The sequence below is a fragment of the Staphylococcus piscifermentans genome (genome assembly GCF_900186985.1).
GTDB classification, from domain to species: domain Bacteria; phylum Bacillota; class Bacilli; order Staphylococcales; family Staphylococcaceae; genus Staphylococcus; species Staphylococcus piscifermentans.
The window spans coordinates 1-57671 of the sequence record NZ_LT906447.1 but is presented as its reverse complement, the minus strand read 5'-3'; the positions used below and the strand labels follow the sequence as shown (position 1 = coordinate 57671).

Annotated in this window: 44 protein-coding genes, 2 tRNA genes and 1 other annotated feature (1 of these 47 running past the window's edge); of the genes, 12 read left to right on the top strand and 34 right to left on the bottom strand. The window is 36.4% G+C overall.

Translation table 11 applies throughout. The features are described from left to right. On the top strand, positions 1 to 1045 hold the 3' portion of the coding sequence (locus CKV71_RS00230; protein ID WP_231917526.1) for an ABC transporter permease/substrate binding protein. Its footprint begins 683 nt before the window's first position; the window shows 1045 of its 1728 coding nt (coding positions 684–1728); its start codon lies beyond the left edge, outside the window; it ends in the stop codon at positions 1043 to 1045. A 152-nt stretch (positions 1046 to 1197) separates the two neighbouring features. Here the strand turns inward: CKV71_RS00230 and CKV71_RS00225 are convergent, their stop codons facing one another. Beyond that, a complete protein-coding gene (locus CKV71_RS00225; RefSeq protein WP_095102456.1) occupies positions 1198 to 4026 on the bottom strand; it encodes a YhgE/Pip domain-containing protein in 2829 nt (942 codons plus the stop codon). Positions 4027 to 4240: 214 nt separating this feature from the next. Between CKV71_RS00225 and CKV71_RS00220 the strand changes: the two genes are divergently transcribed. Beyond that, complete coding sequence (locus tag CKV71_RS00220) at positions 4241 to 6331, top strand: amidase domain-containing protein (protein WP_095102452.1); 2091 nt, start codon at positions 4241 to 4243, stop codon at positions 6329 to 6331. Between the two features lie 67 nt (positions 6332 to 6398). On the opposite strand, the gene CKV71_RS00215 is transcribed toward CKV71_RS00220, so the two are convergent. Both CKV71_RS00215 and CKV71_RS00210 read right to left on the bottom strand, forming a co-directional pair. Further along, a complete protein-coding gene (locus tag CKV71_RS00215; protein ID WP_095102449.1) occupies positions 6399 to 8276 on the bottom strand; it encodes a hypothetical protein in 1878 nt (625 codons plus the stop codon). Between the two features lie 85 nt (positions 8277 to 8361). Beyond that, positions 8362 to 9204 (bottom strand): CPBP family intramembrane glutamic endopeptidase, encoded by an 843-nt coding sequence (locus CKV71_RS00210; RefSeq protein WP_095102446.1) that lies wholly within the window; start codon positions 9202 to 9204, stop codon positions 8362 to 8364. Between the two features lie 275 nt (positions 9205 to 9479). Here CKV71_RS00210 and CKV71_RS00205 point away from each other — a divergent pair, with 275 nt between their 5' ends. Next, positions 9480 to 10214: an NAD-dependent protein deacylase gene (locus tag CKV71_RS00205; RefSeq protein WP_186824456.1), complete on the top strand. Its 735-nt coding sequence runs from the start codon at positions 9480 to 9482 to the stop codon at positions 10212 to 10214. 440 nt (positions 10215 to 10654) lie between these two features. On the opposite strand, the gene CKV71_RS00200 is transcribed toward CKV71_RS00205, so the two are convergent. The 3 genes from CKV71_RS00200 to CKV71_RS00190 all read right to left on the bottom strand — a co-directional run bounded on the left by CKV71_RS00200 (position 10655) and on the right by CKV71_RS00190 (position 12679). Continuing rightward, positions 10655 to 11335 (bottom strand): type 1 glutamine amidotransferase domain-containing protein, encoded by a 681-nt coding sequence (locus CKV71_RS00200; protein WP_095102435.1) that lies wholly within the window; start codon positions 11333 to 11335, stop codon positions 10655 to 10657. A gap of 23 nt (positions 11336 to 11358) precedes the next feature. Further along, complete coding sequence (locus tag CKV71_RS00195; RefSeq protein ID WP_095102427.1) at positions 11359 to 12276, bottom strand: NAD-dependent epimerase/dehydratase family protein; 918 nt, start codon at positions 12274 to 12276, stop codon at positions 11359 to 11361. A gap of 97 nt (positions 12277 to 12373) precedes the next feature. Beyond that, on the bottom strand, positions 12374 to 12679 hold the full coding sequence (locus CKV71_RS00190) for an ArsR/SmtB family transcription factor (RefSeq protein WP_095102421.1): 306 nt from the start codon (positions 12677 to 12679) through the stop codon (positions 12374 to 12376). A 241-nt stretch (positions 12680 to 12920) separates the two neighbouring features. Here CKV71_RS00190 and CKV71_RS00185 point away from each other — a divergent pair, with 241 nt between their 5' ends. Then, positions 12921 to 13772 (top strand): NAD-dependent epimerase/dehydratase family protein, encoded by an 852-nt coding sequence (locus CKV71_RS00185; protein ID WP_095102419.1) that lies wholly within the window; start codon positions 12921 to 12923, stop codon positions 13770 to 13772. Between the two features lie 108 nt (positions 13773 to 13880). Here CKV71_RS00185 and CKV71_RS00180 read toward each other — a convergent pair whose 3' ends face one another. From CKV71_RS00180 to CKV71_RS00160, 5 genes are all read right to left on the bottom strand, one after another. Continuing rightward, complete coding sequence (locus CKV71_RS00180; protein WP_095102417.1) at positions 13881 to 15002, bottom strand: HNH endonuclease signature motif containing protein; 1122 nt, start codon at positions 15000 to 15002, stop codon at positions 13881 to 13883. A 74-nt stretch (positions 15003 to 15076) separates the two neighbouring features. Further along, entirely contained in the window at positions 15077 to 16105 is a 1029-nt protein-coding gene (locus tag CKV71_RS00175) for a DNA adenine methylase (RefSeq protein ID WP_095102416.1), read from the bottom strand. Positions 16106 to 16114: 9 nt separating this feature from the next. Continuing rightward, positions 16115 to 17089, bottom strand: coding sequence for a DNA cytosine methyltransferase (locus CKV71_RS00170; RefSeq protein ID WP_095102414.1), 975 nt, complete (start codon positions 17087 to 17089; stop codon positions 16115 to 16117). Between the two features lie 158 nt (positions 17090 to 17247). Further along, the gene (locus CKV71_RS00165; RefSeq protein WP_095102413.1) at positions 17248 to 18645 is read right to left on the bottom strand and encodes an MDR family MFS transporter; all 1398 of its coding nucleotides are present in this window, start codon (positions 18643 to 18645) and stop codon (positions 17248 to 17250) included. Between the two features lie 174 nt (positions 18646 to 18819). Next, entirely contained in the window at positions 18820 to 20277 is a 1458-nt protein-coding gene (locus tag CKV71_RS00160; RefSeq protein WP_231917525.1) for a trypsin-like serine protease, read from the bottom strand. Between the two features lie 257 nt (positions 20278 to 20534). On the opposite strand from CKV71_RS00160, the gene pbp4 reads away from it, so the two are divergent. Both pbp4 and CKV71_RS00150 read left to right on the top strand, forming a co-directional pair. Next, entirely contained in the window at positions 20535 to 21764 is a 1230-nt protein-coding gene (gene pbp4, locus CKV71_RS00155) for a penicillin-binding protein PBP4 (RefSeq protein ID WP_095107163.1), read from the top strand. Positions 21765 to 21810: 46 nt separating this feature from the next. Continuing rightward, the gene (locus CKV71_RS00150) at positions 21811 to 23229 is read left to right on the top strand and encodes a pyridoxal phosphate-dependent decarboxylase family protein (protein ID WP_167376353.1); all 1419 of its coding nucleotides are present in this window, start codon (positions 21811 to 21813) and stop codon (positions 23227 to 23229) included. A 66-nt stretch (positions 23230 to 23295) separates the two neighbouring features. Here the strand turns inward: CKV71_RS00150 and CKV71_RS00145 are convergent, their stop codons facing one another. The 7 genes from CKV71_RS00145 to yycF all read right to left on the bottom strand — a co-directional run bounded on the left by CKV71_RS00145 (position 23296) and on the right by yycF (position 31604). Next, positions 23296 to 24810, bottom strand: a complete 1515-nt coding sequence (locus CKV71_RS00145; protein ID WP_167376352.1) for an MFS transporter — start codon at positions 24808 to 24810, stop codon at positions 23296 to 23298. 133 nt (positions 24811 to 24943) lie between these two features. Then, positions 24944 to 25423, bottom strand: coding sequence for a 23S rRNA (pseudouridine(1915)-N(3))-methyltransferase RlmH (gene rlmH / locus CKV71_RS00140; RefSeq protein ID WP_095102408.1), 480 nt, complete (start codon positions 25421 to 25423; stop codon positions 24944 to 24946). A gap of 442 nt (positions 25424 to 25865) precedes the next feature. Beyond that, entirely contained in the window at positions 25866 to 26666 is an 801-nt protein-coding gene (locus tag CKV71_RS00135; protein ID WP_095102406.1) for an MBL fold metallo-hydrolase, read from the bottom strand. Positions 26667 to 26937: 271 nt separating this feature from the next. Next, positions 26938 to 27726 carry a two-component system regulatory protein YycI gene (locus CKV71_RS00130; protein WP_095102405.1) on the bottom strand — a complete coding sequence of 263 codons (789 nt, stop codon included), beginning with the start codon at positions 27724 to 27726 and terminating at the stop codon, positions 26938 to 26940. Continuing rightward, positions 27723 to 29057 (bottom strand): YycH family regulatory protein, encoded by a 1335-nt coding sequence (locus CKV71_RS00125; protein ID WP_095102404.1) that lies wholly within the window; start codon positions 29055 to 29057, stop codon positions 27723 to 27725. Before CKV71_RS00125 ends, CKV71_RS00130 begins: the two co-directional genes overlap by 4 nt. After that, entirely contained in the window at positions 29047 to 30891 is a 1845-nt protein-coding gene (walK, locus tag CKV71_RS00120; RefSeq protein WP_095102403.1) for a cell wall metabolism sensor histidine kinase WalK, read from the bottom strand. The genes CKV71_RS00125 and walK overlap by 11 nt, the downstream gene beginning before the upstream one ends. An 11-nt stretch (positions 30892 to 30902) precedes the next feature. Beyond that, entirely contained in the window at positions 30903 to 31604 is a 702-nt protein-coding gene (gene yycF / locus CKV71_RS00115) for a response regulator YycF (protein ID WP_095102401.1), read from the bottom strand. 390 nt (positions 31605 to 31994) lie between these two features. On the opposite strand from yycF, the gene CKV71_RS00110 reads away from it, so the two are divergent. Further along, positions 31995 to 32597 (top strand): stage II sporulation protein M, encoded by a 603-nt coding sequence (locus tag CKV71_RS00110; protein ID WP_095102399.1) that lies wholly within the window; start codon positions 31995 to 31997, stop codon positions 32595 to 32597. A 52-nt stretch (positions 32598 to 32649) separates the two neighbouring features. On the opposite strand, the gene CKV71_RS00105 is transcribed toward CKV71_RS00110, so the two are convergent. Both CKV71_RS00105 and CKV71_RS00100 read right to left on the bottom strand, forming a co-directional pair. Next, positions 32650 to 32722, bottom strand: a tRNA-Asp gene (locus CKV71_RS00105). 5 nt (positions 32723 to 32727) lie between these two features. Further along, positions 32728 to 32802, bottom strand: a tRNA-Glu gene (locus CKV71_RS00100). A gap of 106 nt (positions 32803 to 32908) precedes the next feature. On the opposite strand from CKV71_RS00100, the gene CKV71_RS00095 reads away from it, so the two are divergent. Continuing rightward, the gene (locus tag CKV71_RS00095; RefSeq protein ID WP_095102398.1) at positions 32909 to 33802 is read left to right on the top strand and encodes a YitT family protein; all 894 of its coding nucleotides are present in this window, start codon (positions 32909 to 32911) and stop codon (positions 33800 to 33802) included. 554 nt (positions 33803 to 34356) lie between these two features. Here CKV71_RS00095 and CKV71_RS00090 read toward each other — a convergent pair. The 5 genes from CKV71_RS00090 to CKV71_RS00070 form a co-directional block, all read right to left on the bottom strand. Then, positions 34357 to 35643: an adenylosuccinate synthase gene (locus CKV71_RS00090; protein WP_095102395.1), complete on the bottom strand. Its 1287-nt coding sequence runs from the start codon at positions 35641 to 35643 to the stop codon at positions 34357 to 34359. 348 nt (positions 35644 to 35991) lie between these two features. Then, the gene (gene dnaB / locus CKV71_RS00085) at positions 35992 to 37389 is read right to left on the bottom strand and encodes a replicative DNA helicase (RefSeq protein WP_095102392.1); all 1398 of its coding nucleotides are present in this window, start codon (positions 37387 to 37389) and stop codon (positions 35992 to 35994) included. A gap of 34 nt (positions 37390 to 37423) precedes the next feature. Beyond that, the gene (gene rplI, locus CKV71_RS00080; RefSeq protein WP_046099742.1) at positions 37424 to 37870 is read right to left on the bottom strand and encodes a 50S ribosomal protein L9; all 447 of its coding nucleotides are present in this window, start codon (positions 37868 to 37870) and stop codon (positions 37424 to 37426) included. After that, the gene (locus CKV71_RS00075) at positions 37867 to 39834 is read right to left on the bottom strand and encodes a DHH family phosphoesterase (RefSeq protein ID WP_095102389.1); all 1968 of its coding nucleotides are present in this window, start codon (positions 39832 to 39834) and stop codon (positions 37867 to 37869) included. Before CKV71_RS00075 ends, rplI begins: the two co-directional genes overlap by 4 nt. A 14-nt stretch (positions 39835 to 39848) precedes the next feature. After that, a complete protein-coding gene (locus tag CKV71_RS00070) occupies positions 39849 to 40775 on the bottom strand; it encodes a DUF2232 domain-containing protein (RefSeq protein WP_186824468.1) in 927 nt (308 codons plus the stop codon). 220 nt (positions 40776 to 40995) lie between these two features. Between CKV71_RS00070 and CKV71_RS00065 the strand changes: the two genes are divergently transcribed. Together CKV71_RS00065 and CKV71_RS00060 are read left to right on the top strand one after the other, a co-directional pair. Next, positions 40996 to 41190 carry a hypothetical protein gene (locus CKV71_RS00065; RefSeq protein WP_095102384.1) on the top strand — a complete coding sequence of 65 codons (195 nt, stop codon included), beginning with the start codon at positions 40996 to 40998 and terminating at the stop codon, positions 41188 to 41190. Positions 41191 to 41317: 127 nt separating this feature from the next. Further along, complete coding sequence (locus tag CKV71_RS00060; protein ID WP_095102382.1) at positions 41318 to 41539, top strand: hypothetical protein; 222 nt, start codon at positions 41318 to 41320, stop codon at positions 41537 to 41539. Positions 41540 to 41816: 277 nt separating this feature from the next. Here the strand turns inward: CKV71_RS00060 and serS are convergent, their stop codons facing one another. The 3 genes from serS to CKV71_RS00045 form a co-directional block, all read right to left on the bottom strand. Then, positions 41817 to 43103 (bottom strand): serine--tRNA ligase, encoded by a 1287-nt coding sequence (gene serS / locus CKV71_RS00055; RefSeq protein WP_095102379.1) that lies wholly within the window; start codon positions 43101 to 43103, stop codon positions 41817 to 41819. A 91-nt stretch (positions 43104 to 43194) separates the two neighbouring features. Further along, positions 43195 to 43401: a binding site (T-box leader), on the bottom strand. A gap of 85 nt (positions 43402 to 43486) precedes the next feature. Further along, positions 43487 to 45001 carry a histidine ammonia-lyase gene (gene hutH, locus CKV71_RS00050; RefSeq protein WP_095102376.1) on the bottom strand — a complete coding sequence of 505 codons (1515 nt, stop codon included), beginning with the start codon at positions 44999 to 45001 and terminating at the stop codon, positions 43487 to 43489. 199 nt (positions 45002 to 45200) lie between these two features. Further along, entirely contained in the window at positions 45201 to 46310 is a 1110-nt protein-coding gene (locus CKV71_RS00045) for an RNA-guided endonuclease InsQ/TnpB family protein (protein ID WP_095102373.1), read from the bottom strand. A 505-nt stretch (positions 46311 to 46815) separates the two neighbouring features. Between CKV71_RS00045 and CKV71_RS00040 the strand changes: the two genes are divergently transcribed. Beyond that, positions 46816 to 47310: a hypothetical protein gene (locus tag CKV71_RS00040; RefSeq protein ID WP_095102370.1), complete on the top strand. Its 495-nt coding sequence runs from the start codon at positions 46816 to 46818 to the stop codon at positions 47308 to 47310. Between the two features lie 351 nt (positions 47311 to 47661). Further along, a complete protein-coding gene (locus CKV71_RS00035) occupies positions 47662 to 48495 on the top strand; it encodes an NAD(P)H-hydrate dehydratase (RefSeq protein ID WP_095102367.1) in 834 nt (277 codons plus the stop codon). A gap of 61 nt (positions 48496 to 48556) precedes the next feature. Here CKV71_RS00035 and gyrA read toward each other — a convergent pair whose 3' ends face one another. From gyrA to dnaA, 6 genes are all read right to left on the bottom strand, one after another. Further along, positions 48557 to 51229 (bottom strand): DNA gyrase subunit A, encoded by a 2673-nt coding sequence (gene gyrA / locus CKV71_RS00030; protein ID WP_095102364.1) that lies wholly within the window; start codon positions 51227 to 51229, stop codon positions 48557 to 48559. Between the two features lie 45 nt (positions 51230 to 51274). Then, on the bottom strand, positions 51275 to 53206 hold the full coding sequence (gyrB, locus tag CKV71_RS00025; protein WP_186824461.1) for a DNA topoisomerase (ATP-hydrolyzing) subunit B: 1932 nt from the start codon (positions 53204 to 53206) through the stop codon (positions 51275 to 51277). Positions 53207 to 53218: 12 nt separating this feature from the next. Next, the gene (gene recF / locus CKV71_RS00020; RefSeq protein ID WP_095102359.1) at positions 53219 to 54331 is read right to left on the bottom strand and encodes a DNA replication/repair protein RecF; all 1113 of its coding nucleotides are present in this window, start codon (positions 54329 to 54331) and stop codon (positions 53219 to 53221) included. Beyond that, positions 54328 to 54537: a S4 domain-containing protein YaaA gene (gene yaaA, locus CKV71_RS00015; RefSeq protein ID WP_371685364.1), complete on the bottom strand. Its 210-nt coding sequence runs from the start codon at positions 54535 to 54537 to the stop codon at positions 54328 to 54330. Before yaaA ends, recF begins: the two co-directional genes overlap by 4 nt. A gap of 377 nt (positions 54538 to 54914) precedes the next feature. After that, complete coding sequence (dnaN, locus tag CKV71_RS00010; protein ID WP_095102357.1) at positions 54915 to 56051, bottom strand: DNA polymerase III subunit beta; 1137 nt, start codon at positions 56049 to 56051, stop codon at positions 54915 to 54917. A gap of 258 nt (positions 56052 to 56309) precedes the next feature. Further along, positions 56310 to 57671 carry a chromosomal replication initiator protein DnaA gene (gene dnaA, locus CKV71_RS00005; protein WP_095102355.1) on the bottom strand — a complete coding sequence of 454 codons (1362 nt, stop codon included), beginning with the start codon at positions 57669 to 57671 and terminating at the stop codon, positions 56310 to 56312.

Sequence of the window (57671 nt, the reverse complement as noted above, 5' to 3'; positions counted from 1 at the left end):
AATGGTCGTAATTGCTTCTATGATTGGAACGCCTGGTTTAGGACAAGGTGTTCTAGCAGCAGTACAACGTTCAGAAGTCGGAAATGGATTTGTTTATGGTATTGGTATAGTAGTACTTGCTATTATTTTAGACCGCTTCACTCAAGCAATGAATCGTCCGAAAAAGTCAGTTATGCCTAAAAAGAAGAAATGGATAATCACTGCAATCATCGCGGTAATCGTTTTAATTGTTATTTTATTTTCTATCTTCTTTTCCCCTACTAAAAAAGCGAATAAGGGAACAATTACCTTGGCTTATGCACAATCTGATGACCAAGTCGTGTCTACCAATGTGATTGCACAGGTCTTAGAAGAAGAAGGTTACAAAGTGAATATGACATCTTTAGATATTCCAGTTACGTGGGAAGCGGTAGCTAAGGGAGAAGCGGACGCAATGACGGGTGCTTGGCTTCCAGTTACTCATGCGGCACAATATAAAGAGTTCAAAGACGATTTGGACAACTTAGGACCTCATATTGATAAAAAGGCTAAACTAGGCCTTGTCGTCCCTTCTTATATGGATGTTGACTCTATTGAAGATTTAGATAACCAAGCCAAAAAGAAAATTACCGGGATTGAACCAGGTGCTGGAATTGTAAAAGCCACAGATAAAACTATCAAAGCTTATCCAAACTTAAAAGGATGGGACCAAGTCATCTCTTCCACAGGCGCTATGAATGCTCAACTTAAACGTGCCGTAAAAAATAAAGATGAAATCGTTATTACAGGTTGGAATCCTTACTGGATATTCCAACGTTATGATTTAAAATATTTGAAAGATCCTAAAGGTACTATGGGCAGAGCTGAAAGTATTGATACTATGGCACGTAAAGGTTTAAAGAAAGATATGCCTGAAGCTTATAGAACTTTAGATAATTTCAAATGGAGCATAGATGATATGGAATCTATCATGTTAGAAATTGAAAAAGGAAAAGAACCTAAAAAGGCTGCCAGCGATTGGATTAAAAACAACCGGGATAAAGTCGATAAATGGAAAGAGAAATAGTTTATTTTGAAGTAAAGAAAGACAAGCAACTTTCATGAGCTGCTTGTCTTTTTATTATGTACAATAATCTGAAGTTGTTAAGGTTGTTGGAACGAAAAAATGATGCCAGGACAAAATCATGTCCCGGCACCACTCTAATTCGATTCAATAGCTTATTCCATAACGTCACTTTTCTCAGCTTCTTTTGCAACTTTTCTCATGATAGGATCTGTAATTGGTTTAAATATAATACCAATCACAAAGAAAATAACGCCAAATAATATCAGTGTCAGTATTTTTCTCGTTAAGATTGCTGGCACAATTCCACCAACCGCTTCTCTCAACGCATCTACTGCATAAGAAAACGGTATATATGGGTGTATAATTTGGAAGAATTCGGGTGTTACTTCTATAGGGAATGTTCCTCCTCCACCAGCTATTTGCAACACTAATAATATAATAGCAAGCGCTTTTCCTGGGTTACCTAATAATGAAACTAAAGTATACACAATCGTTACGAACACGAGCGAGGTTAAGACAGTCAGTCCTATAAACCAACCTACACTCTCTACTTGTGCATGCAATATTACAATATCTCCGATGGATACCACTAATGCTTGAACGGTACCTATGAGATAGAATAAACCACTTTTACCTAAATAATCTTCTCTTTTAGTTAAATATGGCTCTAAATCTTTATGTTTATTATCTGTTGTCATCAAGCTCACCATTAATAAAGCGCCGACCCAACATGATAATGTTGTATAGAATGGTGTACTTGCAGAACCATAATCTTTCACAGGGAAAACATCTTCTTGGTTGATTTTAATTGGATTAGATACGACATCTGCTTGCTTTTTCAAATCATTTTTCAGGAAATCAACCATTTTATCTACAGCGTCGTCATCGTCTATTTCTTTAAAGAGTTTGTTCGCTTTTGCCAAATCTTTTTCGACACCTGGTAAATCATTACGTATCAATTTTGCTAAATCATGTAGTTTTTGTTTTGCCTCTGGCTGATTTTTGTCTAACAGATCTACTAATTGATCATAGCGATTAAATACTGTTGGAATATTTTCGTTTACTGTTGCAGTTGTATCCGCTAATCGCTGTTCTAAGCCAGGTAAATCATTTCTGATAAACGCAGCAGCTTTATTCACATCTTGTTCGAACTCTGGATAATAACGTTGTGCGACAGCCATGGCATCCTTATATTTCTGTTCGATAAGTGGCAAAGCACTTTGAATCGTTTCAATTCTATTCTTACTGTCTTTTAAAATCGCTTCTCCTCCGTCAATCACTTGAGAAATAGTATTCAACTTGGATTGAACAGTTGAAAGTTTAGCCTGTCCATTATTTAATACCGACGTCACTTTATTAGATACGTCCAATAAATTTTGGTTCATTTCTGTTCGAATATAATTTCTTAATCCCTTCAAATCACGGTCAACTTGAGGCAATGTTTTCAATAAGTCCACTGCTTCTGCTTTACCAGAGCTGCCTTGGTCTAACGCATCTCTTAGGAGATTTTGTTTTCTGATTAAGTTATTCACACTATTATTCGCTTCTTCTAATTTATTGATTTCAGTTGAAAGATCTACATCTTCTCTGTCTTCAATTTCAGATAATATATCGATAAATTGCTGATTAGATTTGCTCGTCGCTTCAAGTCTGGAATTCATGTTATCCAATACAGACTTAAATTCTTCAGGCTTATCAGAAGACAAGATACCGTAAGCGATATTTTCTAATGAATCTATATTATCTTGCGTACTTTCTGCTTGCTGGTCTGTATATTGTGATAAAGACAATAACCCCTTAGATAAAGAAGATTCCATTGCATTTGCATCTTCACTGTCAAAAGAAGTCTTGTTTGAATTACCATCTGTGCTCATTGGTGAAAATTTAATATTATTCTCACTTGTTTTCGAAGCACTTTGAGGTGCTGTTTGTAAGTTATTTTGCAAACGATTATTCACGTCTTGATTACGATTTTGCGCGTCATTCACAATTCCTTGGTACGTATCTACGCGTTGATTAATCGCACTCAAATAACCGCGTGCGTCGTTGATACCTTGTAAGCCTTTATCGACGCCATTACTAGCAATATCGACGCCTCTATTAATTCGTGGAAATGCTTCCGGCACATCATTAGAAGCAACGTTCAGTGCTTTTTTGATATCTGGCATATATTCATTTAATGCTAATACTAATTTAGCTTTTTCATTTAATGCAGGCACAGCTGAATTAACTTGATTTAATTTATCTACGCCATTTAAAACGTCGCCCTTGTATTGATTCAACGATCTAAATTTATCTGCATAGTTATCTATCTTGTCTTGATGCTCATCTAAATATAATATTTTTTCAGCAAACTTATTAATTTCAGGTACAGAATTATTAGCTGTAGAAACTGCTTTTTGAATTTTATTAATTGTAGGTATTTCCTTTTCAAGTTTAATACCTAACCGATTGGCTTCCTTAAGTAACGCTTTGGTCGCTGTTTCATTAAATTTATCATTAGCTTTCTGCACAATCGCACTAGTTCCAGCATCTGTCATTTTAGGTGCGATTGCATTTAATTTTTGGTTTACTTTATACTCTATATCAGCACGTTCAGGGTTTTTGCGAAGTGTTCCAGTCATTTGATGTGTAAATTTTTCTGGTATGTACATAGCAGCATAATATTTGCCCATCTTCAAATCATGGTCTGCTTTTTTACGACTGACAAACTCCCAACCAAAATGGTTATCTTTTTTTAATTGTTTAGCAACTTCATCCCCTACATTTATCTTTTTACCTCTTACTTTATCGCCTTTATCTTCGTTAACTACTGCTATTTTTATATTTTTAGTATTTCCATATGGATCCCAAGTTGCATCTAAATTAAACCATGCATAAAAAGAGGGCAGTACCATCACGCCTCCTAAGATGACCAAAACAGCAGGTGCTTTAATAATCTTTTTTAAATCCATCAGAAAAAGCCTTATTGCATTTTTCACTTTATACACCTCTAGATTTTTTTCTATATCTTCGCACATAAATTTCAAAACACTATTTGTTTATTTCAGATAAATTGATATAATGGCTTCATTGCTCAAGTTATGTTTTAAAAAGTTGATACCTGTTAACAGTGTTAACAACTAACAATATTTTAACAAGTTAAGTAGTACTTTGTATATAGTAAATCACATTAAATAAAAGAGAGGTATTATTATGAGGAAACAAAAGTTATTAGTCTGTATTTTTTCATCATCTTTATTAATTTCAACACTTCCTTTCAACCATGTTAATGCTGAAATTTCAGAAGAATCATCAACTCCTCCGAAAACGAATGCTACAGATAATAATACAAGTCAACCACCTTCCGACAAAGAAGATAAAGCTGAAAAAGAAACAAATGAGACGCATGATGATACTAGTAAAAAAGATGAAGACGAGACTGAACAACCCTCCTCTGTTTCCAAAAAGGAAAATCATAAAAATACTGAAGATAAAAAGAAAAACGAAGACGCTGAAGAGTCAGATGAACAAAAATCAAATACTCAACAAAGCGTAAACAACCCTATTCGTCCTGATTACTATAAAAGCAGTTTAGACTTTTTTAAACCGGCACCATTTAAAGAACAGAATAATGGCATGCCAAGTTTGTGGGATCAACTATTTTCAAATTCAAATAAATCTTATACAGAGTCAAGCCAACCTGAACAAAGTCAAAATAACGATGACAAATCGGACAATAACTTAGATCATTCTAAGAACACTGATTCTGGTGCAGAACAAACTACGCCTTCTCAAAATGAAACTTCAGCCGATACAGCAGATGATTCAGAGGATGCATCCTCAATCACTCATGAGAATAGCGACTTATCGCAAGATGATAATGAAGTCTTGAGAAAGTTAGATGAAGCAAGTGCATCTCTTAAAGAGGATAATAATCAAGCTCCTCAAGAGAACGAGCAGCAAAAAGAAGATACTTCGTCTCAACAAGATAAAACCGAACAAGATGACACGACAACTGACGAGAAATCACCATCCGATACACCAAGCGAACAAAATACTGAAAAATCCTCACAACAAGAAAATGAGCAGGATGATTCTGTGATCAACGCTATTTTGGATGAATATAGCGAAGGTGCTAAAAAACAAAAAGATAAATACGATGACCAACATAAAACAAATGACACACAAGAAGAAGACACAACCACAGACACCCATCATTCAGATACATCAACCACTAATCCTCAATTACCGACTCAATCACAACTTAAAGACAAGACCGAACCGAAACAATCATTTGAAGATGGTGTAAAGCAATCTAACCTTAGATCAGCAGCAATGTTCCAATTCTTGCCTGATTTATCCAACAATCAAGAAGACAGCAGTGATTTTACTGTTGTAGAAAATAGTAATACACGCCAGTTCATCAAGAAAATTGCGAAAGATTCACATGATATCGGTCAGAACAGAGATATATTTGCTTCTGTCATGATTGCACAAGCCATTTTAGAATCTGATTCAGGTAATAGTGCGCTTGCTCGGTCACCGCATTATAATTTATTCGGAATCAAAGGGAATTACCAAGGCAAATCTGCGGATTTCAATACACTTGAAGATAGCGGAAACAGTATGTACCAAATTTCAGCACCTTTCCGCAGTTACCCAAGTGAAAAAGAATCTCTCGAAGATTATACGGATTTAATCAAAAATGGAGTTGAGGGTAACGCCGATATTTATCGTCCTACGTGGAAAAGTGAAGCTTCCTCTTATCGTGATGCTACTGAGCATCTTGCACAAACTTATGCAACTGATTCACGCTATGCTGATAAACTTAATAGCATTATCAAACACTACGATTTAACGCAATTTGATAAGAAACAAATGCCGAATTTAAATGATTACAAACCAAGTGGTAAAGAAAATGCTTCAGATTTCAAACCATTTGCTGAATCAGCGAGTGACTCACCGTATCCCCATGGTCAATGTACTTGGTATGTTTATAATCGTATGGCGCAATTCGATAAACAAATCAGTGGCGATTTGGGAGATGCACGTAATTGGAATAATCGTGCAGAAAACAAAGGTTACACCGTTACTTCCACACCAGAAAAACATAATGCGGTCGTGTTTGAAGCAGGACAGCAAGATGCCGACCCTATCTATGGCCATGTCGCTTTTGTAGAAAAAGTTAACAACGATGGTTCGATAGTGGTTTCAGAATCTAATGTAGAAGGCTCCGGAGTCATTTCTTATAGAACAATTGATGCTGACGATGCTGCTCAATTAAGCTATATTAAAGGTAAATAATAATATAAATGAAAAAGCTTCATTCAATGACTCAATTAATTTGAGTTTCTTGAATGAAGCTTTTATTTTAAATCTGCTTTTTAAGCTTTCTTTTACGGTGTGTTACATACCATAGGATGCCACCGCCCACGATAATCATTGAAGCTCCAAATGGAAGCGCAACTTTCTTGGCAGCTTCTCCGGCTTTAGGTAAATCAAAGTTGCCTTCATGATCGAATAAGCCACTTAAAAAGTCATCGGATGAATCTCCTAATGATAATGCGTGTCCTTGTGAAGGATTAGGTATATCTGGAATACCATCTAATAAGCTTTTTCCGTTTAATAATTTATCTAACAAACTTGAAGAACCAAATAAATTAGAATGACCATTCAGTAAATCTGGATGCAATGGTTTACCGCCTAATTGAGCCAATAAACCAGGACTACTATTTAACGGATTGAACATTCCATGTAGTCTTGATTTCATTTGATCCGCATCATGGTCCAATTTCAGCAATTGATCGATACGTGTATCTGCATCTGATTTCATAAGTTTCAGCAACTCAGCTTTGCTATTGCCTTTCGCAGCAATCTTATTAGCAAGTATTCGTGCCTTGTTATCATTCAGTTTTGAAGCAAGAATCGTTTCTATAGCTTTTTGTTTATTGTCAGCACGGTCTAACACATCTTCTAAAATATCGTCCCCAGAAATATTTTCACCGTAATGTTGCTTCAGCAATTTAACGAGTTGTGCATTATCTGGATGACTGCGCATAATTTGCTCTGCAATGTTTCTAGCTTCTTGTTCCTCAAATTTAGGCGATAATAATACTTCAATTAAGTCTTTGCGATTATCTGCTTTTGCGAACATTGATTCTAGTAATCCATCACTTGAAAATGATGACAGTTTATCAAGTTCACCCACAACCTGACTGGTGATTTGTTGATCTGTTTTCCCTTTAGTATCAATGTGTTTTAAAATATCCTGTGTTTCTTTATCGTTTAAAGTATCGCCGATAATATCTTTAACAGCTTGCTGCTTATCAGAAGTTGTTTTCAAACGATTCGCTATCATATCATTTTTTTGTTCGATGTTACGTTTATTTTTTTCAATTTCATTTTCTAAGCGTGCTTTATTCTCTTTTGAGATGGCCTCTCTTTCTGATACTTTAGAGGCTAACAGATTTAAGTTCTTTTCTTTCTCTTGGACATACTGATTTAAATCTGAATTTGCTTTTGCATTTGCGGGCTGTTTTGCCAAGTTATCTACTTCATCTTTTAAATCTTTAATTTGTGACTTAGCTTGGTCAGCTTGTTCTGTCACTTTAGTATTTGAACGCTCTTCATTTTTTGGAGCTTCCTTTTCTTTTTGTTGATACTCGTCAACTTTATTTGAAGTATTTTCTATTTTCTTAACAAATTCCTCTACTTCTTGGTTATCTTGGTTAGATTGTTCATTTTCTAAATTGGGTTTGATAGGCTTTTCTGGAGCATTAGTTTGAGTTGATAACGCCTCATTTTTTTCAGAAAGATTTTCAGCGTTTTCTTTTGCTTTAAGTTGATCAGATTTTTGTTGTTCTAATTCATCCTTAAGTTTTGCTTTTTCTGCATTACTTTTTTCGCTTATCGAGCTATCATTTTCCGCTTGTTTCAACAAGTTATCAATTTCCTTAGAACTCTGAGCTTTACCGATTTGTTCATTCAACTTTTCTTTTTGGTCTGTTTCTAAACCTTTAATCCGGTTGAGCTGCTCTCGACTTTTTTGAATATATTTTTGAAGCTGCTGTGTTTGTTCTGGATTCTGCTCTTTATTTAAATTTGGAGTTTCTTCAGCATCTATTAAAGGAGACGGCACTATATTAGAACCTATTAAGCTTGAACTTATAACCAATACTGCGCTTGAAATTTTGAATCGACGACTTAATTTATTTTTATAATTCAAATCGTAATTTCTCTCTTTATTCATTCCATTCACCTTTCCTACTTAGCAGTTACTCCCTATTATATATGTTATACTACTTGTTTCCTAGTAAAAAAATGGTGCTTTCCTTTTATAATTTCTGCTTTTCTATCGCTTGAAATCTTCTCCAATAAATAAGAAGCACAGCTACTGCAATATAACCAATGATTGAGATGCCAGACGCATCCATCCCGTAAACGCCACCTGTTATGAAGGGGTTATTTGATTTGATTATATATTGAAATACACCATACTCCATATTATGATCGCTCACTGTAATGACAGAACTCATATTCCAGAACATATGGAGAGGAATGCTTGCCCATACTGTATTGAATTTATAAGCAGCAAGTCCATACATCAATCCTACCGCTGTTCCAGCTGCTACTAACATAATCAAACTCACGCCTGTCAACTTTCCATTAACTAAATGAATTACTCCGAATAAGACGGAAGTCAGACCTAGGGCAACATAAATATTGGTTTTCTTTTCAATATATTTAAGCAAGAAGCCTCTAAACATCATCTCTTCTACGATAGGTGCGACAATCCCGCCAAGGAAAAAGATTTCAATCAGCATAGCACTATACTCTTGGTTACTTTTCAAATCAGTTACAACCCAATGGCCAGGGATAAATATAAGATAGAAGCTCATCACTGCGACAGGTAAAAGTAGGCCTAAAAGTACACAGACTTTAATGAATTTAAAGCGCGTAATTCTGAAGTAAGCTAATTTCCTTTTATACACCTTATTAGCAACGAGTTTAAAGAGAAGGAGTGCTACAACTAAATAAGTAATACCATGCAAAACATATTCGAAAGAATGCAGATGCAATGCATGCCAAACGATTCCAATGTTCTGTGCAAACACTACGACTATAAATAATAAAAGAATGGTTCCAATCATTTTAAGCGTGTTAATTAAATAATTCATAGTTCATCCTGCCCCCTATCCACCTAATATTTGAGAAAGTATATCGCATAATATAAGAACAAGCTATCACTTCTGAGAGATGAATTCCCAAAAGTTTATCTCACTATAAACATAGCAGATTTCCATTTAATATTCTGTTTAAAAATTAAAATATTATGTATAATTTGCAAACATTGATGTCATTTGCGAAAGTGCAGATTACATCTTAAACTTAAGTTAAATGAAGACTAATGAAAGACTTTAGATGATGCTTTAAATGGTATGGAGTGATAAGCATGGAAAATAAAATTGAACAATTAAAAGAAATCATTCATGATGCAAATCAGATTACTTTCTTTACAGGCGCTGGAATTTCAGTAGCTAGCGGTATTCCTGATTTCCGCTCTGTTGGCGGTTTGTATGATGAAGTATCGAAGAAAGGCATGTCGCCGGAATATTTGTTAAGTACGGAGTATTTCCAAAATGACCCTCTAGGATTTATGGACTTTTGTCATGAGTATTTACTTTTTGCAGATAAGAAACCGAATGCAGTACATGAGTGGATTGCGGATTTAGAAAAAGAAGGTAAATCGTTAGGCGTAATTACTCAAAATATCGACGGACTGCATGCTGATGCTGGCAGTGAACAAGTCGATGAATTGCATGGTACGTTGAATCGTTTCTATTGTATAGAATGTGCTCAAGAATATACGAAAAGTGATGTTATTGAGCGTGATTTACGTACGTGCGAGAGATGCGGCGGACCGCTTCGCCCTGACATTGTGCTGTATGGCGAAATGCTGAATCAAAGTACGATAATGAATGCGTTGAATAAGATAAGAGAAGCGGATACTTTAGTAGTCTTAGGGTCTTCACTCGTAGTACAACCTGCTGCAGGATTAATTTCCAACTTTGCAGGTAAAAATTTAGTAATTATTAATTTAGATCCAACGCCTTATGATCATGAAGCAGATTTAGTCATTCATGAGGATATGGTCAAAGTAGTGGAAGCATTGAATAGAATTGAATAATCGATGAAGTGAAAAGCGGGGGAGCGGGACTTCTATTGAGGTCCCAGCCCTTCCTTATAGAGTAGGAATTTAATAATCGAGGTGCAATTATATATATTTAAGCAGTAGTTAAGTATATGTTGGTGAAAGTGTCTAGGCAACGAGTGATAGCCTCGACACTTTCGACCCTAACTGTATAAGCAACCGATGCTAGCCTCGACACTTTCGACCCTAACTGTATAGGCGACCGTTGCCAGCCTCGATACTTTCGACCCTAACTGTATAGGCGACCGATGCTAGCCTCGACACTTTCGCCTCTAACTGTATAGGCGGCCGTTGCCAGCCTCGACACTTTCGACCCTAACTGTATAGGCGACCGTTGCCAGCCTCGACACTTTCGCCTCACCGCACCAAAAGGAGCTGGAACAGAATTCATTTTTCTGTCCAGCTCCTTCTCATTTTTATAAAATTTTAGCTACAGCTTCTGCCACTTGTTTAGGCGACTCTGGATTTTGACCAGTCACTAAGCGACCATCTGTTTCAACATAAGGTCTTAATGGCAAGAGTGCTTTGCTGTAATTTGCGCCTCTTCTTTTCAATTCGGTTTCCAACATAAATGGCACTAATTTCTTACGGTTCGCTAATACTTCTTCTGTGTTGGAGAATCCAGTGATTGATTTATTATCTATGAGGTATCTGCCATTGTCATCTTTAACATTTAATAAAGCTGCTAAGCCATGGCAGACTGCAGAAACGATACCACCATGATTGTATATTTCTTTGATAGCTTTTTGGATATCTTCATTTTCAGGGAAATCAAACATGACGCCGTGTCCGCCTGTAAAATAAATTACATCGTACTCGCTCGGATGTGCTTCTTTGATTGAAGGTGAGTTTTTCAATAAATTCATAAAGCTTTCATCTTCATAATATTTTTTAGTTACTTTATCCAAAGTGTAAGGTTTCAAACTGACTGGATCAATCGGTGTATTACCGCCCTCAATGTTGAATAGGTCAATTTGATAATCATCGTTATTAAAATAATCATAGAAATGAACAAGTTCACCTAGCCATAATCCTGTTGGTTTGTCATTGTCGCCGAAATGGTCACTGCTCGTATTTACAATCATGATTTTTTTCATTATCTTCATCCTCTGCTGTTAATTTACTTTTTAAAGACTTGTTGAATGCCTTCTTTGTACGTTGTTACTTTAAATTCTGGGAAGCGTTTTTTAAATTTATCTGAATTGAAAATATTATTGTATTTATATCTTGGTAATAATTCCATTAATTCTTTAACTTGACCATTGAAAAGACTGCCTATTTTGAATGCCCACATCGGTAAAACGGTATATTTAATATTTTTACCGGTTACTTCTTTAGTTATTTCGATTAATTTTTTATAAGTCACGCTTTTATCTGTCGGCAAGTGCCATGTTTGTCCGAAAGCGTCTGGGGTATTACCTAGTAACGCTAACGCGCGACTTGCATCCGGTGTCCAAATTAAAGTACGTAATACTGAAGCGCTAATTGGAATGATGGCTTTTTTATCTGCTTTCACACGATTGAAAACTAAAGAATTAGTGATACTTTGTGTCAAATCAGGGCCATAGAATTCTGGAGCACGGCCAATCAAGGCTTCAATTTTTCCTTTTTTCATAGCTGTTAATAACATTTCAGCCATTTTTGCGCGGGCTTTTGATTTACGTCCCACTGGAACAAAAGGACTGCTTTCTGTTTGTACATTCGCATTTTTTTCATACATATACGTATTGTCGAAGAATGCTAGTTTACTGTGCGTTTCTGCACACGCTTTGATGACATTTTCCATCATAACTGGAAAGCGTTTTTCCCACATTTCTGAATCGGCAGGCAAACCTACAGCAAAGTAAACTACGTCGCTGCCTTCAATGGCTTTCAAAGTATCTTCGTATTTCATTAAATCGGCAGGTACTACTTCGTCTGTATCATGAATTTTATGCGGTTTTCTGCTGACTAAGCGAATGTCTTTCGTATAATTTTTATAAAGCTCTTTGGCGATTTCTTGACCAATTTGCCCATTACTTCCTAAAACTGTTTGCATGATTATGCCACTCCAAACTATTTGTAGAATATAATATTACTTTATCCATAGGTTTAAACATATAAACCTATGACTTAAAAAAATAAAGACCTTTTCTTTATTTTTTCAAATTTGCTTCAAGAGAATTTGTCAATTCCTTCAACCATTCTAAGGTGTCGTCTAAATCAGAACTGTAATAGCGTTCAAGCCCTGTCTGTGTTACGGATAAAAGGCCTGCATCCAACATTAACTTTAAATGATGAGAAACAGCAGGACGTGAGATCGGCAAGAGTGCAGTGATTTCCTTCACTGTCAGTTGTTTCTCTCTACACAATAAAATAAGAATTTGTTGACGTTTTTCATCTTGAAGAATGTTTAAAATTTTTGTTCCTCTTTTAAATATTTCTAATGTTTCTTCTCCCATAATTCAAACTCCATTATTGATTTCATTGAGCCTCACACTTCATTGTGTACCGCTAATATACTAGATAATTACACAGGATAAAAAATTATACAAGTAAATGAGCTTGAAAGGTGGTAAATAAATTGAGAGGTTATTTTTAATTCAATTTGGATAGTTTGTTGTTTGTATGACAATTCTCTATAATAGGCCAAACAAGCACGCGAACTCTTTTTCAAAAATTAAAGAAAAAAGGTGAATAAGAATGACAAAAATATTTGTGACAGGTGCTACTGGATTAATCGGTACAAAATTAACGAAACGCTTACTAGAAGAAGGTTATGAAGTCGCCGGCTTTACTACTTCTGATAAAGGTAAAGAAAAATTGCAGAATGCTGGCGTGACACCGTATGTCGGAGATATCTTCGACTATGATTCCATCGATGCAGCAATTGGTGACTTCAAACCGGACGTCATTTTAAATGAAATTTCGGATTTGAAAAATGTAGATATGGCAGCAAATACTAAAGTCAGAATCGAAGGTACTAAAAATTTAGTAGATGTTGCAATTAAACATGGCGTTAAAAGTATGCAATCTCAAAGTATTGCCTTTGTTTATGCAGGCGGTGAGGGTTTAGCAACTGAGAAAACACCTTTAGACTACAATGCGACAGGAGATCGCAAAGTCACTGTTGAAGGTGTAGAAGGGTTAGAAAAAGAAACCGCACGTATTAAAAATCACGTTATCCTACGCTATGGCTGGTTATATGGTCCAGGTACTTGGTATGGCAAAGATGGCATGATTTATAATCAATTTGTAGATGGAAAAGTTGAAATGACAGACGGTGTTCAATCGTTTATTCATATCGATGATGCTGTCGAAACAGCGATTCAAGCATTGAACTTTGAGACAGGCACGTATAATGTGGCAGACGATGACCCTGTAAAAGGCGATGTCTGGGCTGATTGGTATGCTAACCAGTTAGGTGTATCTCCAGAGATTAATATTAAACCAGCCGAACCATTCGAACGTGGCGTTAGTAATGAGAAATTTAAAGCACAAGGCGGAAAATTGATTTATTCTTCATGGCGAGAAGGAATGAAAGATATTAAGTGAGAGAAGTTGAACTAAAATTAAAAATTTACAGCCTTTAATTATAGCCATTACATGAGATTTTAAAATAATTATTAATCTCGTGTAATGGCAATTATAATTAAAACTTTTCTAATTTTTTTCTTCAAACTTACTTTGATGTTCTTTCAAATAACTTACTCTACCTTCTAAGACCTCATTATCTAAAGACATTTCTTCTTTTTCTTCTTTAAATTCATCAGGTATTAGTTTTCCGAATTTCGGATTCCCTTCGTTATTAAAGGTTAAGTCATATTTATCGAAATAAGCATCTGTATTAGGATCTAATAATAGAGCATTTTTATAATCATATGCAGTATTAATATCTAAGTTTCTTAATGCATCTTCTGATCTAATAATGTGAGAAACTACTAAACCTTTTTGTTCTTTCTTGGTAAAGTAACATTGCACTCTTCCATATATATTGATACTTTCTTGCTTTATTTTCTCCTTCATCAATCTAAATTGGGTAGGGTCTCTTTTAACATCAATATAGTCAGATAAATGAATGCTTGCGTCTTCCGTGTAATATACTACTGATTTATCTCTAGCTACTGTAATTCCTGGAACATATTTTAAAAAGTCAAGAAAATATGAAATCTGATTATATTTTCTTTTTTTAAAATCATTAAACTTTACGAATTCAATTTGCTCATTCAGTTCTTTTTCATTCATATACCCTTTATTATTATATGCTGAAATATCAGTACTTATTAAGGCGGTTATTTCATCATTGTTTAGTTCCCGATTTTTTTTATACATCAGCGTTTTTAAGAAAAAGTTAATATGTTTAAGATGACTATTATCAACTGTAACAGAAGACTTAAAATTGGCTGAAGAATAATATACATCCGAAAAAATAATTTCTCTTTCTTCATTACTAGAAGCTTTTAAAAATTTTTTTGTTTCAGAATGGTATCCAGTTAAATAAGGCTTTACAAAACCTAGTTTAATCATTTGATTTATGGATTTTCTAACTGAACCTAAATCCGCTTTTTTATATACCTTAGCTATTATATTTTGTAATTCCTTATAGTATTTTTTATCATATTCTTTTTTCAATTCAGGATGACTATCTATGTAATTAACAATCATTTCTAAAGTGTTTCGAAAGCGCATTTTGTGTATATCGGTATATTCAACAGTTAATTTCCAATACTCTTCGTATTTTTGTTTTTTCCTGATATTTGAATTAATATTCTTATCGACATTCATTCTTTATCCCTTCTTTTCCCTTTTTTATTATTATAACAAATATACACAAAAAAAATAAGCTTGTATACACATGCTTATTTTTTTACATCTACTATTAGTAGATTTTCATTATTATTATTTTTATTGACTTTACCGCTTACTTGATAATTATGTTTCTTTTCTTTAATACTAACTTTACCGTGTTTAGATAACATTTGAAAAATTTCAGATATTCCTGGCACAGAATTAGAATTTATACTTAATATTATATAGTTGGTTTTCTCTTTAGATTTAACAACTATTGATTCTAAAGATTCTATAAAATTATTTTTATTAGTTAAATCCAAATGTTCTATTTTTCTATCAAATATTCTATCAAATGCACCATAAAATTGGTCATAGTTATTCATTGTGCTTGGGTAAGGAGGATCTAGGTAGATAACATCCACAAAATCAATTTCCTCAACAGCTTCTATAGCATCTTTTTGGATAGCTAAGTTAGCTTTCCCATTATCGAAAACTGAAGCATTATAATTTTCTATATTTTTTTTAATATGTGAAGAAAAACTTTCATTATGATAGGCTCTTTTTCTGCCATATTTTTCATAAGAATAATCTTCATCTCTAAGTTTAATTATACTTTTCCATGGTACATTCATTCTAGAATACGGTAACTTTCTAATCATTGCTCTACGAATCAAAGATTGAAATAAGTATTTTTCATACCCTGACATTTTAGATGAATATTCTATTAGTCTTGTTAACTCTTTTATTTCATCCGGAAAATATAATGTATTTTCTAGCCATGAATATTTTTGTACCGTATCAAAGTTTAAGCTCAATTTTTCAGCTTCATCTATATGTTTATAATCTAAAGTATAATTATTATTTTCAATTATAGATTTAGCTACTACATAAGAAGCATATAATACATCGTTACTAATAACTTTATAACCACGTAATTTACATTCAAATGAAACTGAGCTCCCTCCAGAAAATAAATCTAATACACTTCCAGAATCTAATGGAAAATTATCAACTATCCATTCAGCTAGTTTTTCTTTATTTCCAATGTAATTTACTCGCGGAAATTTTATATCAGGCTTTAATATAAACTTTTCCATAAATAGTTTTCACTCCAAACTCTTTTTCACTTCATTTGCCACAACAAAACTTAATTTAGGAGGAACTGCATTTCCAATTTGTTGCTGAACAACGATGCTACTTCCTTTAAAAACAAAAGAGTCAGGAAAAGATTGAAGTCGTGCAAGTTCCCTTGATGTGAGCGCTCTGTTTTGATTATAATGGAAGACTTTCCTCATATCTCCTGTTACAGTTATAGAAGGTTTATTGCTGTTATACCTAATATATTTTCTAATATCACCACTTTTTGGGCGCAACTCAATAGGTATTTCCTCTCTATTCCCTCCATCAGAAATATAAGCCATTTTATCAAGCATCTGCTGACTATGTTTCATAGCAAAGTGATTAGGAATAGCCGACTTTTCTCCACTTTTTAAAGGGGGTAAATCTTGAATGGCTTCCTTAACGGTAACTTCTTTTTCAAATATATCTGGAAATGTAAATTCTTTTCCTTTAGTTCCTACAAAAAATATCCTTTGTCTTTTTTGAGGAATCCCATAATTTTCAGTTTTAAGTACTTTAAACTTAACGTTATAGCCTAATTTTTCAAACGCTTCAGTAATTTCTAAAACAGTTTTACCTTTGTTGTGACTCAGCATCCTTGCCACATTTTCCATTACAAACATTTTAGGCTTTATAACTGCAACAAATCTTACAAATTCTTTAAATAATTCATTTCTGTCGTCCTCTATAAAACTTCTTCCATTCCTTCCAGCCATGCTAAAACCCTGACAAGGCGGTCCACCTATTATAACATCAATATCTTTACCATCTATCAATTTATTAATTTGGTTCTCATCTATATTTTTAACATCGTCAATAATTAAATGATTATCAGGAAAATTTAATAAATAGGTTTGAGCAATTTTTTCATCATATTCTACAGAAAAAACATTTTGAAAACCTGCTTGTTCAAAACCTAGGCTGAGTCCTCCGGCGCCTGCAAATAATTCAACATAATTCATAAAAGACCCCCTATTTCACTATTTATCATAATAGCATAAATAAATAAAAAAATCACCCCATTAATATTGCAAGGTGATTTACATATATAGAGAGATAAAAATATAAATTTTTAATGTACATTTAGATAGCTAAAAGCATTTACTTAAAAAATTCATTCTTATTTTCCTGTATATCCTTTTTTAGAAGTTGGGTTAAAAATCGCTAATATCAAGCCAATGACCGCAATGACGCAAATCACAATATAGGCAACACGCACACCGTGAACTAAGCCATCTATACCATATTGATGCGGATTTAATATCGCTGTATTCATCACAGTGACTAACATGGCTGATCCCATGGCAGCTCCGACTTGGCGCATTGTATTATTCATGGAAGTACCATGCGGCACCATTGGTCGTGGCAAATTATTTAGAGCAGCTGTGGTTAATGGATTGAAGACCATCGCATTGGCAGCTAATGATATCGCAAAGAATATCGTGATATAAGTAAATGACGTGTGTGCATCAATTTGTGTGAATGCAAATGAGGTCATTACGACGATTGCTAAGCCAGCAATAGATAAGAATTTACCGCCATATTTGTCGAAGATTCGACCTGTAATCGGTGATAAGATACCTGTGATTATTCCTCCTGGCATTAATGCTAAACCAGATTTCAATGGTGAAAAATGATGTAAATCCTGCATATAGAAAGATAATACTGTTTGACTTCCAATAAAGGAAATAAAGACAATACATACCAGAATCATATTCATGGTAAAGGACTTATAACTAAATACGCGCACATTAAGAAATGGATTTTTCATTCTTAATTGTTTTAATACAAAGAAGGTCAAGATGATGACGCCGACGATAATCATTGAATATACAAGCGGATGTGTCCATCCTAAGTTGCCCGCTTCACTAAATCCAAACAGCAAAGCCGCAAATCCTAATGTCGATAATGTCACGGACAGCATATTCAATTTCGGTTTCGTCACATCTGTCACGTTCTTCACATATTTCAACGCAAACAATAAATCTATAATCGTCACGACTAACAAGATATAGAAAATTACTTTCCAACTATATTGAGAAACTACCCAACCTGATAGTGTCGGACCAATTGCAGGCGCAAACCCAACAACTAAACCGAACATTCCCATGGCTTGGCCACGTTTATTAGCTGGATATACTAAGAACAATACTGTTTGCATGAGTGGCATAAGAATACCTGCGCCCATGGCTTGAACCGCACGTCCAATTAATATCACATTAAATTGATCAGTAGCTACGCATATGAGCGATCCGATAATGAAGAACGTCAATGCTGAAAAATAAAGCGTTCTCGTCGTAAAACGTTGTGTTAAATAGGCAGTTATCGGAATCATAATTCCATTCACTAACATAAATATAGAAGTCAGCCATTGCACTGTACTGCTGGTTAAATGCATTTGTTTCATGATGCTCGGCAATGCAGTTGTCATCAATGTTTGGTTCAATATCGCTACAAATGAACCTATCATTAAAATGGCAACGAGCAATGTCTTATCACGTTTCTCTAACTGTGCCAAAATAACATCCCTCTCATCAATTATTTACTCGAACATTCCAATAATAAATGGATTATTATCCGCTTGTCAATATTGCCGTTTATTTATACTTTTTTCTTTTGAAAAATAAAAAGACTACTCTCTCAGACAAAACACTTTACCCGTTTCTTGTCGTTTGATGAGTAGTCAATTACTTTATTTTATATTTTGTAAGACTTCTTTGCGAAGGTTCCCTCTTAATTCTGCCATCGTATTAAGGTTGTACTTTTGATATTCACCTGAAGCAATTCTGAAAGCATGTACGCCGATAACTTCACTTTTACTATTTAAAATCGCACCGCCTGAAGAGCCTGGCTCAGCCATCATTTGATAGTAGCCGATTGGATTGACGTTACGTGCCATCATGGAATATTTACCTCTTGAGTGATACATCGTCCCCATTGGATCATTTTTGAATTGACCAGCAGGCAAACCGTAATGATATAAGTGAATCGGTGTATTGGCTTTCATATTCGTTATCGAAGCTTCTGGCGCAATTTTACGTACGCTCATATATTTAGAAATATCTTCATTCGTATACAATAAAGCCACGTCGCCATATTGCATCATTTTAACACCTGTAACTGTAAGTGTACGCATTATTTTGGAACCTTGTTGCGATAAATTGATACGTAAATTTTGCACTTTAGACGGCGTCATCGGTTTATGTGCTTGTTGATCATTCACAACGTGATTGGCTGTAAGGATAGTATGTTTGCCAATTGCTGTTCCAGTTCCATACGTTAAAGCTTTAGCTGTTGGATTCCAATTAAATACCGTCGCAATATTCGCTTCTTGGGGTGTAGTATGCTCAATACTCACACCTTTATTACCTGAAGCTTTCATAATTTTCAAAGCATCATTAATACCTGAAGCATACGTAGTCTGACCAAAATCACGTACATTATCGCCACCAGGCATATTAGCAGGCCAGCGTTTTGGCGCTTGGTTATAGTAATTGCTTGTTGTTGGTTTTGGCGCTACTTTTGGTGCAGGTTTCGGTACTGCTTTTGGCTTGCTTGCGACTTTAACCGGTGCCTTTTTGGCAGGTTGACTTTTCGTAGTGGTAGCTAACATCTGCGGTTTTGCTTTTGCGGCTACTGCAGGTTTCTTAGTGTTCACAGGTGCGACCTTTTTCGGTGCTACTGCTACTTTCTTAACCGGAGTCACTGGTTTAGGCTTAGCATTAGTTGTTTTAACTGTGCTTGCTAATAATTGCGGTTTCATTTTTGGTGCAATCTTAGCAGGTGCTTTTACGGGTTGTTTCACAGGTTGTGGTACAGTCTTGTAATTATGAGTTGCTGTCAATTTCTGAGGTGATTTATTTTTCACTATCTTAGGAGTTGTTGTGGACTGAGATGGCACGACCTTCGTATTAACAGGTTTTGTTACTGTGCGTGGTGCTTGTGTATGACTCTGATAATTTGCCTTCGCTTGAGCCTGGTTCGTCTTTCCATTGATTACTTTCTGATTGGCGACTTGTTTGACTCCTGTCATCTCTGCAGCTTGCACTTTATTCACTTGAAACATGAATAGCACACAAATCATCACTAATCCTAATGCGACGCCATAAATATATTTACTCATCCTAGCGTTCTTAGCCACTTTTCTCATCTCCCACTTATTGTGTAAAACTATACACTTTATTACTTCTTAAATATCATATACTTTACAACTATGTATAGCAATACATTTTTGCCTAAACTAATAGATTTATTTTCGTTTATTTGAAATTGCATTCCAAAACAAGGAAAAGTCTTTTTTAAATAGGAATAAAAAGAGGTTTGAAGAACTTTTAATATATGTTGAATGTATTTTTTTGTTATCGTAAAATTGAATTATATGATTGTACGAAGGAAGGAATTATTATTTTGAAAAGGATTCTAAGTATTATTATTTCAGTTTTATTTTTAGGTTCAGTTCTTATGACACCCGACGTTCACGCACAACAAACTCCGGTGGAAATTTCGAAACACTATCATCAAACTTTAGATAAGCAATATAATCCTAAAGGTGCCTATGTAATTACGCAGCAAGGTCAAATTCTTTACAATTATCAAGGAGACCATAGTATTGATCCCGCTTCTACTACTAAACTTATGACTGCTTATTTAGTTCTAGAGGCTGCCAGCCAAGGAAAGATCCATTATTCGGACAGCATTAAGATTACTCCTAGATATGAACAACTGGCGCAATTACCCAATCTCACTACTTTTCCTTTAAAAAATAAACAAACTTATACAGTGGACCAGCTCCTTAAACAGGCGATGCTTGAATCAAGCAATGCAGCAACTATCGTTCTAGCTGAGAAAGTAGATGGCGATGTTTCACGCTTCACAGATAAGATGAATGCAAAAGCGAAAGACTTAGGAATGATACATACGCATTTCACTAATCCTAGTGGCGCCAACAATCGTTTAATTCAACAATTTGCACCTAAAAAATATGCAAGCGAAACCGCTTCGAAAAGCACTGCTAAAGATATGGCGATACTATCAAGAGCGATTATTAAGAAATATCCTAAAATACTGCATTACTCTTCATTACGTACAGATTCGCAATACGGTAAAACTTTAACGAATACTAACCTTTCACTCCCAAATTCAGTTGATGCTTGTAAAGGAGTTCAAGGTTTGAAGACCGGCACAAGTGAAAACGGCTATAATTTAGCACTTACAGCCGAGCGCAACCACTTGCGTATCGATACGACAGTCATGAATGTACAACCTTATCCAAGCGAAGTTTCAAAACATGCACGCCAAAAAATCGCAAATGCTTTAACTGAAGATGCCTTCAAACATTACGAATACCGCAAAGTTATTGGTAAAGGCGAGCACGAAATTGATGGCAAAACTTATGAAGTCAAACAAGATTTATATGATGTCGTTCCGAAAGACAAGCATCAATATAAATTGAAAATCACAAATGATAAGTTGCAAGTCGATTATCCTCGTCAATTTCTAAAAGGTGCACATGCACCGAGTGTTAAAGCGCAGCATGTTATTCATTGGGGAAGACACCTTCTGGGTTTCGCCGTTATGGTTAGCGTGGTTTTATTAATATCTGCTATCATTTATATTGTAGTAAAACGTCGTAATTAATACGTCTACCTTTTATAAAAATATAACTGAAGGAGAGAGTATGGAAATGGAATTCAATGAGAACAATATCGACTTAGAGACGATTATCAGAGATGAAGTCAATAAATATTTATCCAGAGATATTGGAGACTTACCTGCGACACAACAGGCACCGCTTGAATTGAGAGAGAAATATGAAAAGATGGAAGTGCCGAATAAAGGGCGAGATATTTACGAAGTACTCAAAGATTTAAATAATGAAGTGCTGAATTATTTATATCGTCCGAACCATCCGCGTTCATTCTCATTTATACCAGGTCCAGCATCACGCCTATCGTGGCTTGGAGATATTTTAACGACAGCGAACAATATCCATGCCTCAAATTTTGCTAATGCGACGCTGCCGATCAATATTGAGCGTAATTTAATTAACTACTTAGCAGGAAAAATCGGTTATGAAATCAAACCGGCCGGCGGGGTCTTTGTTTCCGGCGGTTCAATGGCCAATTTAACAGCTATCGTTGCGGCTAGAGATGCACAAGTAGAAATGGAAGATATAAAAAAAGCCACCGTTTATCTCACATCTCAAACCCACCATTCTGTTGGCAAAGCCTTGCATGTTGCAGGCTTCCTTAAAAATAATATCCGCAGAATTGATTACAATGACGACTTTACAATGAATACAGACAGCTTAAAAGCAGCCATTGATAAAGACATTAAAGATGGCTACAAACCTGCTATGGTAATCGCGACTGCCGGCACTACTAATACAGGTTCTGTCGATGATTTCACCACACTTGGAGATATTTGTGACAACTATAATCTTTGGCTCCATGTAGATGGTGCTTATGGCTTGTCTCATATCTTATCCGACAAAGCACAGCACCTATTTAAAGGCATTGAACGTTCAGATAGTGCTAGTTGGGATGCCCACAAACTATTGTTCCAAACGTACAGCTGTGCCATGGTGATTGTGAAAGAAAAGAATCATCTGCTGCAAAGCTTTGGCGAAGATGCTGAGTACTTGGATGATATTGCTTCAGATGATGATGTGATTGATCCAGAAATGTTAGGCATTGAACTTACACGTCCAGCACGTGCTTTAAAATTATGGATTACCTTGCAAGTCATTGGTGAAGATGAAATTATCGAACGTATTAAATACGGTGAAGGTTTAGCAGAATATGCAGAAGAATACGTATCAGGTCTCGATAACTGGCGTATTATCTCACATGCTAATCTTTCTATTGTAAACTTCAGATATGAAAATAGTGATTTAACCGAAGTACAAAATAATCAACTCAATAGTATGGCTGCTCAAAAAATTGCGGATTCTGGTTATGCCATTGCTTATACCACAGTATTAAATAATCAACGTGTCATTCGTTTATGTACAACGAACCCATTAACGACACACGATGACATCAGAGAAACAATCAATCGACTCGATCAATATATTAATGATTACAATATGAAAGATGCTTAATTAAAAATACTTCCTGATAGTAAGTGACCCCCAAAAAGTTGAACTTTTTAGGGGTTTCTTTTTCTCTTATGAAGATTGATTTTCTAAGTGTAACTTAACATCTTTAGTAGGTTTTGCTGGTGTGATACGTCTGCCTTTTCCTAAAGACATTTGAATAATAGAAGAAACGAGCATGATAACATTAAAAATAATCATTAAGAAAAATACTTTATGATCTGCGTTGATGGCTACATCTTGCATTTTCTTCATATAGATTAAAGGATTAGTAATATTTTCACCATATAAGGATTGCGTTCCTTTCTGGATATTATTTTTCATCATGTAAGCAATAATAGGCACTAACATAGCCGCACTGTAATTACGCAGTGTATGCATGGTTTGCGAGCGTTGAGAGGCCTTTAATAAATCACCATCTAATAGAGTTGCCATAGCGCCGCTCACTAAGGTCATACTTGCGCCAAATCCTAATAAGAAACCTTGGAAATAGAGAAGCGGAATATTGACCGTATTCTCTAAAATAATCCAGTGAATACTGACATATAACAGGGCTGATGAGCCTAGAGCACCTAAGAATCCAGCACCCACTGCGCTATAGAAGAACATTTTCAAAAGCCCTGTAATAATTACTCCAATGAAAAAGTAAATATAAAATCTTAAAGAGATTGAAAAAGGTAATTTCAAAATACGTAAAATATACACATTAATGCCAGCAATTCCAGCTAATAAAGTGAGATGCGAAGAAATCGCCATTACCGCACCGACAAGGGGTTTCTTAGTCAATAATGATTTAAAGTGCACTACGGGATGTTCAGCTGCTTTATTAGAAATAACAAAGTTGACAATGAAGAGTAACGCTAACAGCAATAAAGGCCACACCCAGAGTGAACTCCAGCCTTTTTGCGTTAAGACCGACATAGGAAACACTAATGCTAAGGTACCTAAGACAAGTGTTGTCATCATGGGTTTACTAATATGAATGTCAGAAGTTTCATGATGTTCTTCCTTTGTTAATAAAAAATAACCAATTATGAGACATAACACTGCAGAAATAATGTTAACTATGAAAACCCATTGCCATTTGTCTAGTTCGAGCGACAAGCTGCCAGATAAACCGCCTAAAGCGTTAGCGCCGAATAAACCGACAATGACCATAAATAAGAAGACATTACGATATCTTCTCGGGAAATTGACAAACAGTTTAGGTAATAAAGTAAAGAATAAAACACCAGTACTAAAACTTTGAATGGCCTTAGCGATAGATAAAACAACTAAATCGAAAGAAAATAAACCTATAATAGATCCAATCAAAAATAAAAAAACGAAGAATAAATAATTGCGTTTAAAACCAAATTTATGAGTAAGTGTATGGCCGAGAGGAACACCCAGCGCAAATGCAAAATTGCCTATAACTGAAGGAATAATAAGATGTTGAGAGCCAATACCAAATGAAGTTTGAAGTATACCTTGATTGAGGCTATATGCTAAATTTGAAAAATACTGGGAACCAATGCCAAACACAGTAATAAAGGCAAGTACCATGATTTCTAGTACACGGCCTTTTCTTGTTAACCAAAAATCCATAATAATTACTCCCTACTAATTTTGAATCCTCAAATAAATTGTTTAACTTAACTATTCTACTCCTATTTTTTGCATTGGTAAACAATAAAGTTGTATTCTTACTCTTTCGGGAGATGTATAGAGGGGAAACGTATCATTTGTGATACGCTTCTCCTCGCATTATCTTAAATGCTCTATATACTTGCTCTAACAGTATTACCCGCATCATTTGATGTGGAAAGGTCATTTTACTGAATGAGAGGGCATAGTTACTTCTGTCTAAAACGTCTTGATGTAAGCCGTTTGAGCCGCCGATCACGAAAGTAAAATCGCTTTGTCCTTGTACCATACGTTGCTGCAAGTTCTTCGCTAACCCTTCTGATGTTAACATGTTGCCTTTAATCTCTAATGTAATCACTGTGGATTGCGGCTTGATTTTCGCTAAGAGTCGTTGTCCTTCTTTTTGTTTCACTTGTTCGACTTCTTTATCGCTCATATTTTCGGGTGCTTTTTCATCGGGTACTTCTATGACTTCAATTTTAGTGTAAGCACCTAAGCGTTTTTGATATTCGGCTATCGCTTGTTTCCAATACTTTTCTTTTAACTTACCAACAGCTAAAACTGTAATTTTCATTTGAATCCTCCAAATATTCAGAAGTTATTCGAGTTATCCACAAGTTATTCACTTATACACACGATTCTGTCTTAATAAGTGGCTTATGTATATAAATTCAGTACTTTTTTACTCACTTCATCCTCAATTCTGTGATTAACTTGTTAATATGTGGATAACTCTGTTGATAATGTGGGTATTTCTTTGTGGATTGTGCACAGTTGTGAGTAACTTGTCCTCTTTTTGTGAATAACTTTGAGGTGAGTCTTACATAGTTATTCACAAGTTAATGCTTTCTTTACATATAACTGTGTATAACTGCCACTCATTACCCTTGTTTCTCCATCCCAAATTATACCATGCAATTTTAAACAGTTTGCACTCTCCAAGTATTCTTTTCCATAGAAAAAGACTCCCGGATGTCATAGTTTGTCCGAGAGTCGTCTTAATGTGTTTGTTTAATTTAAAGAGTATAAATAGGTGTTGGTTCTGCTTTATCTGTATCGCAGAGCAATACTTCTTTATTGGTATCGATATCGTGTTGGTTCAAGACTTGTCCTACGCTCATGCGCGCCAAATCTTTCATATTGTTATCGCGTGACAAGTGTGACAGATAGATGCGTTTCGTATTGCCTGTAATGACGTCACACATTGCCATTGCAGCATCTTCGTTTGATACATGGCCCATATCACTCAAGATACGTTGTTTCGTCTTCCATGGGTAACGGCACATGCGCAACATATCTACGTCATGGTTGCTTTCGAACATGAAGGCATCACTGCCACGAATCATGCCTTTCATGCGATCTGAAACGTAACCTGTATCTGTAATCATCGTAAATTTCTTGTAGTTATTGTGGAAGATGTAAAATTGCGGATCAATCGCATCGTGAGAGACGTTGAATGATTCGATATCAAAGCCACCCAATTCATGCGTTTCGTAAGGGTTGAAGATAAATTTCTGATCCATTGGGATCTTGCTATCTTTCTTTTCAATGGCTTTCCATGTCTTCTCGTTCGCATAAATCGGTAATTTGTATTTACGCGCGAGTACGCCGAGACCTTTAATATGGTCGACATGTTCATGGGTCACTAAAATACCGTTCAAGTCCGCAATATTTCTATCAATCTTGCCAAAGAGTTCTTCCATCTTCTTGCCGGTTAATCCGACATCAACAAGCAGGCTGCCTTTATCACTTTCAACATAAGTGGCATTGCCTGTACTGCCACTCGCAAGTACGCTCATACGTATCAAGCGATTCACCCTTTCTAGTTTCCAAATCTTAATTTATATTATCGTACGTTCATTAATACTATTATCACAAATTTAAAACACTTTGTTAAAAATACGGCTTACAATGACAGGATATGTCAATGGTCATATTGCCGTTTGTGTGTCCGTACACTGCCGTACCACTTAAAAACGAAATTTCACTCTACAATTATACACCTTTTTGTCCTTACTTCCTACCTTGCAGGTAAAAAGAAAAGAGCACCCGCATAAAAGACAGGTACTCTTATTGAAAAATTTGGCTTCAACGCACAATAATCTTAGGATTCTTAGAGGTCGCTTCTACATAGTAGGTTTTATCACCTTTTTTATCTGAATGGTTAACCTTGATTTCCCAGTTAGCTTGAAAGACTTGTACGTTCGTTTCTCGAACCACTGAATAATAACCTAAACGTACGCTTGTAACGGCATCATTGCGTTTCAAGTAACGGTTGTAATATAAAGCCTCAATCGCTTTACGTGCGCTCACAACTTGCTTTTCTCGGTTATTTTCACCTTTAGAAGGTCCGATTTCAGCGATGGCTCTTTGATGATAACTACTGGCTTCCTCATTATCATTAATCTTGAACTTCAACTTTGCTTTATCGTTATTCATGATAGGCAATCCATGATAAGTTTGTTCGAAGACCGCTTCATTATCGTCTGTATTATAAAGCTGATAATATTCGCCTTTGTAAACATTATTTTTCATATAAGATTTAAGTGCAGTCACTTGATCTTTAGAAACGCTAATTGCCGGACTGATTGTACCGGCTGCTACTTTACCGCCATCCTCTGATTTCACATCAGACTTGGATTTCGCGTAGTCTTTGAAATCTTTAGAACGGCCTGTAATAAGTTGTGCTTTAATACCGCGTGCATCCGGCAGTTCTTTAGGAATTTTAATTTCTTCTTGTTTGAAATCTACTTCATTCGTATCTTCTACATCATTGATATGGGATTTATTAATTTTATTCACATACATAATGGCTAAGCTGATATTAATAATCAGGAATACGAAAATAAAGAGTGTCTTAGCATATTTCCAGTTCATTCTTGCAGACCCCCATTCTCGTAAACATACCATTTACCATTATATTGAATATACCATTCTGGTACATATTCACTTGTACGTTGAACTTCGATGTCATCATCATCTTTTTCTTGCATCTTGTAGCCGACAATCATATTCGTTACTTTTTTAAAGTCGAGATTAGGGTTGTTGGCTAAATTAGAACGTACAGTTTCTGCACCTGGTAAATCCTTCTTATCTTCTCCACTATCAATCGTAATATTCGTTTTCAATAATGAGCGCGCATAACTGAAGATTCCTTTTTCTCCCCAAGAGGTCTTAATCGTACTTAAATCATCTTTATTAAATACTGGAATACCATTTAGGAACATTTGATAAGTCAGTTCTCCGGATTTCGGATCGGCTTCAAATAAGCGATAATCATCTGTGAAGCCACCGTGACTGTTAATAAAGTCGAACGTACTTGGAATTGTTTTAATCATATCCTTAGATTTGGATTCATCTTCTGATAAGTTCGTGTAACGATAGAATTCACGTTTCGTATTATAAGTAGCTACACCAGTATTATTGTTATACGTTGTATTGCCGCTCTTAGAACTACGCACCACTACGGAATCATTGAATAAAATAGAGTTCATCGTTTCTACACTGATATGATTGAAAATCGTACGATAGCTTTTCAAATGCTTAGGCTTCTCTGGTGCAAAAATATGCGAAGCTGAATCAATGGTTTCTTTACCTGTGATAATCTCAGAGAACGGTGTAAGCTCAGGCTGGATGGTTTTTACCGTCTTTTTCACAGTACGGCTTGGAATGGAAGTATTCAAGCGCATTACATGATGACGGTCGTTACCGATAGCATAGAGCACAGCCGTTTTCTCTTGATCGGCGTCAATAATCAAGCGACTGAATTTGAACTTGCTTGGAATCTTAGTGTCCATATTCAAAACTTGTCCTAGATAAGTCGTTAAAGGCATATCATAGGTGAAATCCAGCGCTACAAAATTATCACTGAGTTCTGGAATAAATAAGTTATGGTCATGATAAATTTCAGACGCACTCGTAATCTTCTGGTTCTTTAATATTTTTACGACATCGCGATTCAATTTACGTGTTTCTAAGGCGCCATCCGTCTTATCACCGTGATTATAGATAATTTGATAAGGTGAGATAGCACTATCCATGGTTTCAGAATTCGGCTTGCTGATAGTATTCTCTGTAGTCTTCTTACTATCTTGGCTTTCTATATTCGCTAAATCCGGAGAAAAGTTCCACATTAAATACGTTAACACGATACTCATCAAGACGAGCAGTGTCAAAATGACTGATTTCGCCGCTTCCTTATGCCTCATCCCAATCACCATCTTCTATGACTTCACACGGTAAAGTGATGAAGATTGAAGTACCTTGGCCTTCGACACTATTTGCCCAAATACGGCCATTATGTGCTTCCACAATTTCTTTAGAAATCGCTAATCCTAGACCTGTACCGCCCATTTTACGTGCACGTGCTTTATCAACACGGAAGAAACGGTCGAATATCTTATCTACTTTAGTAATCGGAATACCGATGCCGTTATCTTTGATACGAATCGTCATGCGATTATAGAGCGGATTAGGTTTCACATGAAACTCTACGCGTTTATCGCCGCGTGAATATTTCGTCGCATTAGTGATGACGTTATCAAACACTTGCGTCATCTTATCTGGATCAATTTCTGTAAAAATAGTTTCGTCTGGAATATCGCGTACAAATGTAACATCTTTGGCTGCCATTTCATGACGGTTAATAATCTTATTGATGAACATATTAAAGTCGACGATTTCTTTCGTCACTTGGTTTGAAGCATTTTCTTCATTCGCATTATCCATTTTAGATAATTGCAGCAAGTCATTGACCAGACGAATCATACGCACGGTTTCTTCTCTCGTAACAGATAAGAATTGCGGTGCGATTTCCTCATCTTTCCAAGCGCCTTCTTCCAAGGCTTCAAGATAACTGTTCATCGATGTTAATGGCGTCCGTAATTCGTGTGAAACGTTAGCTACGAACTCACGGCGTTCACGTTCATTTTGTTGTTGTTCAGTAACGTCATGCAGCACTGCGATGTAACCTGTCACAAAGCCAGTATCTTGCACAATCGTACTGAAGCTGACACGCGCAATAATGCCTTCTTCTTCGTTAATATCTAACAAGAAGCTGTTATTATTTTCTTGCATTTCATCCAAAGCAAACTCATCTTCAAGGTCTAAGACGCTGAGCATGTTGTAGCCCATAACATCTTCTTTTGCCATGCCTAACATTTTAAGCGCCATATCATTAACGATACGGATACGGCCACGACGATCGGTCGCAATAACCCCGTCGCTCATATGCGTGATAACAGAGTCCAGACGCCGCTTCTCACTCTCTGTATTCGCTTGTGCTTCTTGCACACGTTTAGATAAGTTGTTGAAGGCTAAGGCAAGCTCACCAATCTCATCGTTACCATAAATCTTCACACGCTGCGTATAGTTACCCTTAGACATTTCGACGGTTTGGTTCCGCATATCCGTAATCGGTTTAGTAATCGTACGGGCAATGAAGAAACCTAAGAGTCCTGTGATAAAGAGTGAAATTGCTGTACCAACGATAAAGATTTGGTTAAAGTTGTTTAATTGGTCATAAACGCTATCAATATCTGATTCAATATAAATATCGCCAATAACACCTTTGGATGACTTAACAGGCAAGTTATAAACCCAAACACGTTGTTTACCTTTGCCGTAGTCTTTCAGCATTGTATGATCATTAGGCTGACCAAGTGATAAAGCTTTTTGTATAGATGTATCATTGGCTTTTTGATTTACAATGCTCTGTCTAGATTGTTTAGATGTCGCAATGATAATTTGATTACGGTCAATATAATTAATTTGTTCTATCTCTTGGCGATTGGCATATTCGTTTAATAGATTTTGTATCTCTTTTTGCCCATTATCCGAATTATCTTCTTCTTTTACCTTTTCCACATTAATCTCGATCTGCTTCGCATATTGCGAAATATTGTTCTTAAAGGTCTGTGTCAATTCTCGTTCTAAGTTATTAGTAAAATATAAACCAATAATCTGCATACCGATGATAATCAACAGCACATAAACAATAACGAGTTTCGTGTGTAAGGATTGGAACTGTTTAAGCCATTTCATAAAATACGGCCTCAGTCATGTTGTTGAAGGAAATATCCAACGCCACGGCGTGTCACAATATATTCTGGATGTGACGGATCATCTTCAATTTTTTCTCTTAAACGTCTGATAGTTACATCGACAGTACGAACATCGCCGAAGTAATCATAGCCCCACACTGTTTGTAATAAGTGTTCACGTGTCATTACTTGTCCCATATGGTTTGCTAGATAGTGGAACAATTCGAATTCACGGTGTGTCAATTCGATATCTTTACCGCGTTTCTTAATAGAGTATGCATCTGGATAAATCACGATATCTTTAATCGTAATTTCATTTGGTGCATTCTCCGCTTCTTGTGCCGGTTGTGTATTACGACGACGCAAATTCGCTTTAACACGTGCAATCAATTCACGTGTGCTGAATGGTTTGGTTACATAGTCATCCGCACCAAGTTCAAGTCCTAAGACTTTATCAATTTCAGAGTCTTTTGCAGTCAACATAATAATCGGCATTTCGTACTTCTTGCGGACTTCACGACAAACCTCCATGCCATCACGTCCAGGAAGCATAATATCTAAAAGTACGATATCTGGTTCTTCTTCATAAATTAAGTCGATTGCATCATTCCCATCATATGCACAAAAGACTTCATAACCTTCTTTTTTCAAATTAAATTCTAGAATATCAGCAATAGGTTTTTCATCGTCTACTACAACTACTTTTCTCGCCATAATCCTAAACCTCATTTCTAATCTTAAATAATCGTACATGAATCTATTATAAATTTACATAAGTATCTACTATATAATTTACCATTTTTGACGTACCAATTCTATTTTCCTAACAAATTTAAAAGGATTGTCGACAATTGAACAAAAATATTGTATAGAAAGTGATAAAAGCGCAGAAGGTAAAACGTGGTTACTGTTTAAAAATGGTAAATGTGATTTACTGAAAGAGTCATGCATACGGATATATTATAGCATCTCATCGCTCATTCGCATTGTAAATTGTTTATGAAGGGATAGGGGACGGGTTGGGATGAGGAACGGTATTAATCCTGAATTCTGTAATTAGTTTGTTATACTGAAGGGAGAGATTAAATACAGAGGAGTTTATATATGCTATCTGATTCAACTTATCTTAAACGAGCACTGAAAATGTTTCTGTTGATGACTTGTTTTCTCGTACTCAGCATCATCTTAGCTTACATATTTCATCCTTCATTCAATACACTTAAAAGTATTGGAGACAAAATACCTGAGCATCTTGACCATGAAGCTGGTTTACACAAAGTATGGGGATTTATTTATGAAAATGGACTGAGAGTACCGTCTCAAATGTTTATCTTAGCGCTCATACCTATCCCTCTCCTTTATTTATTAAACACAATTTTTACCGCTGTACTTCCAGGAGTATTATTGGGATTTTTACTTAACTTTACGCCTTACCGTGGCTTTATAGCTATTATTGCAACTATACCTCACTATACATTTGAGATGTTTGGTTTATGCGTTGTGGCGAGTGGATTATATAAGGTTAATCAAGCTATTATTCGAAAAATTACTAATCTATTTCGCAGCAATAAAAAAGAAAACTATTCTCTTAAAGAAGCGCTTCTCAATTTGATTAAAGCATTTGTACTGATTGGGTTACCATTAATTATCATCGCAGCTTTTTTAGAAACCTATGTCAGTGAATGGATTTTTAAAATCTTTACATAATATTAATAAAAAAGCATAAAAAAATTGCCCACCCTATTGGATGAGCAATATACGGTCTCGACGGGAATCGAACCCGCGATCTCCTGCGTGACAGGCAGGCGTGTTAACCGCTACACTACGAGACCAGAAATGGTGACTCCTACGGGACTCGAACCCGTGTTACCGCCGTGAAAGGGCGGTGTCTTAACCGCTTGACCAAGGAGCCATTTCTTAAGCACAAGATTGATTATATCAAGCGGTATTAAAAAACACAAGCTATTTTTAAAGTTTTTTTGTATAATTTTTACATAACCCAATTTAGGAGGAAATTTATGGAACATACTACTATTTCTGGGGGTCATAACAGAAAAGAGAAAAAATTATCACTCACACAAATTGTTGTCCGCATATTATTTTTAACCATAGGTGCATTACTTACAGCTGCAGGGCTGGAACTTTTCTTAGTGCCGAACAAATTGCTTGATGGAGGCATTGTCGGTATCTCAATTATTTTATCCCACTTAACAGGATGGTCGCTCGGCCTATTTATTTTCATACTCAATTTACCGTTTTTCTTTTTAGGATATAAACAAATAGGTAAGACGTTTGCTATCTCTACTTTATATGCAATTACCATTCTTTCTGTAGGTACCACACTCTTGCATCCCGTACAAGCTGTAGTTAAAGAACCGCTTCTCATCACTATTTTCGGCGGAGCTATTGTCGGAATCGGCGTAGGGTTGGTAATACGTGCAGGCGGTACGATGGATGGTACCGAAATCATGTCTATCCTCTTGAACAATAAAGTTCCTTTTTCCGTAGGTGAAATCGTCATGATTTTCAACTTCTTCATCTTTGCGCTTGCAGGATTTATTTTCACTTGGGAAAGTGCGATGTACAGCTTTGTAGCCTACTTTATCGCGTTCAAGATGATTGATTTGATACTTGTCGGTCTCGATGAGTCGAAAGCCGTCTGGATTATCAGTGATGATTATAAAGAAATCGGAGAAGCCATCAATGACCGTCTTGGGCGTGGGGTGACTTACTTAAATGCGGAGGGCGCTTATACTGGCGAACCGCGTAAAGTCGTTTTCTGTGTTATCACACGTGTCGAAGAAGCCAAATTGAAAGAGTTTGTGATGCAAATCGATCCGAACGCCTTCTTGTCCTTCGGTAATGTTTCTGAAGTACGTGGCGGTCATCATCGCAAGAAAGATATTCACTAAATTAGAGGGCAGGTGTGGGGTGGCTGGACGTGTAATGTGATGGAGCGACGGACCGGCGGGGAATGCAGAGGATTCTAGACACTTCTCGGAATCTTGTGTCTAGATTACGCCCTTTTCTAGACACTTCTCGGAATCTTGTGTCTAGATTATACCCTTTTCTAGACACTTCCCAAAAACTTGTGTCTAGATTACATGCTTTTCTAGACACTTCTCTAAATCTTGTGTCTAGATTACATGCTTTTCTAGACACTTCCCAAAAACTTGTGTCTAGATTACATGCTTTTCTAGACACTTCCCAAAAACTTGTGTCTAGATTATACCCTTTTCTAGACACTTCCCAAAAACTTGTGTCTAGATTATACCCTTTTCTAGACACTTCCCAAAAACTTGTGTCTAGATTATACCCTTTTCTAGACACTTTCGCCTAACTAGTGTCTAAATCGACCCGCCGCTGCCCAATCCCACAAGACCACCAATCACAATATACAAAACATTCAACTCATATATAAAAAAAACGTACACATCTTCATGATATGCACGTCTTTTTTATCCAATTATGACCATAAAGGTTTTAACATGTTTGTTTGTGTACGATCAGGACCTACTGAGAAGATTGAAATGCCTACACCAGAAAGCTCAGAAATACGTTCTAAATAATGGCGTGCATTTTCTGGAAGTGCTTCTAAAGATTGTACGCCTGTAATATCTTCTGTCCATCCAGGTAATTCTTCATAGATAGGTTTGCAACGTTTCAAGTCATTTAAGTTCGCAGGGTATTCAGTGATTTCTTTTCCATCCAACTCATAAGCCACGCAAATTTTAACAGTGTCTAAACCAGTTAAAACGTCAATTGAGTTGATAGATAAATCAGTAATACCACTCACGCGACGTGAATGACGTAATACGACTGAGTCGAACCAGCCGACACGACGAGGACGACCTGTAGTTGTACCGTATTCACGACCGACTTCACGGATGTGATGACCATCTTCATCAAATAATTCAGTAGGGAATGGACCGTCACCCACACGTGAAGTATATGATTTACATACACCGATTACTTTAGATACTGCAGTTGGACCTACGCCACCGCCGACAGTTACGTTACCAGCAATCGGGTTGCTTGATGTAACGAACGGATATGTACCATGGTCGATATCAAGCATTACACCTTGCGCGCCTTCGAATAACACACGTTCATTTGCTGCTAAAGCGTCATCTAAGATTTTAGGTGTGTCTGTTACATATTCTTTCAAACGTTGACCTGCTGCGTAATATTCTTCGAAGATATCTTCGAAAGCAGGAGCTTCTTCGTTAAACATACCTTTGAAGTATGCTGATTTGTATTCAAGATTTGATTTTAATAATCTTTCAAAAGTTTCTTTGTCTAATAAATCCGCCATACGGATTCCGATTCTTTGTGCTTTATCAACGTATGCTGGGCCGATACCTTTCTTAGTCGTACCGATTTTGTTATCGCCGCGAAGACGTTCTTCATACTCATCTTGTAATAAGTGGTAAGGCAAAATAACTTGAGCACGGTTTGAAATGCGCAAATTATTTGTTGGAATACCGCGTTCGTTTAATGCATCCAACTCTTTCAATAAAGCAACAGGATCTACAACTACACCGTTACCAATCACTGAAAGTTTATCTTGATAAAAAATTCCTGATGGTACTAAGTGCAATTTGTAAGTTTCGCCGCCAAATTTGATTGTATGACCAGCGTTGTTACCGCCTGAAAAACGTGTAATCACGTCTGCTTGTTCTGCTAAAAAGTCTGTAATTTTACCTTTACCTTCGTCTCCCCATTGTGTCCCAACAACTACGATTGATGACATAAGAGCACCTCCAAGTTATTCTCAATTAACCATTAAGTATTCTATCAATTGTAAGCGTGTAATGCAAATAGAAAACGAACATTATTTTTTACAGTTTTTAGACAAAAAGCACTTCATCGATTTCAGCGACAAAATGCCTTCACGCCTTTATTAATGGTGTTTTAAGACTTATTTCATCAAGAATGTTACACATACTTATTGACATTTACCTTCTTTTAAATCGACTTAAAACCGTACATTAATATACATCCAACTATAATTGTACGTAAAAATTTATTTTTTCACTCTCCAAAAAATTTTTTCAAACCTAAAAAAAGAGGTTGAAATCTAGTTTCAACCTCCCGTAATTTACATCATATCTGCATGTGCATAATCAATATCTGTAAATTTATTGTATTGTTTCATGAAGTGTAATTTAACGGTACCGGTTGGACCGTTACGTTGTTTAGCAATAATGACTTCGATTTCGCCGTTATCATCATTCGCTACAGGTTCCATGCCACCATCATCGTCGTCTTCGTCTCCTTCGCGATTGTAATAATCATCACGGTATAAAAAGGCTACAATATCGGCATCTTGCTCGATGGAACCAGATTCACGGATATCACTCATCATTGGACGTTTATCTTGTCGTTGTTCCACACCACGTGATAACTGACTTAATGCAATAACAGGGCATTCAAGTTCACGTGCTATGGCTTTGAGCGTTCTGGAAATCTCAGATACTTCTTGTTGACGGTTGTCTGACATACGAGAACCGCTTCCCATAATCAACTGCAAGTAGTCGATTACAATCATATCTAAACCATGCTCTTGCTTTAAACGGCGGCATTTCGAACGTAAATCTGTAATACGTATACCTGGCGTATCATCAATAAAGATTTTCGTTCTAGACAATTTACCGACAGCTACTGTAAAGCGATTCCAGTCTTCTTCAGTCATTGTACCTGTACGTAAACGGTTAGAGTCTACGTTTCCTGAGCTACAAATCATACGTGTAGCCAACTGATCAGCACCCATCTCAAGAGAGAAGATACCTACAGTGTAGTTGCCTTCATTAGTCGCAACCTTTTGCGCAATATTTAAAGCGAAGGCAGTCTTACCTACTGATGGGCGGGCTGCTAAAATGATTAAATCATTGCGGTTGAAACCGGCTGTCATTTGGTCTAAATCTCGATAACCTGTAGGAATACCAGGAGTCTGGCCGCTATTTTGATCGAGCTCTTCGGCATTCTCATAAACCTGACCTAAGACATCCCTGATATCTTTAAAGCCTTCTGATTCTCTTGTGGCAGAGAGTTCTAAAATTTTTCTTTCGGCATCACTTAAAATGTCATCTAAATCGAGTTCTGTATCATAACCGTCTTTCGCAATTTGGTCCGCAACACGAATCAAATTACGTTTCGCTGCAAGCTTATAGACGATTTCTCGATAATATTCAATATTGCGGGTTGTCGGTACTTTATTAGCTAATTCAGCCAAGTACTGCGGTCCGCCCGCTTCACTTAATGTTCCTTCTGATGTCAGCTGATCCATCAAGGTAACGACATCAATATCACTATTTTCCTCAGAGAGGTGCATCATCGCACGGAAAATGTGTTGGTGTGCGCCTCTATAAAAGGACTCAGGAAGTAAGACTCCCTGAGTTTCCCCGATGAGCTGCGGATCAATAATAATGGCACCTAAGACAGATTGCTCAGCCTCATTGTTATGCGGCATTTGGTTTTGTTCGTACATTCCATCCATTATGATTACACCTCTGATTTATTCCATTTCAAACTTATTGTTCTACAGTGTGGACACGAATTGTACCATCGACTTCTTTATCTAATTTAACAGGTACATTTGTATAACCTAACGCATGGATACCATTCGGTAAGTCCATTTTACGTTTATCAATTTTGATATCGTGTTGTTTTTGTAAGGCTTGTGCGATTTGTTTAGTGCTGACAGAACCGAAGAGTTTGCCGCCTTCGCCTGATTTAGCTGTTACTTCAACTTCGATATCTTCTAATTTTTTCTTCAATGCTTTAGCGTCTTCAATTTCTTGTTCTCTTTCTTGTTCAGCGCGTTTATTTTGTTGTTGCAATTGTTTTAAATTACCTGGAGTTGCTTCTACAGCAACGTTTTTCTTGAATAAGAAGTTATTTGCATAACCTACTGGTACGTCTTTAACTTCACCTTTTTTGCCTTTACCTTTAACATCTTGTGTAAAAATTACTTTCATGCTTCTTCACTCCTACTCATTTGTTCATCTATCGCTTGTTGTAATTGTTGTACTGCTTCTTCTACTGATACACCTTTGATTTGAGTTGCAGCATTGGTTAAATGACCGCCGCCTCCTAACGCTTCCATTGTCAGTTGGACGTTAATAGAACCGAGCGAGCGGGCAGAAATACCGACTAGGTCATCTTCTCTACGTGCAACCACGTAAGAAGCTTCTACACCATCTAAACTTAACAATTCATCCGCAGCTTGTGCAACTGTTACAGGATGATAAATTTTGTCGTTTGAGCCATGTGCAATTGCTATGCCGTGATCTTGCAGTTTAACCGTACGGATTAATTCTGAACGATTGATATACGTATCAATATCATCTTTTAAGAAATGTTGTGTCAGAATCGTATCTGCGCCGTGTGCACGCAAGTAACTTGCCGCATCAAAGGTTCTGGAACCGGTACGTAACGTAAAGTTTCTTGTATCTACAATAATACCTGCATACATAATTGTGGATTCCAGTCTTGTTAAACGTTGCTCTGTCGGTTGATATTCCAACAACTCGGTTACCAGTTCTGCTGTAGAGCTGGCATATGGTTCCATATAAACCAAGAGTGGATGAGAGATAAAGCTTTCACCACGACGGTGATGGTCAATAACCACTTTGCGGTTGGCTTTATTTAAAATATTTTCATCTAAGACCATCTCTGGTTTATGTGTATCTACTACGACGAGTGTCGTTTTGGATGTCATCATATCCCATGCTTCATCAGAAGTAAGGAAGCGATCTTTCAATTCTGGTTTCTTGTCAATTTCATCCATAACGCGTCGCAATGTTGGATCGATATCTTCCTCATTCAATACAATATAAGCGTCTAAGTTATTCATCATAGCAAAGCGTGAAACACCGATAGCTGCACCGATTGCGTCTAAATCAGGACGTTTATGTCCCATGATAATTACTTTGTCGCCTTCCATTAAGATATCTTTCAAGGCGTGAGAAATAACGCGGGCACGTACTCGGGTTCTTTTTTCCATCGGGTCAGTCTTACCGCCGTAGAAACGTACGTTGCCGTTAATATGTTTGATTGCGACTTGGTCACCGCCGCGTCCTAATGCTAAATCCAGTCCAGATTGTGATAATTCACCTAAATCGATGAGGTTCTCTGAGCCTTCCCCTACCCCGATACTTAGAGTCAATTGAGCACGGTACCCGACACTTTTTTCACGTAAGTGTTTTAGAATATCGAAGTTCGAGTCTTCTAATTGGGATAAGATACGTTGGTTCAAATAAGCTACGAATTGGTCTGAGCTGTAACGTTTGAAGTAGATATCATATTCTGAAGCCCAACGACTGATGACACGTGTCACCATTGAGTTGATTTCAGAACGTTGTGTATCATTCATATTTTGTGTAATTTCATCGTAGTTATCTAAGAATAATGTCGCAATGATTGGTTTGGAATCTTCATACAATTGAGTTGTATGTACCTCTTCTGTAATATCGAAGAAGTAAAGTACGCGTTCTTCTTCAGAATAACGGACGCGATAATGATAACTGCCATCAGTAATTTCAATTTCTTGTGTCTTCTCTAATTGTTTCAGAATGTTAGGATACACTTCATTTATCGGATCTGAGATAACATTACGGTCTAACCGATCAGACATGAAATGGTTCATCCATTCTACATCCTCATTTTCATCTAAGACAATCACACCGATCGGCAAGCTTTTAATTGCTATGCTGTTACCGGCTGATATTTGTCCGCTTAAATCATCTACATAATTATCCAAACGTAAGAATGCATTGCGCAGTGCAAATGCACTGATAAAAATCATTACCAGCAAAACTGCTGAAGCAATACCTGCTACGAGCTGATTAAAGACAAACCAGACTACCACGAGTGCAATAGCAGTTAATACCATCAATAAAAAAGGAATAATCAGTGCTTTCTTAGTGGATTGACGATTCATTCTGTCACCTCAAATCATTTTTTGATAAATCGTTTTAAGTTGAAACATAAATCTACTACACCTAAGAGTCCGATGACTGGTAAAACAGGTGTTAATAAAAATCCTAAAATCATTAATATAATGCCTATACCAGGTGGCAGTTGTTTTACTTTTGCAAAGAAAGCAATCACGCTTAAACCTTGAATAAACATGACAAACGAAAGGATTACTTGCATATTCAAGACAATACTTTGGAAAGTTCCTGGTTGTGATGCAAACATGACACACAACAGAACGATAAAGTAGATATATGCTAATATGCGATTGAATTGCCATGCGAATAATGGTCTGAATACAGGTGTTGCAATCTTGAATTTACGTAAAATCGGAAATGTTACAATCAAATTAATTAAAATCAAGAAGAAAATTGCGATGATGATATAGCTTGGCAATTGCACAGCCATTTGGCGGAAGCCCTCTTCTAATACACCACGAGATGCTGAGTCTAAACCGCTCATCGCCATCATATCGTACAATTGATCTTTAGACGGTTTCACAAGTACTTGGGTATTCGGAATACGCTTGAATACTTGCAGCATCATAAACGCGCCTAACGTTAAAATACTCATATATGTAGTTGAGATATAAAGTATGCGTTCTTTAGAAGTTCGTTCTTTTAATAGCTGACCTACAATTAAGCTCAATAGTAAGACAAAAACAATGTAGCTAAGAAGTCCTTCACTTCCAAAAAATACTACTAAAACAACTGTAATGAGTGCGCCTATGCCGAATGACATGATGGACTTATGCCATAAAATGATTCCAGGCACTGTTGCTACAAAGAACAATAGTAGTCCAGCAAACGGCAGAAAGTAGGTGACTGCTGCAACAATAATGAGTGCTAATGTTGCGAGAAACGTCGCCTTAAAGTCTATTTTTGCAAACAAATTCGCCACTCCTATACTTTAGTAACTATAAGAATTATTTTAACATAGTTGGCAAGAATCACCTACTTCATTTACCTTGTAAGAAACATGAAACTGCAAGTGTTGATTAAGCCGTTAACATTTATCAACTTATTCTATTCAATTTCTCTTCTCTAGCTATGTTTTCAAAATATTAATTGAGGTACAATTTCATTAAAGAAGTCACTCGAGTTTAAATGGAAGGAGGTCATTTGATATGTCCATCGGATCTATTATTTTTTACGTGATTATATTTTTATTATTATTCATTGCAGGGGCTATATTATTAAAAGAACTTACTAAACCTAAACATTTACGTAATCAATATCAGACACTTGTCGCTAATATTATGGTGCTTGTCGCTATGGTTATTTTATTAATCGGCAGCTTAATACAACACTTTATTAAATAATTAGGCTTTATTAATTATTTGTTAAAATCTGCAAACACCTATCGTCAGCTGTTAGAAACCACGTTATAATTGAAATGTTACGAAATGAGAAAAGAAGTTTTAAATTTATAAAGGAGTAACAGTTGAAATGCAGAAAGTCCTTTTCGGTGGAAGTAGTTTAGCGCTATTTTTTGCCAGTGTTTTATGTTTTGTTTTACATGCATTAATCAGAATGACAATTACAGGACTCATTTTCTTTAATGCTGGAGATTTCTTGATTCCACTCGGTTATGGTTTCTTTACATTAAGTATTATCAGCTTTATCGCATTTCTAAATGCAAATGCTCTTGATTCAACGAGATTACGCTGAACACAACTTCTGAGGTAAGACTTCCGTTTGTCTGATGTTAGACATACGGTATACTCTTAACCCTTGATGCTATGCCATTTATCATATACTATTCAATACCGATTATCCTAAGAGGGTAGTCGGTATTTTAATATGCTTTTTGGGAAATAAAAGATTGGGAAATAAAAAAGATGAGTGCTGCATTGGTAGGTGCAGCACTCAAAGTGGTAGGTAAAATATATATTGGAACGAGGTTGGATCATCTTAATTCGTTATTCCAACTACTCGATGATCCCATTTATTTTGTTGCTGGGCCGATTTTTGTTTTTCCGCCCATGAATGGAACTAATGCTTCAGGAATTGTAATTGAACCATCCGCATTTTGGTAGTTCTCTACAATCGCCGCGAATGTACGTCCGACTGCTAAACCACTTCCGTTCAATGTATGAACTAATTCTGGTTTAGAATCTTTATCGCGTTTGAAGCGGATATTTGCACGGCGTGCTTGGAAATCTGTCATGTTAGAGCATGAGCTGATTTCTTTGTAATCTTCATAACTTGGAAGCCAAACTTCTAAGTCATAAGTTTTACTTGAACTGAATCCAAGGTCGCCAGTACAAAGAATTACACGACGATATGGTAGTTCTAGTTCTTCTAAGATAGCTTCTGCGTTGCTTGTTAACTGTTCTAATGCATCCCAAGAATCTTCAGGTTTTTCAAAACGTACCAACTCAACTTTGTCGAATTGGTGCAAGCGAATTAAGCCACGTGTGTCACGTCCGGCTGAACCCGCTTCACTTCTGAAGCAAGCTGACTGTGCAGTGAACTTGCCTGGCAATTGATCTGCAGACAAGACTTCTTCGCGGTAGTAGTTAGTAAGCGGAACCTCTGCTGTCGGAATCATGTACAAGCCTTCTTTTTCCACTTTGAACAAGTCTTCTTCAAATTTAGGTAATTGACCTGTACCATACATAGAGTTTGCATTTACTAATTGAGGTACCATCATTTCAGTATAACCATGTTGTGTTGTGTGCTTAGTAAGCATGTAGTTCATTAATGCACGTTCTAATTGTGCACCTTCATTTGTTAAGAAGACAAAACGCGCACCTGATACGCGAGCAGCACGGTCAAAGTTGGCCATTCCTAATTCTTCTACTAAGTCCCAGTGTGCTTTCGCTTCAAAGTCGAATTGACGAGGCGTACCCCATTTTTTCACTTCGATATTTTCTTCATCAGAATCGCCTTCAGGTACATCATCATTCATAATGTTAGGTATTGTAGATAATCTGTATTTTAATTTTTCATCTACTTTATTTAATTCAGTATCCACTTCTTTAATGTCGTCGCCTAATTTTCTCATTTCAGCAATAACATCATCAGCATTTTCTTTATTACGTTTCTTCTCAGCAATTTCGTCACTGACTTTGTTTCTTTTAGCTTTCATTTCTTCTGCTTTGCCAATTAATTCACGACGTTTATTATCTAATTCTAAAACTTCGTCTACTACTTGCGGATCCATACCACGTAATTTTACTTTTTCTTTTAAGTGATCTGGTTCATTTCTGAATAATTTGATATCTAACATAATGCTGTCATCCTTTCCAATATATCTACCAATTTTTTGAGTAATGTAAATCTATTAAGGAGGCAAAACAATAAAAAAATACCACGCCCCTACAAGGGACGTGGTATTACGTGTTGCCACCCTATTTAACAGTACAAGTTATAAATACTCGGACTGCACTCTCGCTAAAATAACGGTTATTACCGGTTGTTCCTTTAATATGCAGGTAGATTCGTCACAAATATTGATTGCTTATTCACACTCACCATAAGCTCTCTGAAATCAAATATCAGGATTACTTGTCCTGCGAACAATGTCTTATGAACTTAAGTTCACTATAGCAAACGTCATTATATTTTGCAATAAGTATTTTCAACTTTTTCAGAATTCAATAAAAATTCTTGTTATTTAAATTCAATATCTGCATAAGCACTTTGCTGCAAATAGCGCGAAACTTGTGTAATATCTTTGTGGAATTGACGGTCTTGAGTAATCGCTGGCGTAATATTACGTAAGGTTTCATATTTTTCACGTGTTCGTGGAGACAACTTATCGATACCTTTCAACTCTACAGCTTGCAAAGCAATAATTAATTCAATAGCCAATACGCGTCTTGTATTATCTACAATCTGGTAACCATGACGTGAAGCAATTGTTCCCATCGATACGTGGTCTTCTTGATTGGCTGAAGAAGGTATAGAGTCTACACTTGCAGGATGTGCAAGCGTTTTATTTTCAGAAACTAAACTTGCTGCTGCATATTGCATAATCATTGCCCCACTTTGCAATCCTGGTTCCGGACTCAAGAAGGCAGGCAAGTCACCATTTAATTGCGGATTTACCAAACGTTCTAAGCGTCGTTCCGCAATATTACCCAATTCACTTACGGCTACCTTTAAAAAGTCTAAGGCATAAGCGACAGGCTGACCGTGGAAATTGCCTCCTGAGATGACGAGCGTCTCATCGTCTTCATGGAAAATCAGCGGATTGTCATTAGCCGCATTCATTTCACGTTCTAATTGTTTTTTTACAAAGTTCAAGGTTTCGAAGCTGGCACCATGTACTTGAGGAATACAACGCAAAGTATAAGCATCTTGTACACGGATTTCACCTTGTCTAGTAGTTAAATTAGAATCTTCTAACCAATACAACATACGATCTGCCACTGCGCTTTGTTCAGGGAAGTTACGTACGTCATGTACTTCAGGACGGTAGGCATCTGTGATTCCATTCAACGCTTGATGTGTTAAAGCAGCAATCCACTCTGCTTGATAAGCTAAGGCTTCCGCTTCAATCCAGCTGATTACGCCTTGTGCTGTCATAGCTTGTGTACCATTGATTAATGCCAGTCCCTCTTTAGCAGACAATTGTAAAGGTTGACGTCCTAATTCTTCAAGTACCTCGCTACTCTCACGTTCTTCTTGTTGATAATAGACTTTACCTTCGCCGATTAATGCTAAAGCTAGATGGGAAAGAGGTGCTAAATCGCCAGACGCGCCTAATGAACCTTGTTGCGGAATAATCGGGATAATACGTTCATTAATGAAATAAGTCAATTGCTCTACCAAATCAGTCGTTACACCTGAATGTCCTTTTAACATTGTATTTAAACGTAAAATCATCATCACTAGTGAAACATCATGTGAGAAGGGATCGCCTGTCCCGCACGCATGTGAACGAATTAAGTTTACTTGAAGCTGATTATATTGGTCCGGATCAATTAAGACATCACTGAATAAACCGAATCCTGTAGTAATGCCATAGATTGTTTCTTTATTTTTAATAATATCTTCTACAATAGCACGACTCTTCTTAACACGTTCCATCGCCTCAGATGAGATTGAAATCTTATCTTGCTGATGTAAAAAATGCTTTATATCTTCAATTGTGAGCGATGCTCCGTTTAATTCTAATGTCAATTGAAATTACCTGCTACTAAAAACATAATCAAATGTTATTAGAGGATTTCTCTTTTCAATGAGGTTGATTTCGATTGAAATCAGATCTATAAACCTCTCCCAGAGCGTTACTTCCGATGTAGCCCACCGTAGTTTGAAACTTTATCCATACATTTAAATTGTGTGATAACCTTTTAGTAGTTTTCCTTTCTTTATTTTATTACACTATCACGGTGTAATCTGTTGCTTGTTTCAAATTAACACTGGCATTAGTGTCTCTATCCTTTATCATTCCGCAATGATTACAATGATACGTTCTTTGATTCAATGGCATAGGTTGTATGTGACCGCAATCAGAACATATTTGACTGGATGGATAAAATCTGTCGACTTGGCGTAATTCGATGCCGTAATCTCGACATTTGATTTTCAACCATTCAACCATGTAACCGAGTCCAATCTGTTGAAAACTATTGGCCAATCTTTTGTTTCTCATCATGCCTTTGATGTTCAAATTTTCAATCGTAATAAATTGCGGATTGGTGCGAACAATAGAAAGTATGCCTTTGCGTTTGATATCTTTTTTAATATTTTTAATACGTCGGTATAATCTTTGTACTTTCAACAACTGTTTATACCAATTATGAGAACCTTTTTTCTTTCTGGATAATTTTCGCTGCTGTCGTTTTAAAGATTTATCAAGTTTGATGATAGTTTGATTTGTTTTGAAGCTTTTAATTCTTACACCGGAGGGTGTGGATACAGCTTCTTTCAATCCTAAATCAATACCGATTCCGTCTGTCTGTTTCGGTTTGAAAATAGGGGAAGACGGTTGATCAACTAAAACCGACACATAATATCTGTCATATTCTTTAACAATGGTGGCAGATTTTATACTATTTGTTGGAATGTAACCTCTTTCTTTTAATTTAATCCATCCCAACTTCGGCAATTGGATTCGATGCCGTTGTACATGAATGGTACCGATCAAATAATAACTTCCAATGCTTGATTTCTTTTTGAACTTCGGATAACCTTTTTGTTTTTTGAAAAATGTCTGATAAGCACGATGTGCATTCATAATGGATTGTTTGACAGCTTTGCTGGCACTTTGTTTAACCCAATGTTTATCCGGATGACTTGGAAGATATACATTGTTCATCCATTTGCTGAAGGCAAAACCGTTCATGTATGATTGTCCCGTTGTATAGAAATTTTGATTAGTCTCGATAAATTTGTTGTAAATCCAACGGCATGTGCCGATGGTTCGATTGATGGTCTGACGTTGTTCAAAAGAAGGATTGATTTCGGTTTTATACGCTCTCAGCATATTCTGCCACCCTCTTTTTTAAATTGACCAAAACCATAGATACAACCGCTAAAAGCAAGGATAGTTACGATGATGTGTTAAAATTCTCATTTTATTTTTCAGTGCATCAGGTTGCGATGGGTTGGAAATAGCACTCCCTAATTTTTCAATTATTTCTTTAGACTTATTCATCATTGTCACCTCATTTCAATTATAACTATATTCAGAGATATTTACCGCCTTTTAATTACATTTTTAGTAACTGTACTGTTTCTCCTCAGTAAAATAAATGGTTACAATTATCACAAGTATACGCTTACATTCAGAGAGCGACAATAGATTTCAGCAAAGCCGTAGCGTGTTAATACGTCACTAATTTAACAAGCTAAAATCTTTTATCTCCTTAAGTTGAGTTAAAGTTTGTTAATAATTGCCTCAAATCTGTATGGATTTTGTAAATATTAAGATATAAAAATCCTATGATGATACACTCCAAGTGAATTAGAAAATAAAGGAGTGTAATCAATTGAGAAAGTCTAAATTTGTTGTGTCATCTTTAATTGCATCTTCATTACTTATGGGAACAGCCACTACAGCTTTGAATTCAGCAGAAGCGGCAGAGGATAATGAAAAGGTAGACATTCACTTAGCCACACCTGCTGAATGGCAGACCCAGCATGATAAACTTTTAGAATCTAGATTAAGCGGTTCTAATCTAGGTGAAGGCGGCGGCATAGGTTCTATTAACAGCTACCAAAATTCTTATCGTGAGTATGTGGAAAGTTCAATTAATGCAGCAGAAAATCAGACTGCATATGGGGACGTCATCGTTCCTAAAGAGGGACAAGACTATTTAAACGCTCATGGTGCTCCTGTAGAAAATCATCAACAACCTAGACAAAATATTGAACCGCTTCCTGACACAGGAAAAGATAGTGCAGATACGACTACTATGACTATCGTTGCAGGTCTCTTCATTGCATTCGGTACAATCATTACGCTTAGAAAGCATTTTAAATAAGCAAGTGTATTTTTTGAGCCAAAGTCTTTCTCAGGCTTTGGTCTTTTTTATATTCAAGACTATTCGTAATACATTTCACACATAGTGATGTCGTTAATAAAGTATTAATATTTACTATAAATTTTAGTGTTGACTTCCTGAATGGACAGGTATAATATGAGTTATTGCATTAAGAAAAAGTGTATTAAAGACGTTTAAAGGGAGGTTAGGACTTTCATATTATTTCTGTCCTGCGTCCTTAATTTTTTATAATTTTATTCAAAGCATAATAAAGACAATTTAAACAACAAGACATATAGCAGTGTCTCTATTGCTTATTCAACTATTTTAAAGAAATATGGAGGGATTGTGGTGGAAGTTTTAAATAACGTATCTATTCCAAAAAGAAAAGATGATACGCATAAAGGTGATTATGGCAAGATTCTTTTAATTGGAGGAAATGCGAATTTAGGCGGTGCGATTATGATGGCAGCACGTGCTTGTGTTTACAGCGGCAGCGGTCTCATTACAGTAGCAACGCATCCGACTAATCATGCTGCTATCCATTCACGTTGTCCTGAGGCAATGGTGATAGACATTAACGACACTAAACAATTAACAAAAATGGTCGAAATGACTGACAGTATTTTAATCGGTCCCGGTCTCGGTAAAGACTTTAAGGGTAACAATGCAATGACAATATTACTTCAAAATATTCAACCGCATCAGAATTTGATTATTGATGGGGATGCCATTTCTATTATCAGCAAATTGAAATTGGATATTCCGAAATGTCATCGCATTGTTTATACACCACATCAAATGGAATGGGAACGATTAAGCGGTATTCCTATTGATGAACAAACAGAAGAGCGTAACCGTGAAGCAGTGGATAATATGGGTGGCGTAGTCGTATTGAAAAAACACGGTACTGAAATCTATTTGAAAGATAAAACGTATAAATTAGATATTGGTACACCTGCAATGGCTACAGGCGGCATGGGTGATACACTTGCTGGTATCATTACAAGTTTTGTCGGTCAATTTGATGATTTCGATTATGCTGTCACAACAGCCACATATGTGCATAGTTATATTGGTGAATGCTTATCTAAAGATATGTATGTCGTACCACCATCCAATTTAATTGTAGAAATTCCTTATGCGATGAAACGTTTAGAAGAAGGAAATAACGAAGAAGCATAAAAAATAAGCTTTCTGCTTACTGATGAGATTCAGTAGTGCAGAAAGCTTTTTTAATTAGTTCTTATTCTTCGTCATCTTCATGATCCACGCTTTCAATATCTTCATTCACGCGATCCATAAAGTCTTGTCTTAATTCTTCTTTTTCGCCATCTTCATCGACTGTTTCATCGACTTCAGTATGGATAGTTTGACCATCATCATCAGTTTCCACAACATGTTCTTCGACTGAAACTGTTGCTTCTCCTTCACCTGGTACCACTTCGCTGTCAGATGTTCCTTCTAATTCGTCTTCAGGGTCTTCTTGTACTTTAGCCACAGTAGAAACGAATTGGTCATCTCCTAAGCGGATAAGACGGACACCTTGAGCAGAACGTCCATTTTGGGAAATATCGCTGACATCAATTCGAATGATAACGCCTTGATTAGTTACAATCATAAGGTCTTCGCTGCCAGTTACTGTAGTGATACAAACAATATCTCCATTTTTCTCAGTAATCGTTGCAGTTTTAATACCTTTACCGCCACGATTTGAAATACGGTACTCATCAAGAGGTGTACGTTTACCGTAGCCATTTTCAGTTACTACTAAGACTTCATCCTCACTATCTTCTGTCGCAACTGCAAGGCCGACGAGTTCATCGCCTTCACGTAATGTAATACCTTTTACACCTGCTGCTGTACGGCCTAATGGACGTAATTTAGATTCTTTGAAGCGTATTAATGAAGCATGTGATGTTCCAAGTAAGACGTCCTTAGTACCATCTGTAAGACGTACCGCTACGAGCTCATCTTCTTCACGGAAGTTAATCGCAATTTTACCATTACGGTTAATGTGTGAGAAATTGCTGAGTGATGAGCGTTTAACGATACCGTTTTTAGTAGCGAATACTAAGTAAGCATCTTCTTTTTCAAGGTCATTTACCGCAATCATCGTACTGATGGATTCATCATTTTCTAATTCGATTGCGTTAATAACCGGAATACCTTTAGACTGACGGGAGAGTTCCGGCACCTCATAACCTTTCAATTTATAAACGCGTCCTTTATTTGTAAAGAATAACACGTTGTCGTGGGTACTCATTGTCACGATTTGGCTGACAAAGTCTTCTTCTAAAGTATTCATACCTTGTACGCCGCGACCGCCTCTGTTTTGTGCACGATAAGTTGAAACCGGAAGACGTTTAATATAGTTATTGTGACTTAATGTAATAACAATTTGTTCTTCTGGAATTAAGTCTTCATCTTCGATTGTATCTAAGCCGCCAAGTTGAATTTCTGAGCGACGTTCATCACCGAAGCGATCTCTGACTTCAGTCAATTCTTCACGCACAAGTTCTAATAATTTTTCATCGTTCGCTAAAATGGCTCTTAATTCTTCGATATAAGCGACTAAGTCATTGTATTCTGATTCGATTTTGTCCCGTTCTAAGCCTGTCAAACGTCTTAAACGCATGTCTAATATTGCTTGAGCTTGGCGTTCAGATAATTTGAAACGACTTTGCAAGCGTTCCATTGCTTCTTTATCTGTTTCTGAATCACGAATCGTCGTAATGATTTCATCAATGTGGTCTAATGCGATTCTTAAACCTTCTAAGATATGTGCACGGTCTTCTGCTTTTTTCAAATTATATTCAGTACGTCTGCGCACTACTACTTTTTGGTGTTCTAAATACTCAACCAATGCTTCTTTTAAGTTGATTAGTTTTGGTCTGCCGTTGATCAAGGCAATCATGTTTACACCGAATGATGTTTGAAGTGGTGTCAATTTGTATAAATTATTAAGAATAACGCTGGCATTTGCATCTTTACGAATATCAATGACCACGCGTACGCCTGTACGTAAACTTGTTTCATCACGCAAGTCTGTAATGCCGTCTACTTTTTTATCGCGCGCTAATTCAGCAATTTTTTCAATCATTCGTGCTTTATTAACTTGGAATGGAATTTCAGAAACTACGATACGTTGACGGCCGCCGCCACGTTCTTCGATTTCAGCACGTGCACGCATTTGAATAGAGCCACGACCAGTTTCATAAGCACGGCGGATACCACTTTTTCCTAAAATTAATCCAGCTGTAGGGAAGTCAGGACCTTGAATATCTTCCATCAACTCATTGATAGTAATATCTGGGTTATGACTTAAGCTTAATACACCGTTAATGACTTCTGTCATATTATGCGGCGGAATATTGGTTGCCATACCTACGGCGATACCAGATGCTCCGTTAACAAGCAGGTTAGGGAAACGAGCAGGTAAGACTGCCGGCTCTCTTTCTGTACCATCATAGTTATCGATGAAATCAATCGTATCTTTGTTGATATCACGCAGTAATTCTGTTGCAAGCTTCGTCATTCTTGCTTCTGTATAACGCATTGCGGCAGCGCCGTCGCCATCCATAGAACCAAAGTTCCCTTGTCCATCAACAAGAGGGTAACGATAGCTGAAATCCTGTGCCATACGTACCATCGCTTCATAGATAGAAGAGTCGCCGTGAGGGTGATATTTACCCATTACATCCCCAACGATACGTGCAGATTTCTTATACGGTTTATCAGGCGTCATTCCTTGTTCATTCAACCCGTACAAAATACGACGATGTACTGGTTTCAAACCATCTCTGACGTCAGGCAAAGCACGAGATACGATAACGCTCATCGCGTAATCTAAGAACGATTCACGCATCTCGCTACTAATATTTCGTTCTACTATTCTTGATTCAGGAAATTCAGCCATCAAGAACTCCTCCTTAAGTTATTAATTCCTATGCTGTATGCCATATTAGAAATCCAAGTTGGCATATACAGCATTATCTTCGATGAATTGTCTGCGATTTTCTACCACATCGCCCATCAGCATTTCAAACGTTGTATCCGCTTCAATCGCATCCTCCAATGTTACTTGAAGCATTGAACGGTGTTCAGGATTCATAGTTGTTTCCCATAATTGGTCAGCATCCATTTCACCTAAACCTTTATAACGTGAAATTGACCATTTCGGCGTTGGTTTCAATTCAGATTTTAATTTATCTAATTCTCTTTCGTTGAAGACATAATACTTCTGTTTGCCTTGTGTTAATTTGAACAATGGTGGCTGTGCAATATATACATAGCCCGCTTCAATTAACGGTCTCATGAAACGATAGAAGAAAGTTAACAGCAATGTTCTGATATGGGCACCGTCGACATCAGCATCTGTCATAATGACAATCTTATGATAACGGGCTTTAGAAATATCAAATTCTCCGCCGATTCCTGTACCGAAAGCGGTAATCATTGAACGGATTTCATTGTTATTCAAGATTCTGTCTAAGCGTGATTTTTCAACGTTCAAGATTTTGCCTCGTAATGGCAAGATGGCTTGCGTTCTTGAGTCACGACCGAGTTTTGTAGACCCCCCGGCAGAGTCACCTTCGACTAAGAAGATCTCACTTTCATCAGGATTTTTACTAGAGCAGTCTGCTAATTTACCAGGTAAACTAGAAACTTCTAGAGCAGATTTTCGGCGTGTAACTTCACGAGCTTTTTTAGCAGCAATACGTGCACGAGAAGCCATTACACCTTTTTCAATAATGATACGTGCCACTTGAGGATGTTCATACAAGAAACGTTCCATATCTTCTGCAAAAAGTCTGTCTACAATTTGACGTACTTCAGAGTTGCCAAGTTTAGTCTTAGTTTGACCCTCGAATTGTGGATCTTCATGCTTGATAGAAACGATAGCAGTCAATCCTTCACGTGTATCTTCACCAGATAAACGATCTTTGTCCTCTTTAATCAGACCTGATTTAGTGCCGTAACTGTTCAAAACACGTGTTAAAGCACGTTTAAAGCCATCTTCATGAGTACCGCCTTCGTAAGTATGAATGTTATTCGCATAAGATAATAAATTAGTAGTGAAGCCGCTGTTATATTGAATAGCAATTTCAACTTCTACATCATCTTTACGGTCATGTAAATAAACAGGTTCATCAAAGAGTGGTTCTTTATTTTCATTCAATAATTCAACGTAAGATTTAATTCCGCCTTCATAGTGATAAGAATCTTCGCGAATATTATCTTCGTCGCGTTCATCACGTAGAGTGATTTGAATTCCTTTATTTAAGAAAGCCAGTTCTCTAATACGTTTTTGCAATATTTCATATTGATAAGTCGTAGTTTCCGTAAAAATTTCAGGATCAGCTTTAAAACGGATTTCTGTACCGTTATGTTCTGTTTCTCCGATGACTTTCAAGTCATATTGCGGAATACCACGTTTATAAGCTTGGTTATAAATTTTATTATTGCGGTGTACGTAAACTTCTAAGTCTTCTGAAAGTGCGTTTACAACAGATGAACCTACACCGTGCAGTCCGCCTGAAACTTTATAACCGCCGCCGCCGAATTTACCGCCGGCATGTAACACAGTTAAGATAACTTCAACTGCTGGGCGTCCCATTTTTTCTTGAATATCAACAGGAATTCCACGTCCGTTATCTGTTACTCGAATCCAGTTATCCTTTTCGATAATGACTTCGATTTTATCAGCATAGCCAGCTAATGCTTCGTCAATACTATTGTCTACAATTTCCCAAACTAAATGGTGCAGACCTCTTTCTGAAGTTGAACCAATATACATACCAGGTCGCTTACGAACCGCTTCAAGTCCTTCTAAAACTTGAATTTGTCCAGCGCCATAATTTTCCGTGTTGTTCACATCTGACAATGCTTCCACCTTCACTTTCTATTACTTGATAATTTCACCTTGATTGATTCGGTAAAGTTTAGCGTGTTTCATTATTTCATGGTCAATCCCTTCGACAGATGTGGTTGTCACAAATGTCTGCACCTTATCTTGAATGGTACTCAACAGGTGAGTTTGACGGGAGTCGTCTAATTCACTTAATACGTCATCCAATAATAAGATCGGGTATTCACCCACTTCGATATTAATCAATTCGATTTCAGCTAACTTGATAGATAATGCAGTTGTACGTTGCTGACCTTGGGATCCGTAAGTTTGTGCATCCATACCGTTAACCTTAAAACCTAAATCGTCACGGTGGGGACCGTACAAAGCCACACCGCGTTCTATTTCGCGTTCCATATTGTCTTGTAAAAGCTGTTGTATCTCTTCATAAAGCTTTGCTTCATCCGTTTCTGCTGAAAGTTTCAAACTTGGTCGATAGTCCAAATCTAAAGTTTCACGTTCATCAGTGATACTGGAATGAATCGGCTTAGCGAGTGTTTCTAATTCATTGATGAAGTGTGCACGCTTCAACGTAATTTTCAATGCATACTCTGCAAATTGCTGATTTAAGACTTCTAGCATTGTACGATCTGTCTTTTGATTCATCTGCATCTGCTTTAAATAATTATTTTTTTGCTTCAAAATACGCTGATATTGCGACAAGTCGTTTAAATAGACTGCTGAAATCTGCCCCAGTTCCATATCAATAAAACGTCTACGCACTTGCGGGGAACCCTTTACGATATTTAAGTCCTCTGGGGCAAAAAGAACAACATTCAAGTGTCCGACATACTGAGTCAGACGATGTTGTTCTAAGTGATTCACTTTAACCTTCTTGCCTTTTTTAGTTATAAACATCGTTAAAGGCATTTTCCCATGTCTATAACTCAGCTCACCTTCTATTTTAGCATATTCAGCATTAAAACGTATGAGCTCTTTGTCGTTTGAAGTACGATGACTTTTAGCAAGAGCAAGCGTGTAAATTGATTCTAATAAGTTGGTCTTTCCTTGTGCATTTTCGCCGATTAGAATATTGACATCAGGATGGCAATCCAGCACAACTTCTTCATAATTTCTATAATTTTCAAGCTGGAGTGAAGTTAGTTTCATTGGTCACCTTGTTGAGCAATTACAAACGAACCAACTTCCGGAATATCAATTTGATCGCCTTCTTCTAGTTTTTTGCCGCGACGTGTTTCGCGTTCACCATTCAGATACACATCAAATTCTTTTAAGAACCATTTTGCTTGTCCGCCAGATTCAATAATTCCTTCAGTTTTTAAAAATTGTCCTAAAGTAATTTCACCTTCAACCATGATTTTTTCAACCAATTTACTCACTCCATTTCTTTATAAGGTCATTAATATATTATACCTTTTTTTGTCGCAAATTTCATGTATTAGAGGCTAGTTTCTAGGCAGTTTTGCTTATATTATTCAACTTTTTATAGAAAATGTAGAATTTATAGGGCTCTGCGTTATATTTTGCATTTTAAAAGCCGTCAGCGTTTTTTAATTTAAAGACGATTATTTTATCCAATAAATAAAACAAGAACGTTCTGTGAAGTCTGAGACACTTTAAAATTGATTTCTGAGTAAAATTTGAAAATGATTCAGGTGAAATTAAAATAAGCGGAAACCCAAAGAGGATTTCCGCTTATTTTTTAATGGTGTCACCTTTTATTTTTACGAATTTAGTAAGTTCTGATTGGAAGAATTAATTGCACGACTGAATCGTCATCTTTTGGTTTTAAAGTGAAAGGTTTCATTGTTCCGAAGAACTCTACATCAACTTCATCACTATCGATTGCTTTAAGTGCGTCCATCATGTATTTAGAGTTGAAAGAGATTTTCAAGTTACTACCTTCAACTTCATTTGCATTAACTTCTTCTTTTACAGTACCGATTTCAGGAGAAGTAGAAGAAAGTTCGACTTCTTCATTGCCAGTGCTTAATTTAATTACGTTATTGCCGCCTTCACGTGCAAGTAAAGAAGCACGATCAATCGCGTGATAGAAATCACTATTGCTCATTTCGATTTTTGTTTCGTAGTTCTCAGGGAACAAGCGTGAAGTATCTGGATAATGTCCTTCAAGCAGACGTGATATGAAATTAATATGGCCAACTTTGAATAATACTTGGTTAGATGCAAAGAAAATATTAATGTCATCTTCTGAATCAGAAACGATTTTATTCAGCTCAGCTAATGCTTTACCAGGAATGATGACATTTTTATTTTCAATATCCTCATCTTCTAATTTTAATTTTCTCACAGCTAAGCGATGTGAATCTGTAGCAGTGCATATTAATTCATTATCTTGAATCAACCAGTTCACACCAGTTAAAACTGGCCGTGTTTCTGAGGTGGACACAGCAAAATTAGTTTGTGCAATGACGTTTTTCAAGACTTTGATTGGTAATTGAATTGCGTCATCTTGAGAAACTTGCGGTAATAATGGATATTGATCTGGATCTAAGCCGCTTAAATTAAATTCTGAATGTCCTGAAGTAATTAAAGTTTGGAATTGTGCATTTGTTGAAAGTTTAACATCTTTTCCTGGTAATTTTTTAATAATGTCTACAAAGAAACGACCAGGAAGTACTACTGAACCTGTTTCTGAAATAGTGACAATCTCTTCGCCATCTACTTGTTTAGGTATTGAAATTTCAATTGAGATTTCTGAATCTGATCCTGTAAGAACAATGCCATCTTCTTTAGCGTCAATTTTAATACCTGTCAAAATCGGTAAAGTTGTTCTAGGTGAAATGGCTTTTAATGTGTCGTTTAATTGGTTTATGAAATAGTCTCTTTGAATCGTGAATTCCATCATGATTTATTAAACTCCTTCCAGTCGTTTATAAATTAATTATATAGGTTTTAAAATCGTAGTAATAGTAGTAGGGGCTGTGGATTAGTGGATAACTCAAGAAAACCTTGATGTGCTAAGTTATACACATGTGGATAAACTGTGTATGGTGTGTATAACTTTTTCACATTATCCCCAATTCGTTTTTCAGTATCTGTAATATAACAGTTTTACATTTCCATTCCATTTTACCCGATTTTCTTAGTAAATCATTCTTAATGTTTACTGATTTCGAATTTCTTTTTCTAAATTTTCCACTTCTTGTTTAAAAATAGGGTCTTCCGACATATCTGTTTGAATCTTCATATGTGCATGAATAACAGTGGTGTGATCGCGACCACCGAATTCTTCTCCGATTTTCGGGAGTGAAAAATCAGTTAACTCTCGAGAGAGATACATTGCAATTTGTCTTGGATAAGCAATTGATTTAGTACGTTTTTTAGCAGCAAAGTCTTCAAGTCGCACATTATAGTATTGACCTACCACTTTTTGAATATCTTGAATAGTTATTTTTTTAGATTTTGGAGTTTGGATAATATCTTTCAATGCTTCAGCAGTCAACTCGGTTGTAATCGATTCATTTTGCAATCTTGAATAGGCGATAACACGAGTAAGTGCACCTTCTAATTCACGAATGTTGGATTGAATTTGGTTGGCGATATAAGTGAGTGATTCGAGTGGAATATCCACATCTTCTTCTTCTAATTTCTTTTGAAGAATTGCCATTCTTGTTTCGTAATCCGGCGGCGTAATATCTACAATTAAACCCCATTCAAAGCGTGAACGCAGGCGGTCTTCCAATTTTGCAATTTCTTTAGGCGGGCGATCACTGGAAATCACAATTTGTTTTCCGGTTTGATGTAAATCATTAAAGGTATGGAAAAATTCTTCTTGTGTTTGTTCTTTGTTTTGGATGAATTGAATATCATCAATGAGCAGCACATCGATGTTACGATATTTTTCACGGAACTGTTCTGTTTCATTGTCACGAATAGATTTAATGAATTCATTCGTGAATTTCTCACTTGATGTATAAATGACTTTGGCATCATGATTATTTTCTAAAACATAATGACCGATCGCATGCATCAAATGGGTTTTTCCCAAACCAACGCCTCCATAAATAAAAAGTGGATTGTAGGCTTTGGCCGGAGCTTCGGCTACTGCCAGACTTGCAGCATGCGGGAAGCGGTTGCCAGGACCGATGACAAAAGTTTCGAACGTATTATGTACATTGAATTGGTCTTCGCTGGTGTTTTGAAGCGGTTGTACATCGGGTTTAGATTCATTTTTTGCTTTAGCAGAATCTTTAAGTTGTTTGTCAGAAGTTAAATCTTCTTCAATTACAAAATTAGGCATCAATTTAGTTCCGATGGCTTTTTCGAATAAATCTGCCACGATATCTGTATATTGCTTTTTCAGAAAATCTTGAACAAAATTTGATTCAACTAAAATAATTGCTGTATTTTCTTGAATATCAATCAATTCTGTTTTCGGAGGATCGAACCAAGTATTATAGCTGATCGCGGTCAATTCATTTTTTGCCAATTCCAGAACTTTGTCCCAAATTTCTTTTTTTGACAT

Bases quoted from the DNA above. Each gene is read 5' to 3' on its own strand.
- CKV71_RS00220 (WP_095102452.1), top strand. From the start codon at position 4,241: ATGAGGAAACAAAAGTTATTAGTCTGTATTTTTTCATCATCTTTATTA.
- CKV71_RS00215 (WP_095102449.1), bottom strand. From the start codon at position 8,276: ATGAATAAAGAGAGAAATTACGATTTGAATTATAAAAATAAATTAAGT.
- CKV71_RS00210 (WP_095102446.1), bottom strand. From the start codon at position 9,204: ATGAATTATTTAATTAACACGCTTAAAATGATTGGAACCATTCTTTTA.
- CKV71_RS00205 (WP_186824456.1), top strand. From the start codon at position 9,480: ATGGAAAATAAAATTGAACAATTAAAAGAAATCATTCATGATGCAAAT.
- CKV71_RS00200 (WP_095102435.1), bottom strand. From the start codon at position 11,335: ATGAAAAAAATCATGATTGTAAATACGAGCAGTGACCATTTCGGCGAC.
- CKV71_RS00195 (WP_095102427.1), bottom strand. From the start codon at position 12,276: ATGCAAACAGTTTTAGGAAGTAATGGGCAAATTGGTCAAGAAATCGCC.
- CKV71_RS00190 (WP_095102421.1), bottom strand. From the start codon at position 12,679: ATGGGAGAAGAAACATTAGAAATATTTAAAAGAGGAACAAAAATTTTA.
- CKV71_RS00185 (WP_095102419.1), top strand. From the start codon at position 12,921: ATGACAAAAATATTTGTGACAGGTGCTACTGGATTAATCGGTACAAAA.
- CKV71_RS00180 (WP_095102417.1), bottom strand. From the start codon at position 15,002: ATGAATGTCGATAAGAATATTAATTCAAATATCAGGAAAAAACAAAAA.
- CKV71_RS00175 (WP_095102416.1), bottom strand. From the start codon at position 16,105: ATGGAAAAGTTTATATTAAAGCCTGATATAAAATTTCCGCGAGTAAAT.
- CKV71_RS00170 (WP_095102414.1), bottom strand. From the start codon at position 17,089: ATGAATTATGTTGAATTATTTGCAGGCGCCGGAGGACTCAGCCTAGGT.
- CKV71_RS00160 (WP_231917525.1), bottom strand. From the start codon at position 20,277: ATGAGAAAAGTGGCTAAGAACGCTAGGATGAGTAAATATATTTATGGC.
- CKV71_RS00150 (WP_167376353.1), top strand. From the start codon at position 21,811: ATGGAATTCAATGAGAACAATATCGACTTAGAGACGATTATCAGAGAT.
- CKV71_RS00145 (WP_167376352.1), bottom strand. From the start codon at position 24,810: ATGGATTTTTGGTTAACAAGAAAAGGCCGTGTACTAGAAATCATGGTA.
- rlmH (WP_095102408.1), bottom strand. From the start codon at position 25,423: ATGAAAATTACAGTTTTAGCTGTTGGTAAGTTAAAAGAAAAGTATTGG.
- CKV71_RS00130 (WP_095102405.1), bottom strand. From the start codon at position 27,726: ATGAACTGGAAATATGCTAAGACACTCTTTATTTTCGTATTCCTGATT.
- CKV71_RS00125 (WP_095102404.1), bottom strand. From the start codon at position 29,057: ATGAGGCATAAGGAAGCGGCGAAATCAGTCATTTTGACACTGCTCGTC.
- walK (WP_095102403.1), bottom strand. From the start codon at position 30,891: ATGAAATGGCTTAAACAGTTCCAATCCTTACACACGAAACTCGTTATT.
- yycF (WP_095102401.1), bottom strand. From the start codon at position 31,604: ATGGCGAGAAAAGTAGTTGTAGTAGACGATGAAAAACCTATTGCTGAT.
- CKV71_RS00110 (WP_095102399.1), top strand. From the start codon at position 31,995: ATGCTATCTGATTCAACTTATCTTAAACGAGCACTGAAAATGTTTCTG.
- CKV71_RS00095 (WP_095102398.1), top strand. From the start codon at position 32,909: ATGGAACATACTACTATTTCTGGGGGTCATAACAGAAAAGAGAAAAAA.
- CKV71_RS00090 (WP_095102395.1), bottom strand. From the start codon at position 35,643: ATGTCATCAATCGTAGTTGTTGGGACACAATGGGGAGACGAAGGTAAA.
- dnaB (WP_095102392.1), bottom strand. From the start codon at position 37,389: ATGGATGGAATGTACGAACAAAACCAAATGCCGCATAACAATGAGGCT.
- rplI (WP_046099742.1), bottom strand. From the start codon at position 37,870: ATGAAAGTAATTTTTACACAAGATGTTAAAGGTAAAGGCAAAAAAGGT.
- CKV71_RS00075 (WP_095102389.1), bottom strand. From the start codon at position 39,834: ATGAATCGTCAATCCACTAAGAAAGCACTGATTATTCCTTTTTTATTG.
- CKV71_RS00065 (WP_095102384.1), top strand. From the start codon at position 40,996: ATGTCCATCGGATCTATTATTTTTTACGTGATTATATTTTTATTATTA.
- CKV71_RS00060 (WP_095102382.1), top strand. From the start codon at position 41,318: ATGCAGAAAGTCCTTTTCGGTGGAAGTAGTTTAGCGCTATTTTTTGCC.
- serS (WP_095102379.1), bottom strand. From the start codon at position 43,103: ATGTTAGATATCAAATTATTCAGAAATGAACCAGATCACTTAAAAGAA.
- CKV71_RS00045 (WP_095102373.1), bottom strand. From the start codon at position 46,310: ATGCTGAGAGCGTATAAAACCGAAATCAATCCTTCTTTTGAACAACGT.
- gyrA (WP_095102364.1), bottom strand. From the start codon at position 51,229: ATGGCTGAATTTCCTGAATCAAGAATAGTAGAACGAAATATTAGTAGC.
- recF (WP_095102359.1), bottom strand. From the start codon at position 54,331: ATGAAACTAACTTCACTCCAGCTTGAAAATTATAGAAATTATGAAGAA.
- yaaA (WP_371685364.1), bottom strand. From the start codon at position 54,537: ATGGTTGAAGGTGAAATTACTTTAGGACAATTTTTAAAAACTGAAGGA.
- dnaN (WP_095102357.1), bottom strand. From the start codon at position 56,051: ATGATGGAATTCACGATTCAAAGAGACTATTTCATAAACCAATTAAAC.
- dnaA (WP_095102355.1), bottom strand. From the start codon at position 57,671: ATGTCAAAAAAAGAAATTTGGGACAAAGTTCTGGAATTGGCAAAAAAT.